Source organism: Parablautia sp. Marseille-Q6255 (assembly GCF_951230155.1).
Taxonomy (GTDB): Bacteria; Bacillota; Clostridia; order Lachnospirales; family Lachnospiraceae; genus Choladousia.
Map to the genome: position 1 here is coordinate 403,700 of NZ_CATNVD010000001.1, position 43,791 is coordinate 447,490.

40 protein-coding genes and 1 riboswitch (1 of these 41 running past the window's edge) are annotated in these 43,791 nt (G+C 45.0%); of the genes, 7 read left to right on the top strand and 33 right to left on the bottom strand.

From position 1 onward, the window contains the following. From QOX44_RS01905 to QOX44_RS01970, 14 genes are all read right to left on the bottom strand, one after another. Positions 1-662: the 5' portion of a response regulator transcription factor gene (locus QOX44_RS01905; protein ID WP_283680960.1), read on the bottom strand. 58 nt of this gene lie to the left of the window's left edge; only the first 662 of its 720 coding nucleotides appear in the window; it begins with the start codon at positions 660-662; the stop codon falls past the left edge of the window. Positions 663-678: 16 nt separating this feature from the next. Then, positions 679-1,197: a YqeG family HAD IIIA-type phosphatase gene (locus QOX44_RS01910; RefSeq protein ID WP_283680961.1), complete on the bottom strand. Its 519-nt coding sequence runs from the start codon at positions 1,195-1,197 to the stop codon at positions 679-681. Positions 1,198-1,248: 51 nt separating this feature from the next. Continuing rightward, positions 1,249-5,739 (bottom strand): PolC-type DNA polymerase III, encoded by a 4,491-nt coding sequence (locus QOX44_RS01915; RefSeq protein ID WP_283680962.1) that lies wholly within the window; start codon positions 5,737-5,739, stop codon positions 1,249-1,251. Positions 5,740-5,757: 18 nt separating this feature from the next. Continuing rightward, positions 5,758-6,822 (bottom strand): flavodoxin-dependent (E)-4-hydroxy-3-methylbut-2-enyl-diphosphate synthase, encoded by a 1,065-nt coding sequence (gene ispG / locus QOX44_RS01920; protein ID WP_283680963.1) that lies wholly within the window; start codon positions 6,820-6,822, stop codon positions 5,758-5,760. Positions 6,823-6,843: 21 nt separating this feature from the next. Continuing rightward, positions 6,844-8,970 carry an RNA degradosome polyphosphate kinase gene (locus tag QOX44_RS01925; RefSeq protein WP_283680964.1) on the bottom strand — a complete coding sequence of 709 codons (2,127 nt, stop codon included), beginning with the start codon at positions 8,968-8,970 and terminating at the stop codon, positions 6,844-6,846. 11 nt (positions 8,971-8,981) lie between these two features. Further along, a complete protein-coding gene (locus QOX44_RS01930; protein ID WP_283680965.1) occupies positions 8,982-10,526 on the bottom strand; it encodes a Ppx/GppA phosphatase family protein in 1,545 nt (514 codons plus the stop codon). A gap of 9 nt (positions 10,527-10,535) precedes the next feature. After that, positions 10,536-11,831: an ATP-binding protein gene (locus tag QOX44_RS01935; protein WP_283680966.1), complete on the bottom strand. Its 1,296-nt coding sequence runs from the start codon at positions 11,829-11,831 to the stop codon at positions 10,536-10,538. Positions 11,832-11,843: 12 nt separating this feature from the next. After that, positions 11,844-12,974 (bottom strand): prephenate dehydratase, encoded by a 1,131-nt coding sequence (pheA, locus tag QOX44_RS01940; protein WP_283680967.1) that lies wholly within the window; start codon positions 12,972-12,974, stop codon positions 11,844-11,846. Further along, a complete protein-coding gene (locus tag QOX44_RS01945; RefSeq protein ID WP_283680968.1) occupies positions 12,971-14,284 on the bottom strand; it encodes a bifunctional folylpolyglutamate synthase/dihydrofolate synthase in 1,314 nt (437 codons plus the stop codon). Before QOX44_RS01945 ends, pheA begins: the two co-directional genes overlap by 4 nt. A gap of 143 nt (positions 14,285-14,427) precedes the next feature. After that, positions 14,428-14,988, bottom strand: coding sequence for a folate family ECF transporter S component (locus tag QOX44_RS01950; protein WP_283680969.1), 561 nt, complete (start codon positions 14,986-14,988; stop codon positions 14,428-14,430). 82 nt (positions 14,989-15,070) lie between these two features. Further along, a riboswitch (THF riboswitch) is annotated at positions 15,071-15,179 on the bottom strand. 80 nt (positions 15,180-15,259) lie between these two features. After that, the gene (locus QOX44_RS01955; protein WP_283680970.1) at positions 15,260-16,045 is read right to left on the bottom strand and encodes an alpha/beta fold hydrolase; all 786 of its coding nucleotides are present in this window, start codon (positions 16,043-16,045) and stop codon (positions 15,260-15,262) included. A 24-nt stretch (positions 16,046-16,069) separates the two neighbouring features. Continuing rightward, on the bottom strand, positions 16,070-17,116 hold the full coding sequence (locus QOX44_RS01960; protein WP_283680971.1) for a hypothetical protein: 1,047 nt from the start codon (positions 17,114-17,116) through the stop codon (positions 16,070-16,072). Between the two features lie 11 nt (positions 17,117-17,127). Beyond that, positions 17,128-18,717 carry an MBOAT family O-acyltransferase gene (locus QOX44_RS01965; RefSeq protein WP_283680972.1) on the bottom strand — a complete coding sequence of 530 codons (1,590 nt, stop codon included), beginning with the start codon at positions 18,715-18,717 and terminating at the stop codon, positions 17,128-17,130. 13 nt (positions 18,718-18,730) lie between these two features. Next, entirely contained in the window at positions 18,731-18,958 is a 228-nt protein-coding gene (locus tag QOX44_RS01970; RefSeq protein ID WP_283680973.1) for a phosphopantetheine-binding protein, read from the bottom strand. 316 nt (positions 18,959-19,274) lie between these two features. On the opposite strand from QOX44_RS01970, the gene QOX44_RS01975 reads away from it, so the two are divergent. Further along, the gene (locus QOX44_RS01975; RefSeq protein WP_283680954.1) at positions 19,275-20,522 is read left to right on the top strand and encodes an IS110 family transposase; all 1,248 of its coding nucleotides are present in this window, start codon (positions 19,275-19,277) and stop codon (positions 20,520-20,522) included. A gap of 181 nt (positions 20,523-20,703) precedes the next feature. Here the strand turns inward: QOX44_RS01975 and QOX44_RS01980 are convergent, their stop codons facing one another. Together QOX44_RS01980 and QOX44_RS01985 are read right to left on the bottom strand one after the other, a co-directional pair. Further along, on the bottom strand, positions 20,704-22,122 hold the full coding sequence (locus QOX44_RS01980; protein ID WP_283680974.1) for an AMP-binding protein: 1,419 nt from the start codon (positions 22,120-22,122) through the stop codon (positions 20,704-20,706). 20 nt (positions 22,123-22,142) lie between these two features. Further along, the gene (locus QOX44_RS01985) at positions 22,143-23,141 is read right to left on the bottom strand and encodes an acyltransferase family protein (protein ID WP_283680975.1); all 999 of its coding nucleotides are present in this window, start codon (positions 23,139-23,141) and stop codon (positions 22,143-22,145) included. 217 nt (positions 23,142-23,358) lie between these two features. On the opposite strand from QOX44_RS01985, the gene QOX44_RS01990 reads away from it, so the two are divergent. Further along, complete coding sequence (locus QOX44_RS01990) at positions 23,359-23,745, top strand: putative ABC transporter permease (RefSeq protein WP_283680976.1); 387 nt, start codon at positions 23,359-23,361, stop codon at positions 23,743-23,745. Positions 23,746-23,785: 40 nt separating this feature from the next. Here the strand turns inward: QOX44_RS01990 and QOX44_RS01995 are convergent, their stop codons facing one another. Both QOX44_RS01995 and QOX44_RS02000 read right to left on the bottom strand, forming a co-directional pair. Then, a complete protein-coding gene (locus tag QOX44_RS01995; RefSeq protein WP_283680977.1) occupies positions 23,786-24,043 on the bottom strand; it encodes an HPr family phosphocarrier protein in 258 nt (85 codons plus the stop codon). Positions 24,044-24,137: 94 nt separating this feature from the next. Then, entirely contained in the window at positions 24,138-24,818 is a 681-nt protein-coding gene (locus QOX44_RS02000; protein WP_283680978.1) for an HAD family hydrolase, read from the bottom strand. Between the two features lie 290 nt (positions 24,819-25,108). Here QOX44_RS02000 and QOX44_RS02005 point away from each other — a divergent pair, with 290 nt between their 5' ends. After that, positions 25,109-25,954 (top strand): patatin-like phospholipase family protein, encoded by an 846-nt coding sequence (locus QOX44_RS02005; RefSeq protein WP_283680979.1) that lies wholly within the window; start codon positions 25,109-25,111, stop codon positions 25,952-25,954. A gap of 59 nt (positions 25,955-26,013) precedes the next feature. Here the strand turns inward: QOX44_RS02005 and QOX44_RS02010 are convergent, their stop codons facing one another. The 10 genes from QOX44_RS02010 to QOX44_RS02055 form a co-directional block, all read right to left on the bottom strand. Then, positions 26,014-26,859 (bottom strand): MerR family transcriptional regulator, encoded by an 846-nt coding sequence (locus QOX44_RS02010; RefSeq protein ID WP_283680980.1) that lies wholly within the window; start codon positions 26,857-26,859, stop codon positions 26,014-26,016. A 132-nt stretch (positions 26,860-26,991) separates the two neighbouring features. Next, on the bottom strand, positions 26,992-27,915 hold the full coding sequence (locus tag QOX44_RS02015; RefSeq protein WP_283680981.1) for an HAD family hydrolase: 924 nt from the start codon (positions 27,913-27,915) through the stop codon (positions 26,992-26,994). A 38-nt stretch (positions 27,916-27,953) separates the two neighbouring features. Then, positions 27,954-30,074 carry a BglG family transcription antiterminator gene (locus tag QOX44_RS02020; protein WP_283680982.1) on the bottom strand — a complete coding sequence of 707 codons (2,121 nt, stop codon included), beginning with the start codon at positions 30,072-30,074 and terminating at the stop codon, positions 27,954-27,956. Between the two features lie 87 nt (positions 30,075-30,161). Beyond that, complete coding sequence (locus QOX44_RS02025) at positions 30,162-30,614, bottom strand: PTS sugar transporter subunit IIA (protein ID WP_283680983.1); 453 nt, start codon at positions 30,612-30,614, stop codon at positions 30,162-30,164. A 99-nt stretch (positions 30,615-30,713) separates the two neighbouring features. Further along, a complete protein-coding gene (gene rpe / locus QOX44_RS02030) occupies positions 30,714-31,364 on the bottom strand; it encodes a ribulose-phosphate 3-epimerase (RefSeq protein ID WP_283680984.1) in 651 nt (216 codons plus the stop codon). A gap of 6 nt (positions 31,365-31,370) precedes the next feature. Then, positions 31,371-32,294, bottom strand: a complete 924-nt coding sequence (locus QOX44_RS02035) for a phosphoglycerate dehydrogenase (RefSeq protein WP_283680985.1) — start codon at positions 32,292-32,294, stop codon at positions 31,371-31,373. A 14-nt stretch (positions 32,295-32,308) separates the two neighbouring features. Continuing rightward, the gene (locus tag QOX44_RS02040) at positions 32,309-33,211 is read right to left on the bottom strand and encodes a dihydrodipicolinate synthase family protein (RefSeq protein ID WP_283680986.1); all 903 of its coding nucleotides are present in this window, start codon (positions 33,209-33,211) and stop codon (positions 32,309-32,311) included. 103 nt (positions 33,212-33,314) lie between these two features. Further along, positions 33,315-34,601: a PTS transporter subunit IIC gene (locus tag QOX44_RS02045; protein WP_283680987.1), complete on the bottom strand. Its 1,287-nt coding sequence runs from the start codon at positions 34,599-34,601 to the stop codon at positions 33,315-33,317. Positions 34,602-34,619: 18 nt separating this feature from the next. Further along, positions 34,620-34,919, bottom strand: a complete 300-nt coding sequence (locus QOX44_RS02050) for a PTS sugar transporter subunit IIB (RefSeq protein ID WP_283680988.1) — start codon at positions 34,917-34,919, stop codon at positions 34,620-34,622. An 878-nt stretch (positions 34,920-35,797) separates the two neighbouring features. After that, positions 35,798-35,998: a helix-turn-helix domain-containing protein gene (locus QOX44_RS02055; RefSeq protein WP_283680989.1), complete on the bottom strand. Its 201-nt coding sequence runs from the start codon at positions 35,996-35,998 to the stop codon at positions 35,798-35,800. 232 nt (positions 35,999-36,230) lie between these two features. Between QOX44_RS02055 and QOX44_RS02060 the strand changes: the two genes are divergently transcribed. Beyond that, positions 36,231-37,157, top strand: a complete 927-nt coding sequence (locus QOX44_RS02060; protein WP_283680990.1) for an amidoligase family protein — start codon at positions 36,231-36,233, stop codon at positions 37,155-37,157. 47 nt (positions 37,158-37,204) lie between these two features. Then, the gene (locus tag QOX44_RS02065; protein WP_283680992.1) at positions 37,205-37,648 is read left to right on the top strand and encodes a gamma-glutamylcyclotransferase family protein; all 444 of its coding nucleotides are present in this window, start codon (positions 37,205-37,207) and stop codon (positions 37,646-37,648) included. Between the two features lie 44 nt (positions 37,649-37,692). Here the strand turns inward: QOX44_RS02065 and QOX44_RS02070 are convergent, their stop codons facing one another. The 4 genes from QOX44_RS02070 to QOX44_RS02085 all read right to left on the bottom strand — a co-directional run bounded on the left by QOX44_RS02070 (position 37,693) and on the right by QOX44_RS02085 (position 41,252). Next, entirely contained in the window at positions 37,693-37,953 is a 261-nt protein-coding gene (locus tag QOX44_RS02070; RefSeq protein ID WP_283680993.1) for a helix-turn-helix domain-containing protein, read from the bottom strand. A 134-nt stretch (positions 37,954-38,087) separates the two neighbouring features. Beyond that, positions 38,088-40,313: a glucosaminidase domain-containing protein gene (locus tag QOX44_RS02075; RefSeq protein WP_283680994.1), complete on the bottom strand. Its 2,226-nt coding sequence runs from the start codon at positions 40,311-40,313 to the stop codon at positions 38,088-38,090. Positions 40,314-40,349: 36 nt separating this feature from the next. Beyond that, positions 40,350-40,706, bottom strand: a complete 357-nt coding sequence (locus QOX44_RS02080; protein WP_283680995.1) for a hypothetical protein — start codon at positions 40,704-40,706, stop codon at positions 40,350-40,352. Between the two features lie 15 nt (positions 40,707-40,721). Continuing rightward, entirely contained in the window at positions 40,722-41,252 is a 531-nt protein-coding gene (locus tag QOX44_RS02085) for a hypothetical protein (protein ID WP_283680996.1), read from the bottom strand. 104 nt (positions 41,253-41,356) lie between these two features. Here QOX44_RS02085 and QOX44_RS02090 point away from each other — a divergent pair, with 104 nt between their 5' ends. Further along, on the top strand, positions 41,357-41,587 hold the full coding sequence (locus QOX44_RS02090; protein WP_283680997.1) for a hypothetical protein: 231 nt from the start codon (positions 41,357-41,359) through the stop codon (positions 41,585-41,587). 445 nt (positions 41,588-42,032) lie between these two features. Then, positions 42,033-43,031, top strand: coding sequence for a tyrosine-type recombinase/integrase (locus QOX44_RS02095; protein ID WP_283680998.1), 999 nt, complete (start codon positions 42,033-42,035; stop codon positions 43,029-43,031). A 178-nt stretch (positions 43,032-43,209) separates the two neighbouring features. Here QOX44_RS02095 and QOX44_RS02100 read toward each other — a convergent pair whose 3' ends face one another. Continuing rightward, complete coding sequence (locus tag QOX44_RS02100) at positions 43,210-43,602, bottom strand: hypothetical protein (RefSeq protein WP_283680999.1); 393 nt, start codon at positions 43,600-43,602, stop codon at positions 43,210-43,212. Positions 43,603-43,791 lie beyond the last annotated feature (189 nt).

Genomic DNA, 43,791 nt, shown 5'->3' on the forward strand with positions numbered 1-43,791 from the left:
CCGTCGTCGTTCAGCTTCCGGCGAAGCCTGCGGATAGCAACCTGTAATGTATTCTCATCGACAAAGCTGCCGCTATTGTCCCACACGTGTGCAAGGATCTGCTCCTTTAGCATAACCTGTCCGCAGTTTTCCATCAGATACTGCAACAGACGGTACTCTGTCACACTACAGTCGACTTCCTTCCCGTCACAGTATACCTTCATTTTTCCGGTGAGAAGCCGTATCCCTCCTCCGACAAGCTCCGGCTGGTTCTCTCTGTCCGCAGTCTCCTGCGCCTCTTCTTCCGGATCCATGCAGTTTCCGGCGCGGCTCCGGCGCATCACCGTATCCAGCCGTGCCTTTAAAACAGCCAGGGAAAACGGTTTCGTCAGGTAATCATCCGCTCCGCACAAAAGCCCCTGCACCTCATCCGTCTCCATATCGCGCGCCGTCAGCATGATCACCGGCACCTGTGACGTTTTCCTTACATTCCGGCAAAAGTCAAGCCCGTCGCCATCCGGCAGATTTAAGTCCAGCAGGACAACATCCGGACATTCCTCCTCAAGCTTCTTCGCCGCATCCCTCAGTGTCCCTGCATGGATCACCTCATAGCCTTCCCGTTCCATGTAAAATCCGATCCCGGTTGCCAGCCCCGCGTCATCCTCTACCACTAATAATCTCATAAAGCAATCCTTCACCTTACTTATCTGCACATTTTTTCCGGTCTCTTTTGTAAAAATACAAAACAACCTTTTCCAGATATCGTTTCAGCACAATCTGGATCTCTTCCTTGGGGTGGATCGGTTTTACGAGAATCGAATACAGCCCTGTCCGTCTCGCGCCGTATACATCGGTAAAAAGCTGATCGCCTACAAAAAGCGTATTTTTTTTGTCCGTGTGCATCAGCTCCATCGCGCGCAGATAATTCTTCGTCGAAGGCTTGTGCGCATTCTCAATAAAGTGTACGCCTATCTCCTCATTAAACATCTCCACTCTCGGACGCTGGTTGTTGGAGAGCAGACAACAGGAAAAGCCCAGCTCTTTCAAATGCGCAAACAGCTTCTTCGCACGCTCGTCAGCAGGAGCGCCGTGCGGCACGAGCGTATTATCAATATCAAAGATCACACCTCTGTAACCTGTCTTATACAATTCGTCAAAATCAATTACATATGTCGAATCCAGATATGCATCCGGATAGAACTTTTCAAATAAACTCATATATGATAAATCCTTTCTTCGGTAAACCAGATCTGGCGTCTGCGCGCCGCATTATCCGGCCAGTGTATCAAACAGGGAGAGCTGGTTGGATTCCGGCAGACCGTCCAGGATCTTCAGATCGGAAAGCAGATCTGTCACTGTCTTGCTCGCCTTTGTCCGCGTCTGGAAATCATCCTTGGAAAGGAACGGCCCATCCTTTGCCGCATCCACGATCGCAGCAGCAGCCTTGTCACCCAGGCCGGAGATCGAGCTGAACGATGGCATAATTTTATTATCCACGATCTGAAAACGTACTGCCTGTGCCCGGTAGACATCAATCGGAGCAAACTCAAATCCCCGGGCGTACATCTCAAGCACGCTCTTCATATCCTTGTACGTATCCTGCTCTTTTTTGCTGAGTGTATCCATCCTTTTCTCATAATCATGCATGTGATACAGAAGCTTCTCCTTCCCGAGACACATCAGTTCGTAATCAAACCCTGATGCACGGATGCTGAAATACGCTGCGTAATACGCCAGAGGATAATTAATCTTGCAGTAAGCGATACGCCATGCCATCATCACGTACGCCGCCGCATGCGCCTTCGGGAACATATATTTGATCTTTTTACAGGACCAGATATACCAGTCCGGCACCTCATGTTCGATCATCGCCTGCTCCCACTCCGGCTTTAATCCCTTACCTTTTCTCACGCTCTCCATGATCGTAAAGGAAAGCTCGCTGTCCATCCCTTTTCCGATCAGATAGATCATAATATCATCTCGCGTACAGATCGCCGTGGAAATGGTTGCCTTTCCCTCCTGGATCAGTGTCTGCGCATTGCCAAGCCACACATCCGTACCGTGTGCCAGTCCGGCGATCCGCACCAGATCAGAAAAATACTGCGGCTTCGTGTCAATAAGCATCTGCATCGCAAACTCTGTACCGAACTCCGGGATGCCCAGAGAGCCAAGCGGTACTCCTCCCATATCCTCCGGTGTGATGCCGAGTGCTTTTGTGCTCGAAAACAGCGACATGACATCCGGGTCATCAAGCGGGATCTTCTTTGCATCAATGCCAGTGAGATCCTCCAGCATACGGATCATGGTCGGATCATCGTGTCCGAGTATGTCGAGCTTTAACAGGTTGTGGTCGATCGAATGATAGTCAAAATGTGTCGTGACAATATCCGTTGTCATATCATTTGCCGGATGCTGTACCGGAGTGAACGAATAGATCTCCTCACCGAGCGGAAGCACGATAATACCTCCCGGATGCTGTCCCGTCGTACGGCGCACGCCGACGCATCCCTGCACGATACGGTCGATCTCACAGTTTCTCTTTCTCTGGTCACGCTCCTCATAATACTTTTTCACATAGCCAAACGCCGTCTTGTCCGCAAGTGTACCGATCGTTCCCGCACGGTACGTCTGCCCTGCCCCGAAGATCACCTCTGTGTATTTATGTGCCTTACTCTGATACTCTCCGGAAAAGTTCAGGTCAATATCCGGCTCTTTGTTCCCCTTAAATCCAAGAAACGTCTCAAACGGGATATCAAATCCTTCCTTTTTCAGAGGAGTCCCGCACTTCGGGCAGTCCTTATCCGGCATATCACAGCCCGCCATTCCCGCATACTTTCTGACTTCCTCTGATTCAAAATCACTGTAATGACAGTTCGGACAATAATAATGCGGGCTTAACGGATTCACCTCTGTGATACCGGACATGGTGGCAACAAAAGAGGACCCGACGGATCCTCTCGATCCGACCAGATAGCCGTCTGCATTTGATTTCCACACCAGCTTCTGCGCAATAATATACATCACGGCAAACCCGTTTGAAATAATCGAGTTGAGCTCACGCTCCAGACGCTCGGAGACGATTTCCGGGAGATCCTCCCCGTAGATTTCATGCGCTTTCTCATAGCAGAGATTACGCAGGATCTGATCTGAATTCTCGATCACCGGCGGACACTTGTCGGGGCGCACCGGTGAAATGCGCTCACACATATTTGCGATCATAACCGTATTGTCGATCACGACCTCCTGCGCCTTTTCCTCTCCAAGATAAGCAAACTCCGCAAGCATCTCTTCTGTCGTACGCAGATACAGCGGCGCCTGATCATCCGCATCCTTAAAGCCCTTGCTCGCCATGATGATCCGCCGGTAGACCTCATCCTGCGGATCAAGGAAATGGACATCGCACGTCGCCACAACAGGCTTTCCGTACTGTGCTCCAAGCTCTACGATACGGCGGTTGAGGTCCTTCAGGTCTTCGACCGTCTTGCGGTCCTCCCGGTCCTCGCGCGTCATGAACATATTGTTGCCAAGCGGCTGGATCTCCAGATAGTCATAAAAATCTACGAGGCGCGCCACCTCCTGCTCCGGCGAGCCGCGCAGCAGCGCCTGATACAGCTCTCCTGCCTCACAGGCGGAGCCGATGATCAGACCCTCCCTGTATTTTTGCAGTATGCTTTTTGGTACGCGCGGGCGGCGCGCGTAATACTGCAGATGCGACCAGGAAACAAGGCGGTACAGGTTCACCCGCCCCACATCATTTTTTGCGAGCAATATGATGTGATACGTCGGCAGCTTTTTAATCTGGCTCTCAGATGACTTTCCGAGCGCATTAAGCTGCTCGAGCGTCCTTATCTCCTGCTTGCCGAGCATCTCCAGAAATTTTACAAAAATATTTGCGGTACATGCCGCGTCATCTACTGCCCTGTGGTGATTTTCCAGAGAGACGCCAAGCGCCTTCGCCACCGTATCCAGCTTAAACCGGTTCAGATTTGGCAGCAGCACACGCGCCATTGCCACCGTGTCCACCACTGTCTTATCACAGGGCAGTCCCTGCCGCTCACAGTTCTTATCTATAAAGCTCATATCAAAGGAAGCGTTGTGCGCCACCATAATGCAGCCCTCACAAAACTCCAGGAACTTTGGCAGTACTGTTTCGATCACAGGTGCATCGAGCACCATATGATCATTGATCCCGGTCAGCTCCTCAATACGAAATGGGATCGGCACCTCCGGGTTGACAAAGGTACTGAAGCGGTCTGTGATCTTCCCGTTCGCCACCTTCACTGCTCCGATCTCAATGATCCTGTTTTGTTCCGGCGAAAATCCGGTGGTCTCCAGGTCGAAAACAACAAATGTTTCATCCAGACTCTGTCCCTTTGTATTTGTCGCGATCTCCTTGAGGTCGTCCACAAGATATGCTTCCATCCCGTAGATGACCTTAAAGCTTCCATCATTCGGCACCGCATGGTTCGCATCCGGGAAAGCCTGTACCGCTCCGTGGTCCGTGATCGCGATCGCCTGATGCCCCCAGCTGATGGCACGCTTGATGATATCTTTTACATCGGAGACGCCATCCATATCGCTCATTTTTGTATGGCAGTGCAGCTCTACACGCTTCTGTGCGTATGTATCCTCCCGCTTCTGCCTGAAATCTGCGATTTTTTTGATCCCTCTGACATTTCCGATCGTCAGCTGACTGTCAAAACGGTCGATCGTCGTCACTCCCGTAAGCATCAGAAATGCGCCTGCCTTGATCGAAGACGCAAGCTCTTCCCCCTGCTCCTTCGTCATAAACAGCTTGATGCCGATGGAATCTGTAAAATCTGTCATACTGAAAATAAACAGCATTTTTTCATTTCGCAGCTCACGAAGCTCCACACTAAGTACCTGACCGCGGATCGTGACTGCCCCGATTTCTCCGGTGATCGCCTCGATCGGTATCGCCTCTCCATCGAAGTCCCGGCCATAGATCACATCTGGGTTATCACAGCGCCTGCCGCCATAGCGATCGCCCGACTGATAAAAGCTCTTCTTTTTGGGTGCCTCCTTCTGGATGCCTGCGCCTGATGCAGCAGCTTCGGACGATCGTTTCTCTCCGGCAGGTTTTCCTGCTGCCCTTCCCTGCCTCTTTTTCCCGTCACTCTGTGCGTTTTCTGTATCCTGTGATTCATTTTCCTTTACAGCCGCATAATTTTTCGCGATCGCAGCAACCTCCTGCTCCAGCTCAAGCTCCTGCATCTGCCGTTTTTTATTCTCTTTTGGCAGAACGCGCTGTGTACTGACATGGAAATTCATCCCGCAGCGCTCACAGAAAATCTTTTCCAGAATAGATAAAAGCTCCTCCTCCTTGCCATCTGCGATAACCGTATCCGGCACCTTCAGACACAGGGTCTCCTCATCGGAGAATACCTGCTCCGACTCGCGCAAAAGGCTGTAAAGAAGCGCATTGTAATTTTTAAGCTCCAGTAAAATACTGTCTTCGTACACAGACATAAGCTTTCGCGGCGTATACTGTCTGGACAGATGAAATTTTTCAATGATCTTCACAGTTGTCTGCGCATCATAAAAAAGCTGGTTTTTAATAGCCTGCTCGATCTCAATAATATCTTTTTTGTAAATCAGCTTTTCGCTTTCCAGATACACGTGCATAAACGTGCGTTCCCGGTTCATCGTCACACGCGCGACCTGCACGAACTCAAGCAGGCCGTGCAGATCGTCACTCAGTTCAAGAACCGGGAAAACTTCAAAAAACGGTTTTAACATGAAAATCGCTCCTGTCGATCATAAACATCTGTCATTCCAGTGAAGCAGCTCTTCCCGAAGCACAAAAAGCAGCTCATCCTCCGGCACCTTGCGCACGATCTCGCCCTTTTTGATCAGCAGACCTTCGCCCTTACCTCCGGCAATACCAATATCTGCTTCCTTCGCCTCGCCTGGGCCGTTGACTACACAGCCCATGACTGCCACCTTTATATCAAGCGGAATATCCTCCACCATTGCCTCAACCTGATTGGCCAGCCCGATCAGATCGATCTTTGTCCGGCCGCAGGTCGGGCAGGAGACGACCTCAATCCCGCCCTTTCTAAGACCGAGTGTGCGCAGGATCAGCTTTGCAGACTTTACTTCCTCCCGCGGATCTCCTGTCAGGGATACGCGGATCGTATCCCCGATCCCCTCGGAGAGTATCAGGCCAAGTCCGATCGCAGACTTGATATTTCCAGAAAGCAGTGTCCCCGCCTCTGTGATGCCGACATGCAGCGGATGGTCCGTCCTGTCGACAAGCAGCTTATGCGCTGCCGTACACAGCATCACATCAGACGCTTTAATACTGATCACCAGATTATCGTACCCCATATCCTCGATCACGGCGGTCTGCCGGAGCGCGCTTTCTACGATCCCCTCTGCCGTTACGCCGTGGTCGCGCTCAACGATCTCCTTTTCCAGAGAACCGCTGTTTACCCCTACGCGGATCGGAATATGGCGCTCCCGCGCCGCATCGACAACTGCCCGCACACGGTCGGCGCTTCCGATATTGCCGGGATTAATACGGATCTTGTCCGCCCCCGCCTCGATCGCTGCGATCGCCAGCTTATAATCAAAATGAATATCTGCAACAAGCGGAATACTTATCTGCTTTTTGATCTCCCGAAGTGCTGCTGCCGCCTCCATCGTCGGAACTGCACAGCGGATAATATCACAGCCCGCCTTCTCCAGGGAATGGATCTGCGCAACCGTCGCAGCCACATCCTCTGTCCTCGTATTTGTCATAGACTGGATCAGGATCGGATTTCCGCCTCCGATTGCGCGATCGCCAATCCTTACCACTTTTGTATTATCACGATACATCTCTGCCTCTCCTTTCCTGCTTCACTGAGCCGCCTCTGCCGGCACAAACACGTGGCTCCTGATGGCCCCGGGCTCCTCCGCCGCCAGCTGCTTTGCCTCTTCACAGAAATAATCCTGCGCGCACAGCAGTACCTTGCCGCGCTTATCTACTTTTTCATAGCTTCCATCTGGCTGCAGGATATGCGCTTTTACATTATCCTCAAGCTGAATCTGCAAAATATGACGTACGCGCTCCTTAATTCCCGGATCCTCGATCGGAAACAGGATCTCAACACGTTTATCGAGATTTCTGGGCATCCAGTCCGCGCTTGCCATGTAGAACTCCTCATTTCCGCCATTCTGAAAGTAAAAGATACGGGCATGCTCCAGAAAATTTCCAACGATCGAACGGACATGGATGTGCTCGCTCACCTTTGGTATCCCCGTCTTCAGACAGCAGATCCCTCTTACGATCAGATCGATCTCCACACCTGCGGCTGACGCCTCATACAGCGCCTCTATGATCTCTTTGTCGCACAGGGAGTTCATCTTTGCAATGATCCTCGCCGGCTTGCCGTCCCTTGCATGCTGGGTTTCGCGCTGGATCAGCCGCATAAAACGCTTGCGCATCCAGATCGGAGCCAGCACCAGGCGGTTCCAGTGCTTCGGCTCTGAATAGCCGGAAAGCATATTAAACACAGCGGTCGCATCCTCACCGATCGGTTCCGAGCATGTCAGGATTCCGCAGTCCGTGTAGAGCTTTGCCGTAGAATCATTATAGTTTCCGGTCCCGAGATGGACGTATCTGCGGATCCCGTCCTCCTCACGGCGCACCACCAGCGTGATCTTACTGTGCGTCTTAAGCCCCAGCAGGCCATAGATCACATGGCATCCCGCTTTTTCCAGCATTTTTGCCCAGATAATATTATTTTCCTCATCAAATCTTGCCTTGAGTTCTACCAGCACAGACACCTGCTTGCCGTTCTCCGCTGCCTGCGCAAGAGCGGCAACAATCGGTGAATTCCCGCTCACACGATAAAGCGTCTGCTTGATCGCAAGTACATCCGGATCAACAGATGCCTGACGGATAAACTGCACCACAGGATCAAACGTCATATACGGATGGTGCAGCAGGATATCCCCCTTTCGGATCTGGGTAAAAATATCCTCCTCATCATTCATTCCCGGGACCGGCTGCGGGCGGTACGGTCTGTACCGGTGTCCGTCAAACCCCTCCAGGCCGTACAGCTTCATCAGAAAGGTCAGGTCAAGCGGACCATTGATCCTGTAAATATCCTCTTCCTTTACCTGAAACTCTGATTTTAGTATCTTAAGGAGCTTCGGATGCATTTTTTCTTCAATCTCCAGCCGGATCACCTCGCCCCACTGACGCTTTTTCAGCTGCTTTTGAATCTCCTTTAACAGATCCGCCGCCTCATCTCCATCATAGGACAGATCGGCATTGCGCATGATCCGGTACGGATGCGCGCATACGACATCGTAGTTTAAAAACAGTTTGTCAATATTGCGCTCGATCAGCTGCTCCAGAAGGATCACACACTTCTGCCCGCTCTCAGACGGCGGCAGCTCCACGATCCTTGGCAGCACAGAAGGCACCTGTACAGTCGCAAACTCCGCTTTTCCCTTTTCGCCCTTTTTTGAGATCAGAGCGCCGATGTTAAGCGTCTTATTGCGCACAAGCGGAAAGGGTCTGGAAGGATCCATCGCCATCGGCGTCAATACCGGGTATACATTTTCTTCAAAGTATTTATCTGCATACTGCTTCTGCTGCTCTGTCATCCGCTCATGCTCCGTCACTGCCTCAAGCCCGGCGAGCTTCATCTGAGGAAGCAGGGAACGGTTATAGGTAGAATACTGCACCGCTACAAGCTCGTGCGCCTGATCCGCGATCTTTGCAAGCTGCTCCGACGGAGTCAGCCCCGCAATATCTCTTTTTGTATATTTTGCATGCACCATATCCTTGAGAGAAGCGACCCGCACCATAAAAAATTCATCCAGATTCGACGCAGTGATGCTCAGAAATTTCAGACGCTCCAGAAGCGGCAGGCTCTTATCCCTGGCTTCGCTTAAAACACGGCTGTTAAATCCCAGCCAGCTGCACTCTCTGTTTGTAAAATATTCCGGCTTTCCAAAATCAAATTCCGCCATGACGCTTCCTCCTACATCTGTTTTCTCTGCTTCAATACAGGATGCACATTAAAAATTTCCTCAAAAAACTCTGCCTTGCTCTCAAAGGTACCCGCCTCAAGCGAAAGATCTGCGGCGCTTGCGATCGTGATCCGCAGCTCATGCTCTTTTAATGTCACGGTCACATTCCTGCATTTCTGCCGGTGTGTGCGATCCAGCGCATTCACTATACGCAAAATCGCTGTCAGCTTCGCAACGACCATATATTCTGACCGGGTCAGCGCCGTGCGCACGGCAAGATCCTCATAATTTTCAAACGGGCTTGTATTAAACTTGACGGTGTACGCGATCATCTCCCGCTCTGTGTGAGAAAGCCCGATGATCTCCGTCGCCATGATAATATAGTATGCGCACTCCGATACATTTTCCAGGCTGATAAACTTCCCGCAGTTGTGCAGGATAATGGAAATCTGAAGCAGCAGCCGCTCTCTTTTTCCCATGCCATGCACCTTTTTCATGCGGTCAAATACCAGAAGCGCGATCTCCTCCAGATTGCGGATATGCGCCTGATTGCACTTGTAGCGCTTGGCGATGCTGCGCGCTGCAGCGATAATGTCCTCTTCAAAATCGTGGCTGTTTTTCAGATACCGATTCTTTACGCCATAGTCATATGCCAGCCCGTCACACAGACTGTAATCCGGAAACCAAAGCGTCTGCGCCCCCAGATTTTCCATCAGGCAGCGGCAGAACACGGCGGACGGCGCGATCGGCCCTGCCTGATCATACGATATATTGTACTGCTCCGCTATTTCATCCTGATCCAGACGCACCGCATCCTCATAAACCTTCTCAAACTGCGCCTTTGTCACCGATGTGATCTTGCGGCTCTCCTCCCGGTATGATGTCATCAGCCCCAGCAGATTTCCTCCGATCACGATCAGATTTTTTAACTGTCTGTCCTTCTGATACAGCTTCGCAAAGCCTGCAAGCTCATGATCCAGAAGCTCTGTCACAAGCTGCTCAAAATGTCCGCTGCTTTTTGCAAAGGGTGCAAGCTGCTCCTTCGTCGTGACGCTTCCGATACGGATATTCTGTGTCGTGATCAGCTTATCCTTGTCAAACAGCGATATCTGCATGCTGCTGCTCCCGATATCAACGATCGCCGCCGGACTTTGAATGATCTTCTCAAACTCTGCGGTGACAGATGCTATGGACTTATAGTCCACAAAGCGCTGCTCCGAATTGCTTAATACTGTGATCTTAAGCCCCGTCTGCTTCTCAATATAATCCTGCATGATCTCCGTATTGCGCGACTCGCGAAAAGCGCTCGTTGCGCACGCCCGGTACGCATCCACATGGTAGACCTGCATCAGCCGCACAAAGTCCCTGAGCACCGTGCACAGCTTTTCGATATTTTCCCTGCTGATCCGTCCGTTCTTATATACATCCAGTCCAAGCGTCATGCGCTCGGACAGCCACTCCACCTCACGCATCGGCTTCTTTGCGCCCCATTCAAAGATCTTCATTTCTGTCTCTGCCGATCCAATACTGATGGCTGCAAAATACTTTACTGCCATACGCGCCTCCTATCTTATCTGTCCAAGCAGATAGTCAATAAACTGCTGTGCCGTACGCCCGGAGAGTCCTCCATGACTCAGCTCCCACTTATTTGCCTCTCCAAGCAGCTCCTCCGGCGGCAGGGAGATCCCATAGCGATCCGCCAGCGTCTTCACAATCGCCTGAAATTCTTTCCGGTCCGGCGCTCCGAAAAAGATCGTCACGCCAAAGCGGGAAGCAAGCGAAAGCTTTTCCTGCACCGTATCATTCGTATGAATATCCCCGTCCCGCGTCTCCTTATTGTCGCTGAATTTTTCCCGGATCAGATGACGGCGGTTCGAGGTCGCATAGATCAGGATATTATCCGGCTTTTTTTCAAGCCCGCCTTCTATGACTGCTTTTAAATATTTGTACTCGATCTCAAATTCCTCAAAAGAGAGGTCGTCCATATATATGATAAAACGATAATTTCTGTTTTTGATCTGTGCGATCACATCATTCAGGTCCTGGAACTGGTGCTTATAGATCTCGATCATCCGAAGCCCCTGATCATAATACTGATTGAGGATCGCCTTGATGCTCGATGATTTCCCGGTCCCGGCATCTCCAAAAAGCAGGCAGTTATTTGCCTTTCTGCCCTGCACAAACGCCTCCGTATTATCCACGAGCTTCTTCTTTGCGCTCTCGTAGCCGACCAGATCATCCAGATTCACATGGCGGATATTTGTGATCGGCAGGATCTGCACCCCATTTTCTCCATGCGCTACGCGAAACGCTTTGTGCAGCCCCAGCTTTCCGACGCCAAATTCCTGATAAAAATGGATCATATACTGTGTAAATGCATCCAGATCAGCAGCATTGCCAAGCTGCTCTCCCAGTTCACAGATCCTTGTGCTGATCCGTCTGTTAAATACCCTGCCCCCTGTGCCTGCGCTGCGATAATCCAGGATCTCCTCAAAAACACCCGCGCCAGTCATCTGCTCAAGCGGCGCAAAGTCATAGGCAAAGAGCTGCCTGAAAATCGCAAAATCGTGCTTTGCCAGACGCAAAAGGCTTCCCTGCGCGATCCCCCGTATCTCGCAGGAAGTACTGAAAACATTTTCATTATTGACAAGAAGATAGGTCAGATACGCATGCCACAGATTTTTCTCAAACCCATAATCTCCTGCCAGCTCAACAAGCGCGTGCATGCACCCGAAAAATTTTATCCGGACCTGCTCACGCAGCTCCTGCACGCAGTAATGATCCATGATCCATGTCATATCACGCAGGATCGTCCCATTTTCAAAATCACGGTATAGGATCAGCTCCTCTATCCCTGTCATCGTATATTCTCCTTAATAATTTCCAAGTATTTTCATGTTGATCGCTTCTTCACGTATGCCCCGCAGCGCATTTTTTACAGAACTGTCGTTTAAGTTTCCGTCAAAATCAATAAAAAAACGATACTCCCAGTTTCGCCCCGGTATCGGCCGCGATTCGATCCGATTCATGTTCAGATTATTGTAAATAAAATGTGACAGGATATTGTACAGCGCTCCGCTTGCATGCGGCAGCTCAAAACAGATACTGATCTTTCCTGCATCCCGCCGGAACACCCGCTGATTTGTCACAATAATAAATCTGGTTGAATTTGCCTCATTATAATAGATATGCTCCTCCAGCACGTCCAGACCAAACACCTGCGCTGCAAAAACACTGCCGATCGCCGCCTGTGACGGGTCTTTCTCCTGCGCGACCTTCTTTGCTGCCCGCGCCGTATTATCATACGGGATAAGCTGCCACTGTCTGTGACGGTCCAGATATTCCTCGCACTGGGAAAGCGCCTGCTGATGGGAATAAACCGTCCGGATATCGGAAAGCTTTGTTCCCGGCAGGCCCAGAAGCGCGTGCTCACATTTAATGATCTGCTCGCCCACGATATAATTTTCAAAATTTACAAGCAGATCATAATTGTCTGCCACAATGCCTGCCGAAGAATTTTCAATGGGAAGGACTGCATAATCCGCCGCGCCTTCCGCGATCGCTTCCATAGCATCACGCCACTTTTTGACATGAAAGCAGTTCACATCCTCACCAAAATACGCCCGCATCGCCGCATGGCTGTACGCGCCCTCAACCCCCTGATAAACAACCCGGATATTCTCCCGCTCAATATCATCAACTGCAATAAAAGGAAGGCGGCCTGCGGCCCCATGAGCCGCAAGAAGCTGATACTGCAGCTTGCGGCTCATAGACATGATCTGTGAAAACAGTTCCTCCACCCCATGCCGGTTAAAATCATTCGACGCCAGCATCCGCAGCGTCTCAAGCTTCGCGTGTTCCCGCTCCTTGTCAAACACCTTTTTCCCATTTGCAATCTTATATTCTGCAACCTCTGCGCTGATCTTCATCCGATCCTCAAACAGCCGGACAACCTGCCGGTCAATCTCATCTATCTCATCTCTTAATTCCAGTAAATCTCTCATCCCTGTTCTCCGTTTGTGTATACTCTCTCATACTGCTCAACAGCCTGCTCTGCCTCAGCCAGAAAAGATAAGGATCCAAACACGAGGATCACATCCTCGTCCCCTGACAGCGCAAAGCTTTTTTCTACAGCTGTTTTTATATCGCCGCAGGCTTCCACTGACGGATTCACGCGCGCCACTGCCTCGGCCAGCTTCTGTGCCGGAAGCGCACGTGGATTTCCCGGTGTCTGCACCGTATAGATCCTCTCTGCCAGTCCTGCCGTGATGTCTATAATTTTATCATATTCTTTGTCAGAAAACACGCCAAAGATATAATATTTTTTTCTTCCCTTAAAATACATTTCTACAGAATCCCGAAGACGGCTGGCCGCGTCTGGATTATGCGCTCCGTCAAGGATGACAAGCGGTTTTTGATGAATGGCTGTAAAACGCCCTTTCCAGACCGTCTGCTCCATGCCTGCCACAACTGCCCCGTCTGATATCTCATAGCCCTGCCGGCGAAGCGCTGCCACTCCCTCAAGGGCCAGGGCCGCATTCTCAATCTGATGCCTGCCCGCCAGATGGATCACGATCCGTCCGAAATCTCCATAAACAAATGACTGCTCTTCCATCCCATAGCAGATGTCTGTGATCTTCTGCGGCTGTACAAAGGTATATCCGCTCCCCTGTTTGTCCGCCTCCTCCACGATCACCTGCTTCGCCCCGGCGCTCTGGTGCGCACAGACTACCGGAACGTGCGGCTTGATAATACCGGCCTTATTCCACGCGATCTGCTCGATCGTATCGCCAAGGAATTCCATATGATCCATACTGATCGACGCGATCATGGTAAGCACCGGGGTTTTTATCACATTTGTCGCGTCAAGACGGCCGCCAAGCCCCGTCTCAAGCATGACAAGATCACAGCCTTTTTTCCTGAAATACAAAAATGAGATCGCCGTCTCTACCTCAAACACGGTAGGAAGCGCCATACCGCGCCGTTCCATTTCCCGGTACGCATCACACACCTGCGATGCAAGCGCAGCAAAATCTTCCCTGCTGATATTCTCCCTGTTGATCTGTATCCTTTCCCGGTAAGAAAACAGTGTCGGCGATATGTAGCGTCCAACAAGGTATCCCGCCTGCTCCAGTATCGTGGATAAATAGGCGAGTACCGATCCCTTCCCATTTGTTCCTGCAATGTGGATAAACTTCAGATCATCCTGCGGATTTCCCAGCAGGGCAAGGAGATTCGTCACGGTCTCCATTCCCAGCATACTTCCCCGCACAGATATTTCCTGAATAAATGTTCTCGCTTCTTTGTAATTCATAGCTGCCTCCGATTTTTTATATGATTACGGGGGCGCTGCAAAATGCAGCGCCCCCGGTGTACGGCTCCAAGGGGAATCTGTCTGGAGCTGTCTTTCTTATGTAATTTATAATTGCGGATATACCCGGTCAAAAGCGCACCCGGTCATGCATTTGCCGCGCGTCCGGATCTGCCAACCGTTGCGCTCAGTACTACATTCGTGAGCGGACTGTAATACAGCGCGCAGGTCAGTACGCAGTAGATCGGCGTCATCAGGGCCCACTGGATGACTCTGCCCGGTATGATCGCATAAAAATTATTTCCGATCAATACGAGTCCTGCCGTCGTAAACACCAGCGTAGACAAAATACTTGTGACCGCTATGGCAACGCACATAACAGCTGTCTTTCTGACCTTTCCTCCACTGATCCACGGCCGCATCAGCGCCGGGATCACACCCCACAGGACTGCCGCCAGTGTGATCAGCGGATTGACTGCATAGCCCTTCAGCACGCAGCCGAGCAGATCCGCGATCAGTCCGCTCATGCCTCCTGCCACAGGACCAAACCAGAGTCCTGCCAGGATCGTACAGACACTGCCGACTGTGATACGGTAAGCCCCCAGGTCGATCACTACCAGACGCACCAGCACGATATGCAGCGCGACCAGCAGACCCAGAAAGACAAGTGTACGGGTATCCCATGCTGTTTTCTTATTTTTCTGCATCAAAAAACACCTCCACTAATGTGAAATTAATAATTACTGATAAATAATATTCGCTCCACATTATGAGATGTTCTCATATTGTAGCAACGGGTGCGGAAAAAGCATCGCAAACACATTCCCACGGAATGGCTTTTCGGTTCAGGGCGACTCCCCAGCCGCTGACAACTTAACGCGCTGATTCCTACTTCGCTATTATTTATGCAGACACATTATAGCACACTTCCCGCATAATGCAACAAAATTTGTCAGAAAGTTTTCAAATCGAAAGTTTTCAAAGCTCCCCCTGCAGCTTTTGCAAAAGCTGTAAAAGAACGTTCGAAAACGCCCCGGGCATATCCTTTGCCACATTATGACAGCCGGGAAATGTTGCGACCGGCCAGCCGATCCAGCTGGCTGCTGTTTCGGAAGAGGTCGCGAATATACTGTCTCTGCCCTCCTGCGTCACCCCGATCACAACAGGTACCCGGATCGCCCGCAAGTGCTCCTCTTCCGGAAGATAGCTCTGCACCTCATTGAGTTCACCATAAAGAAAATTATCAAGATTCCGGTATGTCCGCTTTAGCTCCCCAAAAGATGTTTTCCTGTCCGCTTCTGACACCGTTCCCATCACACGGGCAAATGCAGGCAGCGCCCGCTTCGTTTTCCCCATCCGGACATAGCCATTTAGCTCTTCGTTCCACGCTGCCAGCTTTTCTCTTTCTCCCGGATCATACCCAAGAGACGGCTCCAGCAGCACAAGTCCCTTTACAAGCTCAGGCGCCTGCATCGCAAGTGCAAGCGCGATCAGACCACCCGCGCTGTTACCAAATATCCACGCCGGTTCTGATGCATATTCTCTCAGAATGCCTGCCGCATCCTCCGCCTGTGTCTGCACACGAAAATCACAGTATCTGCACTGTGTACTGTTTCCATACCCCCGTCTGTCATAGGAAAGCACATGATACTGCTCCTGAAGGTACGGCATACAGCCGTCAAAAAAACTGCTGTCACTGATAATACCATGGATCAGCAGAAGCGGTGTTCCCGCTCCGCTCTCCCGCACATACAGCTGTCCCATAATCTCTGTTTCACACCCTTTAGCTTACGCAACCGCTCCTGAAGCGATCTCTGCCTTGCGCTCCTGATATAAAATAAGATCCTGATCCCAGTCCGCATTCTTTCCTCGCTGGTCTTCCATTTCGAAGTTGTTCTGCATATATTTCATCATATAGCCGGACACCTTCTCTGCGCCATACTGGTTCAGATGGTTTTTCCTGTCCCGGAAATCCGTTGCGGGATCAAGCCCTATCTCATCCACGCAGTAAAAAAGTTCCAGAAACGGAACGCCAAATTCCTCTGCCAGCTCCGCCGATCCGTCCGACTGCAGCTTGTACCACGTCGGAGCCGGGATCTTATACAGGACAAGCTGTATCCCCTCGTCTTTGCACAGCTGATCGATCTTGCGCAGACACTCAAGGGCGCGTCCTTCAATATGGCATTCTCCGTCTTTCCTGCCCTCTTCATAAAAATAGTACTCTGTTGCTGCCACACGATAATTTACATAATGCCCTCTCCATACCGGCGCTTCTATGCTTCCCGCTGCATACTGGAAATCCTGCTGCTCCAGCATTTCCCATCTGCTGTGATACCGGAACAGCGGAAAGAGCGCATCCAGCGTACTCAGCTCGTCATTATCGGTATGAAAGGCAAATTTCAGCTTTTCTTTCGACAGCGGAAGCTGATCCAGCACTTTATGAATCCGTCCTTCCGTCTGCTGTCTGTCAAAATGCACCGATGACATATCCAGAAAAACAACCTTCGGCTTCTGGGTCTTAAGCGCATCCTTTAGTACCATATACGTCAGGTCAAAACGCATTCCCGGTCCTGACAGCGCGAAGCTCGTAATCCCTGAATTTTCATATATATACATCGGGTCTATTCCGGAGTATGTATGACTTGTGCCAAGGAATAGCGCATCCACTGTATCCGGCTCCAGCTCCCGGAATTCCATCCATGCACCCGTCTGCCCCGCTCTGTCAAGCCATTTTGCCGAAAGCAACCTCTGTGCCACCCAAAACAGCAGACAAAATCCCAGTACAAAGCATACCCCTTTTATGATCCACTTTCTGTATTTCTGTAATAATCTCATTGCCCTGACTCCTAATACTGTTCATATAAAAATGCAGACGCATCATATCCGAGTCCATATACGCCGAAAATAAGAATGGCAAAGATCGCAAGATAAATAACCGCCCATCGGAACACGATATTTTGTTCTGCCAGTTTTTCTCTGATGCTAAACCGCTCCTGCATCATACTCACGGCCCACAGGATAAGCAGGCAGACCGCAATCAGCAAGAAGGAACGGCTGCCAAGTCCAAAGGTATACAAAGAGCCATCCGTAAGCTGCCATGGCTGCGGATCAGTAAAGATACTTTTTATTACCTGAAGCGTACGGCGAAGACCATTCGGAACGGTCAGAAGACGCCCTCCCATAAAGCACAAAAAGGTGCGGGTCATCTGAAACAGGCGCCAGGAAAAGCAGTCTGTGCGGATATGCAGACGCTGTGTGAGCATCTGGAACTCCGGTGCAAACGCGACAGATATAGTGATCAGTGTTCCATAATACAATCCCCAGCAAAGATACGTCTTACCGGTCCCATGCCACAGTCCTGTGAGTATCCATGTCGTAAAGACCGGGATCACAACAACTAAAAAACGCGCCATGCGGTCTGAGTATGCTTTCTTTACCTTTTTGCTAAGCCGCTTGACCGGACCGGAGATCGTACATGGATAGTAGACGTAATCCTTAAACCATCCTCCAAGCGTCATATGCCATCTGCGCCAGAATTCCGGCACAGTTTTTGAGAAGAATGGATGATTAAAGTTCTGCTCCAGCTCTACGCCAAATACCTGAGAGACTCCCCTTACGATATCTGTATAGCCGGAAAAATCGGTATAAATCTGAAACACATCCAGAAACATGGCAACGACAAATATCGTCCCGGAGTGCGGCTGACCGTCAAAGACCGCTGATACGAATATATTCAGTCTGTCTGCGATCACAAGTTTTTTAAAATAGCCCCACAGCATCAGTTCCAGTCCGAATATTACCCGTTTTGCATCAAAGCGCAGCTCTTTTTTCAGCTCCTGCCCTAAAAGATTGTAGCGGGAAATCGGTCCCTGTACGATGTGTGGAAAATAGATCGCATATAAAAAGAAACGGAAAAAATTCTTTTCATATGCGTACCGTTTCCAGTATACATCCAGCAGATACCCCACTGTAGAAAAAGTATAGTAAGAAATCCCCAGCGGTACGAGAAGCCATTTCGCATGAAACGGTTCGCTTCCGTTTAATGACAGAGCGATCAGATTCAGATACCGCACCGCATACCGTGTAAACTTTGTCACACAGAGAAATCCGATGCACAGTACCAGCGCAAGAAGCAAAAAACGCTTTGCTCTTTTTTTGTAGCCTTCTTTTATTTCCTTTTTTGCCTTCCGGTCCATCCCCGGTGCGCGAAGCGCTTCGTCCTGTTCCTCATACAGCAGACCGATCTGTCTTGCGCACAGCCATACGACAGCTGAGGTGAACACAAGAAACGGCAGGAACTTAAGCGCTCCTGCGACAACATAAAAATAAATGCTGCCAGCCAGAAGCACAAGCCACCGCCGTTTCACCGGACAGACAAAAAATACGACAATACTTACGAAAAAAAATGCAAGAAATCTTGCTGATGTGATTGTCATAGCTCCCTCCGTATCAGCCTTCCTGAATCTCCTGTACCATCTCCCAGATCGCCTCGACAGAATCAAAATTTTCGTTTTCCATATATTCCATACTGATCTCAATGTCAAATTCGTCTTCCAGCATGGAGATCATCGTTGCAATATCGATCGAATCAATGATCTTGTCTGTCACGATCCCCTGCGCCGTGCGAAAATCCACACCTGATTTTAAGCTGCTAAGTATTTCAATAATCTTTTCCATGTTTATATCCATTCCTTTCGCTTCGCTCAGGCACAAAACGTTATGAAAATGTTTTCCTGAGCTTATTTTTTCTTTATAATTCTTCTTATAGGGAACTCGGTATACTACAAATCACGGGGAGGTGAGTGGGCTGTCCGGCTTGCCGGATGACCGTATGTTTATATGTGTAGTCCGCCTTTTCAAGCACAAATAAGTGTGATTTCAAGCACGTAATCTTATCTTTGTATAAACATTCTCGTTTATGGCTTAGGCGTTCAGTCAATGCCGTCTCTCCCTATAATCTTTAGTGAACCTTCTGGTTCTGAAAGGAGTCCCTATGGCTTTAAAAATCGTGTACAAAATCTGCTGTGGCATTGATGTCCACAAGACTTTTGTAGTTGCCTGTATCGCTTCTACTAACGATAAAGGTGTCACTTCTTACGAGAGCCGCCGGTTTTCGACCTACACGAGCGGTCTGAAAACTTTGTTACAGTGGTTACTCGATCGCAATTGCAAGGATGTCTGTATGGAATCTACCGGTAAATACTGGATCCCTGTTTATAACATCTTGGAATCGGATTGTTCGATTGTCCTTGCTCATCCTAAATATGTTAAGGCTATCCGTGGAAAGAAAACTGACAAAAAAGATGCCAAATGGATTGCTGACCTGTTTAAGCATGACCTTGTTGCCGGAAGCTTTATGCCACCTGCTGACATTCGCCAGCTTCGCGACCTAATGCGTTACCGTTTCAAACTAACCTGCTTCAAATCAAGCGAAAAGAATCGTTTGCAGAACTGTCTCACGGTTTCCAATATCCAGTTGGGAAACGTTGTTTCGGACACCTTCGGCAAATCTGCTCAGGCGATACTGGATAAACTTTTGGAAAATCCCGCAAATACTTCCTTTGACCTTGAACCTCTTGTTTTCAGAAGCCTGAAGAAAAAACTTCCCGAGCTTCGCAATGCCATTGATGGCTATATCACTCCGGAACAGGCTGGCAAACTCAAAGTAATCAAAGCTCATTATGAAAACCTTGAATCCCGGAAAGCAGAGCTTGAAGAACTCATTCTTGCGCTCGCCGCTCCCTATCAGCAGGAACTTTCCATTCTTCAAACCGCTCCTGGTATCAGCAGTACTTTCACTGCCATCGGAATCATTTCCGAAATCGGTACCAATATGGAGGCTTTTCCTTCGGCGAAACACTTGTGCTCATGGGCTGGGCTTACACCAACCAACAATGAAAGTGCAGGGAAGAAAAAATCTGTCCGGGTGTCCAAGGCCGGATGCTACATCAAACCGCTTTTAGTACAGTGCGCAAACGCTGTCGTAAAAAGCACTAAGCATCCTGAAATGCGTAACCGTTATCTCCGTATCAGAAAGCGTCGCGGTCACAAGAAAGCAATCCTTGCAATAGCAAGAATGCTTCTTACCGCATTATACCACATGTTGAAGAACGGGGAAAACTATAATGCAGAACTTTACCAAAAATCCGACCTACCGCCTGCGGACCGTGAGATTACAGTAGAGCAGGCAATCATCATAGCAAGGAATCAAGGTTATAAAATCAAGTCAGCAACTGCATAACCTTAACATTTCTAATATTCAATTTTTAAAGCAGCCACCGAAAGATGGCTTATTTGTCGTGTACTTAAGGGAATGGATACCCTCTACTTCTCATTTTCAATCTTTTTCCTCCATATATTTGCATTTGTGTCTTTTATTTTTCTCCCGGATCCGTCATGGGCGATGTTCACACCTGCCCCACTCATACCGGCAGCTCTTTATAGAGCGTCTTTCCTGCTTCATTTTTTGGTATTGCTTCAATGTAACGCACAGTAAAAGCAGACTCGCTTAAATGCGTTGTGTTTGACAGATACCGGCGCACCTCATCAATATACTGCTCCTGTGTGATAAAGGTCTGCATCCGGTCATCCACACCTGTGGAAGCACAATCCATGCCCTCATAACGCGTCTTGATCATACGGTCGATCTCGTCCAGATTCACACGATTACCGAATATTTTCAGGAAACGTTTTTTTCTGCCCACAATGTAATAAAATCCGTCTGCATCGCGCTTTGCCATATCCCCTGTGATCAGCCGTCCGCCCCGCTCATCGCCCTTTTGCAGATCTTCTCTGCACTGCGCATAGCCCAGCGTTACATTATCGCCATCATAAACAAGCTCACCAACCTGTTCCGGCGCATTGATCACCTCACCATCCGCATCGATCAGGGAAAAACTGCCGCCCGGGATCGCGATCCCCATACTCCCGTATTTTTCCAGGCTTTTGTCCGCCGGAAGATACGCCATACGTGCCGTCGCTTCCGTCTGGCCATACATGACAATAAACTTTTTGCCGTGCTCCACCGCCCACTGAGCAAACTCCCTGTGAAGCTCCGGCGACAGCTTTCCACCGGCCTGTGTCATATACTGCAGCGCAGGAAGATCCATCTTAAAGAACCGGATCTTCTTTAACAGCTCATAGGTAAATGGAACGCCTGCGATCGAGGTCGCCTGATGCTCCTTCATAAAATCCCAGAACTTTTTCATCATCATCGTCTTGTCTGTAAGCAGAATCGTTGCACCGACCTGCAAATGGCTGTTGATCACAGACAGACCATAGGTATAGTTCATCGGCAGCGTTGACACCGGGCGCTGTGCCTCATCCAGCTCCAGGTACTCGGCGATCGCTTCCGCATTCGACTGGATGTTTTTGTAGCTCTGGCGCACCAGCTTGGGGCTTCCGGTTGACCCGGAGGTCGTAAGCAGCAGCGCAAGCTCTTCATACAAAACGGTATGCGGCGCATCCGGCACTTCCGCCAGTACGTACCCATACTCCTCATGCAGCACACGTACAGAGTCCCCAAAGCGCTCTTGTGTATCTGCCGGATAATACAAATACTCCGGCCGATATACCTCCATCAGATGGTCAAGCAGGTCGCGGTCGATCTTCCGGTCCAGAAGCAGCGGCACGATCTCTGCACGCAGGAACGTCAGATATCCAAGCGCAGATCCGACGCTGTTTTCACAGAGCACGAATGCCAGAGAGCGCGGACGCAGCCCGCAGTCCTCCTTCCTTCGCATCGTCCATTGTTCCAGCTCACGGTATGTCAGAGATATTCCTCTGTCATCCAGAAATGCGGTCTGTTCTCCAAACCTTCCATAATCATTATAAAAGCTCATCGTTCTTCTCCATTTCTTTTTTAAGCGGTCACGCGCGCTTTTTTTCGTCCGCCATGCATCAGCCAGTCGAAAAATGGCTGCCATATCCGCAGTGAAAGTACGATCGTAAGGATCAAAGCCAGCACGGGAACCACGCAGCCATACCGCGGGATCCATGCTGCAAGGTGCTCTTCCAGGTGAAAATTCTGCATCAAAACACGGATGATCGGCATATGCAGAGCAAATACCTGGACGGTTCTCTGTCCCCATGTGGTAAAGCAGGTCCGCACAGACGGCACTACCGCGATCACCGCGATAATCAGAGCAAAGACAAAGAGATAATAAAAGCCCCTGCAGATGCCCCCGTACACTGCCATATCCACCTTTGCATACGTTGTCTTCCCCTTGAAAAAGTTCATGTATCTCCTGAGCTGCGGCTCATAGAGGTAGCTTGCGGCAAGCACTGCCAGCAGGAACACTGCTGAGGACACCTTTACCCAGCGCTTCTGCGTCCACTGCGTCAGACGGTCCAGCGGTATGCAGTAGCCCAGCAAAAAGAATGGGTAAAATGTAAAAAACCGCATCCCGGACAGAAATGACCCAAGGTTTGTCGCGTATCCTGCCAGCATCCCCATGCCAATGGAAACGATCAAAAGATAGCTGTGCGACAGCCTGCTCACCTGTGCTGTTACGATATAAAACAGGAACAGCACCAGCGCAAACCACGGCAGTCCCGCCTCTGAAAAAAGCCGGATGCTTTTTACGCTTCCGCCTGCAACAGAATATACGAGGAAGCGAAAGGCAACCATAAAGAAATACAGCACCAGATACGGGAACATCTTATCGTATCTGCGCTCATCCACGGTCTTCTTTGAAAAAAGTCCGGAAACAAACAAAAACGCAGGCATATGAAACATGTAAACAAACACCTGCATGCCTGAAAGAAGCGTGGAATCCGTCTGTAATAAATTTGTAAAGTGGCCAAGGACCACCGTATACATCAAAATAAATTTTAAATTATCCCATTTTGCCAGTCTCATCTTTTGTACCGCCTGTCACATATCATTGTCTTATCCGACATATTCCTGCCTGAATCAGCAAAAATCTGCCTGTTGAATTTATATTATCGCTTTTATCACTGCTTTGTCAACAATTACCTGCTCCGGCTGTCTGTATATATTTTCCAAAAGCGTCTGCATATTTCCTGCATTTTCGGAAAAAATAGAACTAACACACAGCAATACACGGAGGTATCCCATGCATTTAAAATTTATCCGCTGCGGCATGTACGGCTGGTGCATCGAAGTACTCTGGACAGGACTCAATTCCCTGCTCCGGCACGATCCGAAACTGATGGGCTTTTCTTCCCTGCGCATGTTTCCGATCTATGGTATGGCGTCACTGATCTCCCCGCTTTCTGCACTGTTAAAGAGCTGCCGGACTGTGACCCGCGGGCTGATCTATATGCTGGGTATCTTCACCGTAGAATACACCTCCGGCATGTATCTGAAAAAACGCGGCTGCTGTCCCTGGGATTACAGCGATTCCCGTTACCACGTAAATGGCGTAATACGCCTTGACTATGCGCCTTTGTGGTTCCTGACCGGTCTCTTTTATGAAAAAAGGCTGCGCAGCAATCCGTAACCGCACAGCCTTCTCCACCGCCTGTATCATCCAGACTGTATTATTTTACCTTTGCAAGTGCTGACAAAATACCTGCAAGAGCCTGATCCTCATCCGGTCCTTCACATCTGAATTCGACCTGATCGCCTTTGACGATCGCTGCAGAAACAATATTTAACAGGCTTCTTGCATTTACAATGTTATACTTGTACAGGATCTCTGTCCTTGACTCGTAGGTCTCCGCTGCCGCCGCTATAACCTCAGCAGTTTCAATATCAAACCCCTGATCCTTATTCACGACTATTTTCTTGCTGACCATCTGAACCTCACCCCACTCTTTTTGTCATTTTCGTTGATATTATAGTGGGTTATATCTTTTTTTTCAACACTTTTCACAATAATTAATGATATGTTTACATTTTGTTCATTTTTGTTGCGTGTCCAGGCAAACGCCCCTCCTCTATTGCGCGCATTGCTTCCAAAAGTCCCGGAAAGATCCCTGCGCACAGAGCGCGCAGCTCCTCATCAGGCGCCGTCAGGTCCGGGATCATCACTGTCACGCAGCCGGCCGCCGCGCCTGCCCGAATGCCGTTCGCTCCGTCCTCAAAGACATAGCACGCTCCCGGATCACAGCCTATACGCCGCGCAGATTCCAGAAAAATATCCGGCGCCGGCTTTCCCCGCGGAACACAAAAACCGCTGACGACTGCGCCGAAGGCTTCTGTCAGACCTGCCCGTTTTATATTCAACTCAATAATCTCCTGAGGACTTCCGCTCGCCACTGCCAGCTGGAACCCCCGCGCTTTCAAAAATCCTATTATCTCATGCAGCCCGGGCTTCTCATCCGGCTGCACCGCCAGTACCGTATCATGTACCCGCGCATATCCCGCATCCATAAATGCGTCCGCGTCAATCCCCGGAATATGCTCCCGGACAATGCGCTTTAAATCCTCCCCGCTCGTTCCGCAGACTGCCTCTCCCAGCCCCGGACATGCCGGAAAGCCAAACTCTTCCGGCAGATGATCCCATACATTCCTGTATATTTTTTCTGTGTCAAACATCAGCCCATCCATATCAAAAATCGCACCCTGCATCTTCTATCCTCCAGCTTCTCCCTTTCCTGTGTGATCATTTTCCTGTCTGTTCCGTATCATGATTTCTTTTTCTGACCTTCGGCAGACTTCTTACGCCACGTCTGTTTCCCGCGTGAGCCTTCACGCCGTTTTTCATCTCCATTATACCCTACGCCAGGATATTGTAAAGAAAAATCAGCGCCATCTCTGACCACAAAAACATTGATTTCTACTGCAGAACGCGCTAAAATTAAAATCCGGCACAGCACAAATCTATATTTTGCGAACGAATAAAAAGGAAGTGAAACTACATGACAACCGGATTGCTCCTCGAAGGCGGCGCTATGCGTGGAATGTATACTGCGGGCGTACTCGATGTACTGATGCAAAATAAAATTCCCATCGACGGGATCATCGGCGTATCAGCAGGTGCTCTATTTGGGATGAATTATAAATCAAAGCAGATCGGACGCGTCCTGCGATACAACAGAAAATACGCCGCAAATAAAGATTACATAGGATTCCATTCGCTCCTCACCACTGGAAACATTATGAACGAAGAGTTCTGCTTTCATAAGCTTGTAACCGATCTCGACCCTGTCGATTTCGAAGCGTACCGAAACGCGAAAGAAGATTTCTATGCAGTGGTCACAAATATGAACACCGGAAAAGCTGAATATATAAGGCTGGATGATCTGGAAAAAGAAGACCAGCTTGAATACCTGCGTGCATCCGGCTCCATGCCTTTCCTGTCCAGACCAGTCTCCATAAACGGTCAGCTATACTTGGACGGAGGGATTGCGGACAGTATCCCGATCGACCGGCTACTGCGCATGAATTACGAGAAAATAATCGTAGTCCTCACCAGGCCAAGGGATTACCGCAAGAAAAAGAGCCCCGCCATGCTTCCAAAATTATATTACAGAAAGTACCCCCGTCTCGTATCCGCGATCAACAGCCGGTATAAAACATATAACAAACAGCTGGAACAGGTACTTGAACTGGAAGCTGCAGGACGTATCTTCGTATTCAGACCCTCAAGATATGTCCCGATCAGGCGCATCGAAAGAAATGTGGCAAAAATCCAGGAAATGTATGACCTTGGAAAAACCGATGCACTCGAACGTAAGAATGCACTCCTTCATTATTTATCATAGGACAGCCGCATTCCTGTCATAAAAAATCACAAGATCAGAAAAGCCGGGCAGGCAGCGGATCATATAGACGCTTTTTTGTTTAAATCCATTTTAGTTAAACCAACTGCCAACAATCCAATAAAAACTACCGTGTTCACAAACAATACTACTACAATACTTTTTACCACTCCGAAAGTAAAAAGTATTGAAAAAACTTCTATTGACAGCACAATAAAACACATATAGTTGATCAAATACTCTGTTATAAATTCTCCATAATAATTGTTCATCTGTAATTTCGCATAGATAAGAGGTTTTAGCAGATAACGGATCAGGATGCATATAACCGGACAAATAAAAATCCAGTTTTTATTTACCAACGATGTCGCCACGCCATTATTCCATTGTACCGGAATCTCTGTGGGCAGCTTAGAATAAGACACGATCCCAATAATCAGGCACAATACAGTAATCGCTGTCCAAGTAAGCATACTTCCCCATATATACAAAAAGCTGACTGAATCCAGCTTAAAAATAGTCTGATTATCCTTCCAGTACCCCTGCAGCTCTGCTACATATCGTTCTACCTGTAATTTTTCGTAGCTAATGCTTTCTTCAGCCAGCATCTTTTCACACAGGAGTTTCGCCTTATTCAAATCAATAATCTGACTTTTTAATACTTCATTCTGCCGCTCAATCACTTCCTGCAGTGTCACTTTCTCAGATATAATGCTTCGTATATCCTCAACAGAAATTCCCAATGTGCGCAGATATGCAATCTTCTTTATATTTTTCACATCATTTTCGGAATAATCTCTATAACCGTTACTTTCGTTTCTTAAAGGCTCAATAAGTTTTTCCTTTTCATAAAAACGAATATTAGAACGAGATAAACCGGTTCGCGCTTCCACTTCTTTTACAGTCATGTTATATACCCCTTTCAAGTTTCTCTATTTTAACTTGAAAATAGGCTATAAACAAGGTTTACAGTCAAGTCTTTTAAAACAAAATCCCTTCAATCGTGCGATATTCCCTTCTCATGGAGTTGTATACTATCATCAACTGTACAAAAGGGGATTATATACATTTTTTAAAAAGTATGACACTCCACTTTCATCATTTGACTTTGTAATAAAAGTTGATCTCTTTTTCACTATCTCTTCTGCATTTTCGGTAGCCACTGAATATTTAGCAACCCCAAACATGCCCAAGTCGTTATAATTGTCCCCAAAAACCAGTACCTCATCTAAATTAATTCGTAACATTTTACATAATCTTTTTAACGCGTTTCCTTTATCCGATTCCATATGCTTCGCACAATAAAAATCCCCTTCAGATTTTGAACATGCTGTATTTATACAGTTTTTATTAAGTTCTGAAACAAAGTAATGTAAAATGGAAGCCTGCTTATGATAAAGCATGATTTTCTGCACCTCTTCTTGTGCTATTATACCTGGATCAACATCACTTAATACAGGAAGAATTCCATCAAATCTTTCTGCAAACACTCTCATATAATTAACTGCCCCCATGGTATATACACATTTATCACAATTTATCAAACACTCAATTTCTAACCTTTCAGCCAAATTTAGTATATACATTAACTCTTTTCTTACGATACTTTTTTGATAAATTATTTTATTTCCAAGCACGATTTCCGCTCCATTATTTGCTATATATGGTATCCCAATATTCAATTCTCTAACATAGCTTTTTATTAAATCTTTATTTCGACCGGACGCAATTGTAAATAAACACCTGTTATTTTCTATTTCGGAAGAAATATTCGGATCAAGTCTTCCATCTGATTGCAACAGTGTACCATCCAGATCAGATACTATTAACCTTATTTTAGATTTTTTCAACATATTTTGCATATGTTTTGCATTTGCTCCAAGGTGACCCACCAAAGTGCTCCGAACTTCACTTCTGCCGCAACTATCCTGTACCCTTTCCCCAAAAAGCTTATCTGAATACATCTATTTCAGTCCCTCCTCCCTCTTCAAATAGTTAAATTCTACTCTTTACTTCTCAGCTCAAATATTTTCAGTATCTGTAAGAATTCTTCTTTTGTCTGAGCTTGCGAAAGATATCTAAATATATCTTTATTGCACATGCATTTATAAATTTGAAACAACAAAAAAACGTGATTCATTTCATTCGGAATGCTCATACAAATAACAAACTTTACTTTAACATCCTCTACTCCAAAATCTATCGGTTTAACTAAGCGGATAACACTCACTCCTAATTTTTCAGCTCCATCTTCAGGTCCTGCATGAGCAATCACAAAGCCTGGTGAAAACACTATATATGGCCCATTTTCCTTTACCAAATCTATCATTGTATTAATATAATTTTGTGTTAAGTAATGATCCTTCAATAAAAGATTACCAACACATCGAATAGACTCTTCCCAATCAGAAACATATTCATTCAGTAAAATGTGTTCCTGTGTAAGAGCCTTATAGAAATACAGCAAATTTGTACTATCTTCAGGAGTATATTTCGCGTTTAATTCGTTTAATGCTTTGCCAAACTGTATTATATTTTTATTAGACAGCATTTGATATTGATCCAAATAATATTGAATATCATTTAATATTAATTTTTGCTCTCTTGATAAAATCATTTTATCTATTTGTTTTTCCATATTTCTTATATCATTCTCAGATAGCATTTGATTCACGTGTATCACCGGCAAATTACTGACATTTAGCGGTACCGTTGATATAATAAAATCAACATCCAAATCTTCATTGACTTTGTAAGAAGGAATTATATCCTTTATAATTACATCAAAGTATTTCAATATTCTTGCCTTCAGCAGTAACGAAGTGCATCTGCCTGTAGGACAAACGATTATGGCTGTTAAGGAAGACTTATTTGGTTTTCTTCCTTCTATCACAGATGCTATATGCATCGCCATATAAGAAACATCATTTTCATTTATTTTTCTGTCGACCAGATCCTGAATGATATAAATATTCTGTTCCAGACTTTTAAATATCTCTGGATATTTATTTTTAAGTTCCTCGCAAAAAGGATTTAATGAAACCGACTTTTTTGCAGTTAAATACTGTATAGTCAGTTCGATATGATTATACAAATTACGATAATTATCATAACCAAATAATCCTATAATATCAAAATCCTGACATACCTTCCATATATAGGAAGATATCTTCATTTGCTCATCAGCATTTTTCAACTCTAAATCTGTTGTTCCTTCTTTATTACTTGACAGCAAATCGTTCAACTTTATAATAAACTCGTCTTCCAAAGCATCGTCAACAGCTAATAAATCATTATACTTTTTAGCACAAGTTCCTAATAAAGAATTTGTAGTATTTTCAGCTCTACTTTTACTGGGTTTAATTCTTTTAACGTATACAATAAGCAAAGCTAACGAGCAATAAAACAATTCATCCGTCATTGTTATATGCAGCGTATCCAGATATTTCAACAAGCTGTTACTGAAATAGTCTAAATCAATATCCTGATACAAAATATTTTCAATTTCTTTCTTTAAAAACTGATTCGAACGATGGTTCATATTAAATATCGTTTCTAAAATTCTTTGTTTTATATCTGACTCATTCCCCTTCATGGTATAGCCATGATTCGTTAATGATACTATTTTCATCCCTGTTCCATATAGCTGTTTTCTTAAACTCTTTAAGTCTGCCAATATGGTTCCCCGGCTAACCATTAATAAATGACACAGTTCATCTACGGTTAAAAACTTTATGGTAAAGCAAAGATACAAAAATTCCAAAATTATACGTTCAGACTTATTCAACTTATAATTCGTAATATCACTGTTATCAATAATAATATTACTGATACGTCTAAACTCTTCTAATTCTCCGACTTCTAATCTATCGCTTTTCATTTGAATCACTGAAGGTTTTAGTAAAAAATTTAATTCTTTAATTTCCATTTTAAGCGTTCTTTCTGAAATATTCATGATATCCATCAGCTCAGATGTCTTCAGGCTCCCAGTCGCTTGTAGTCTATACAAAATATAACTTTTTCTATAATCCAATCTCATCCCTCTTTTCAAAAGCAGAGCTATCTCAGAAGCTCTACAACTCCCATATTTCTGCCCTTCTTTATCATTCTTTTCCGTATTCACCTTGTGCTTTTACATCTTCTCCTGCCACCGGACAATCAATCGAACGCTTAATGATCATCCGGTATTAGTATACAAATAATACAGCCCCTATTCGTCATTCATCATAGTCAAAAATTCCTGATTAAACTCTTCTGCATCTGCATAAAACATTTCTTCTAATTTTTTACTATCTTGTACTAACCTTATAATTTTTGACAAAAAAATGACTTGATTCTTTTTTTCTTTGATTGCCAAATTAAACACATAATGAGCTGCAACAACCCTTTCAGGATTCTCCATATTTTGAAACACAACAGGCTTTTTTAAACGCAGCACAGAAACAGCAGTTTCATTAACAAATTCAGATTCTGTATGAGGTATCGCTACCGAAAAATCAGTTGCTAATCCCGTCGGATATACCAGCTCCCTTTTTATACAATTCTCTCCAAATTCTTTTTTTACATAACCATTTTCATACAATTTTGACGAAGCTAATGTAATAGCATCTTGCCAGGTATTTAAATTAGCATCTTTCTCAACATCACTAATAACAATTTTCATCTTTGTTCTCCTCCAAATTTAAAACGCTATATGAAATATAGAGATTTGAAACATCTTAACGCAAGATATCGGTACGAAATGTTCCAAATCCCTATTAAGTTAAAGTTTATATAATGTATCTACTGCTTCTGGGATATTGTTTTTAAATACATAACTGCCAGCCACTAATACATCCGCTCCTGCTTTTGCACATTGCCCTCCTGTTTCTGCATTTATTCCGCCATCAACCTGAATCAAATAATGATAATTATGTTTTTTGCGTAAATCATTCAACCACTTAATTCTCTCAATAGCATCTTCACGAAATGGCTGTCCACCAAACCCCGGCTTTATAGACATAACCAGCGCTAAATCCACCTCGTCTAAATATGGCAAATATTCGTGCATATCGGCTTCAGGGTATACCGTAATTCCAACTTTTTTTCCGCGGGCCTTAATTTTATTTATTAATGCCAAACTCTTTTCAATGCTATTAACAGCGTCCAGGTGAAAGGTTATTCCATCTGCACCGGCATTCATAAAAATGTCTGAATAATATTCCGGATCTGAAATAACAAGGTGTACATCTACATACATCTTTACAGAACTTTTTACAGCTTTCAGAACATCCGTGCCAAAAGATATATTAGGGACAAAATGTCCGTCAAACACATCGAAATGGATCCACTGTGCATGACTTTTTTCCACTTCTTTAAGCTGATCTCCTAATCTGCTAAAATCAGCACTTAAGATTGAGGGGGCTACTATCATCTGTTTTTACTCCTTTCCGAAGAAATCTAATATATGGTCAACTGCCATCATTGAGGTTCTATCTGTGGCTTCTTTTGTGATTGCAGCATTATGTGGTGTCAGAATAACGTTATCATATTTTTTTAATCTATTATCATATTCCGGTTCATTTTCATGTACATCCAGGCCAGCAGCAAAGACAGTTTTATTATCTAAACTTTTTATCAATTGATCATAATCTATTAAGGAAGCCCGCGCGGTATTAATTAGTACCATACCTTTTTTCATTTTTTCAAATTCAGCTTTGCCAATTAAAGGTTTATTATCTATAGCAGGAGCATGCAAAGTAATTACATCTGCATTTTTTACAATTTCATCTATACTTGCTTTTTTGATATTATATTTTTGAACAAATTCATCGTCATAATAAACATCATAAGCCAATATATTTAAATCAAATCCCTGCAAACGTTTTACTACGGTTTTCCCGATCGCACCCAGACCAATCACCCCGAGTGTTTTTCGTTCTAAATCTAAACCACTAAACTTTTTCCATATTCCATTTTTTGCATAATAAGAAGAAGAGCCAATACCTTTAGATGCTGCTAATATAAGTGTAACTGCAAACTCCGCAACTGCGTTGCTATTTCCACCTTTTGTTACTGTTACAGGAATCCCTTTTTCCTTACAATATTTCAGGTCTATATTGTCTAACCCAACTCCATATCGTGAAATTATTTTTAATTCGGGAGATGAATCAATTACTTTCTTATTCACAGTTTCCGTACTTAAGATCAGTGCGTCTACTCCTTTAAGTTCGTTAATAAATTCTTCTTCATTCATCATTCTTTTATATTTATTACGAATGACCTCAAATCCAGAATCCTCTAATTTTTTTATTGGTTCTTGAGAATATTCACAAAAACTATTTGATGTAACTAATATTTTCAAGATATACATGCACCTCATTTCAATATTTCATAATGTTTTAACATTGCTTTGATTTCCTCATCCAGCTCTGGACTACTTTCTTTAGCCGGTTTTCTTGCAGGACCGACTTGGGCAATCTGTCCCAATTCCAGAGAACGTTTCAGGACGACGGGCATAGTCGCTTTTTTGTTTACTGCTCGGATATAATTTACTTCTTCCTGATACTTAGACGCCGCTTCATCATTTCCTTCGTACAAAGCCTTAAATAAATTAGCCATTACTTTAGGAATTACATTGCTCATACCTGCAATAGCACCCGAAGCTCCCATCTTATAGCCTTCCATAATAATTCCATCAGATCCAACCAGTACTTTTAAATCATGGGCTTTCGCAACTTCAATATAATTTTTTAAATTGTCCAGATCTCGACTGCTGTCCTTAATCCCGGCAATATTCTTCACTGTCGCGAGTTTTCTAAATACTTCTTTAGAAATCGGATTACCCGTCATTCTCGGGATGTTATATAAAATCACTGGAACATTTACACTTTCTGCAACAGTTTTAAAATGTTCATACAGCTCACTGTCAGTTAGTTTAACAAAATATGGTGAAATTACTGACAAAGCTGATACACCTAGTTTTTCCATTTCTCTTGCCGTTTGAACTGTTTCGTAAGTTGAACAACATCCTGGTCCGGCATATACAGGAACACGTTCATCAACAAATTCTATGACTTTTTTTGTAAATTCTATTTTTTCTTTTTTATTAACGACAGTAAATTCGCCATTACTGCCTAATACAAATATTCCGTCCACTCCGTTTTCAATTACATAATCCACCAGATGTTTGGTCTCTTCATAATTTATTGACTGATTCTCATCCCGGTTAAAGGGAGTCATAATTGGAGTAATCAATCCTTCCAACAATCTTTTCTTCATAAAGTAGTATTCCTTCTTATTTGAAAAGATATATCGCTGCAATATGTGCCTATTCTTACTTATCGAATATACAATTAATATGAGATATATCTTTCATTTTTATTTAGTGAATAAAATTGTTTATAATAGCTAATAATACGTCAAAGAAGTTATTAATTCCTCCTGCATTCACCATCGTTCCAGAAGCACCAATCACACCTGCATTTGCAACAAATTGCGTACATAATGATGCTGTAATATTAAATGCAAAGAAACAGAATATCATATAGAACATTCCACAAATTATCGCTCTAAACACATTACCTTTCGTTACCATACAAATTGTCGCCATAGCATACAGTAAGGACGAACCGAAAAATGCAACCGGAAAAAATTTATTGCCTGGATAGATAAATGCGATCAAAATAGCAATTGGAATCATAATGGCGGAAGATGTAATAACCGTTTGATCACCTACACCTAACGCAATATCTACACCAATATTGAAATCTGCATCTTCACCTAATTTATCAATCATATAATCGCGCGCTGCAGTGCTGATCGGACTGATGCCCTCCATAAATAGCTTAACCATACGTGGTGTTAATGTAATAGCCGCCGACAATCCAACAGCTGTTTGAATAATTGTGGCAACGTTTTGACCCGTTATAATTGCTAAGAAAGCTCCTAAAATCGCGCCAATAATAGTCGGATTTGCAAGATCTCCTACTTTTTTACCAATATGATCATAGGAAACATCAATCTTATTAATTCCAGGAATTTTATCAATAATTTTATTTACAATTAAAGCAATTGGAAGTGTACCCGCTAATTGCAATGATGTTGTACAAGTCGTACCCTCTAATCCAAAATACTTTTGCCACCATGGAGCAATCCAGTCTCCTAACTTTTCGATAAATACGGTTAGGAAAATACCAAAAATGAAACTAATAATATAGTTTGCGGTACCTTCAATTCCTGCAAACATTAAAACTAAGGAAAGAATGGCAGCTGACCGCAATAAATGCCAATAGTTCCAGACATCAACATTTAAAGTTTTCACAATTTTTTTACGAATCAGCAGGAAATTTAAAATCAATCCAACAGGAACAAAAATTGCGGCAAACTGAACGGTCCAGGCTGCGGCTGATAATGTTTCCCAACCAACATCCATAATAGTAAATCCAGAACCACTTTCTGCATAATGCTGAATGACTGGGTTTAATGTTTCAACCAAAAAATTAACAACCAATTTAACGCCCTGGAATCCGATTCCTACTGTCAATCCAGATCGTAAAGCCTGCAAAGGCTTCATTCTGAAGAAGCAACCCAGAATAAAAATCATAATTGGTAAAATTGCAACTGCACCAACCCCTAAGATAGATTGAACTACATTTTGTATTGTTTGCATTATATTCCCTCCCTAAAATTAATCATTTGCAATTTCAGTTAGAAACTTTCCTAATTCTTCTTTTTTCTTATTGACTCGAATGCCTGTAATAAAAGGCGTAACACTCATTACCGGGCAATTTAACTCCCCCTCATATTTGTTCGTGGTCAATACAGCATCACACCCTCTTGCTTCATCTGCAACACTTCGCATACTGCATGTATCAATAGAAGCCTCAATACCATACTCTTTGCACACATCCTCGACTGTTTTAGAAGCCAGTGTTGACGTTGCCACACCACTTCCACAGGCAACCATAATCTTTAATTTTTTTGACATTTTTACCTCTCCTTTACATCTTCAAACATATCATTTTACAGCTTCAATACGAGCCATCTTAAATTGTTTTGCAAAACTTATCTTCCTACGTTAGCTAACCACATCCATATTATATTAATCTATTAATTGAATTAAAAGCACAAAACGGTGTAAACTCAAACACTCTTTTGAATAAATGACTGTATTTCCTTTTATTTATTTTACTTTCCCCGTATATAATACAATTTTAAGTTTTTTTCGCATACTTTTGAACTATTTATTCACCATTCTAAAATTTATCTCGTAATATGTGAGGTAAAAAAATAGAGCTATTTTAGATCCAAAGATCATAAAACTGCTCTAAAAATACCCGCAAAGTTTATGTCCAATTACCTTTTCCGTATGCTCACTGGTCAGCATCAAATGCTTTTCAGCAATCGTATACTCGCATTCTATATATTCTTCTGTAATCGGAAACATATCTTATATCAGATGCCGAAATATAGAAAAAAGTCCCTCGCCTCTCGGCGAAGGACTACAGACTGTAGACAAAGTTGGTGCTGGAGATAATCTCTCCAGCACCACTTTTCTTGTTGTTTTCACGCATATTACCTGATAACCACAGGATACCTGGTAAATAATACCAAAATATCTAATGTTATCATTTTGTTATCAAATAGAACCTTGATTCCCGTCAAACGCCCTGTTTATGCGGGTTCTCAGATTTTTTCTCACTCGAATTCAATTGTTATTGGTGTCTTTTTAATGAAAACACATGAAATAAAATATTGAAAAGCTCGATATTTTACTAGATATAGCGCATAGTATTATATGTTGCAAAGTGCCAAAACATCATTTTAACATCACGTGAATAATTTGTATTTATTATTGCGGTGATGTTAATCATGCACATATTCAATCACATCACATACTCCACAGTCAAGCGCTTTGCAGATTCTGTCTATCTGTTTCAAATTTACAGGTTCGTTCTTTCCCATACTGGCCATCGTACCATAACTAATACCCGTTTTTTCCATTAAATCTCCTTTGTTCATTCCCCTGTCAATAAGGGTATGCCAGAGTGGATTGTAAGATATCATAATTCACCAGCTTTCTATTGACTTATTTTATTCTTCCTGCTATCTCCTTGCTACAATTATAGTTTATCACTATCCCTTCAAAATGTCAACATTTTTCTTTAATTTTTTAGAGATTTTCTTCAATTTTATATTGACATCTACGCTACCTATGTTAATATATAACCATACCAAACAGAACAAATATTCGTATAGACGGTGCGAAGTTTGATTTATAATTTAGGAGGAAAATAATATGTCAGAACTTTTAAAAAAACAAAAATTCGGTGTTGAGGTTGAATTCACAGGTATTACAAGAAAAATGGCAGCTGAAGCCGTTGCGGAAATTATCGGAACTACAGCATCCAAACCAGATTGCACCTGTTACCAAACAAGGACAATTCGAGATGCACAGGGAAGAAAATGGAAAGTGATGCGAGACAGCTCAATTCATCCGATTCGTAAAATCGGAACCGCGAACATTGACGAATACAAAGTTGAGTTCGTGACTCCAGTTCTTAAATATGAAGACTTTGAAACATTACAGGCAATTATCCGAAAGTTCAGAGAAATTGGCGGAGTTCCTCACAGCTCATGTGGAATCCACATTCACGTAGACGGAGCAAATCACACTGCAACATCTCTCCGCTGCCTGGTAAATTTCATGTACAGCAGACAAGAAATTATTTATGATGCACTTGCAGTAGGCGACAGAAAATATCGTTGGTGTCAGCCGGTATGCAAGGATCTGCTCGATACAATGAAAAAAGACAGAGATATTACAACAGATTCAGTCGAAAAGATTTGGTACAGTCCAGCAAACGATGGTTACTGTGGCGGAATCAATCATCAGCATTATAATTCTACAAGATACCACGCATTGAATCTTCATAGTTTCTTCCAGAAAGGAACTGTTGAATTCAGACTTTTTAACAGCACTCTTCATGCAGGAAAGATCAAAGCATATGTACAGTTTTGTTTGGCGCTCTCTGCATGGTCAATCGAATCTGATGATAAAGTCGTATTCAGAACCATGAACGGATACACAGCAAAGAAGAAAGTCACTTTAATGTATAACATCCTCACAAACCGGCTCGGCCTTTATGGTGATGAGTTTAAAACCTGCAGACTTCACATGATGAAGCAACTTCGTGAAAACGCAAGTACAGAACATGTGGCTTAATCATAATTCAGCTGTCCTAACGGCTCAACGGGGAGAAAGGAAATAACATGAGTTTATATGTAGCATATGGAAGCAATCTGAATGTACAGCAAATGTCATACCGTTGTCCAGGCGCCACAGTTGCATTTACTGGATATCTGATAAATTGGAAACTTTTATATAGAGGAAGTCGTACAGGATCTTATGCGACAGTCAAGAGGCGAAAAGGTAGCAAAGTTCCGGTTGCCGTTTGGAATATCGATAGCAAAAACGAAAAAGCTCTTGACCTGTATGAAGGCTATCCAAGATTTTACAAAAAAAGGAATGTATTTGTTCAATTAAAAGACAGGACAAGAAAAAAGGCAATGATATACCTATTGCCAGATTCGGCTACTGTAGGAAAACCATCTGATTACTATGTCAGAACTGTATTGCAAGGATATGTAGATATGGGATTTGATACAGAATATCTATATGATTCATTAGAATATAATTCAAGCGAAGTGAGTTAAAGAGGGGATATCCCCTCTTTAAAAAGAGGTAACCGTTGCAGCGGCTACCTCTTTTTGCTGGGTTTTTGAGTGCCCTGCCGTGTGTGGGTGATGGCTGATTCTTTGTTTGGTACCCTCACAATCAACTCATCCAATCCGCAATCGAGTGCTTCACAAATCAAATCTATATGCTCAAGATTCACCCTATCTGCGAGTTCGTGGTACAACTCATTGATTGTGTTAGGTCTTATCCCAGTTGCCCGCGCCAAATCTGCCTGAGTTAACCTCATTTCCCCAAGCTTTTTTGACAGTAAAATTTTAATCATACGCCATTGCTCCTTCTACTATAAAATATCATTTCCTCACATTTTTGTAAGGCATTTGCTATTTTATATCGATTACTGTTGAATAATATCACAATGCGTTAGGAGCAATTTATAAGCATTTCAGATTAAGATAATTACTTAATAATCGCAGAAAATCCTGCTGCTTTCAGTTTAGCAACCAGTGCTTCTGCGTTTGCCTTTACGCTAAATGCACCGCACTGGACTATCCACTGACCGTTACATTTCTTGACGAGAGCATCAAACCCTTTCTTCTTCAGCTTCCTGAACAGTTTCTCGGCGTTGGACTTAACTGCGAACACTCCAGTCTGCACGATATACTCGTTGCTGCTGACGCGGCGGCGGATGATGTACCCGACACGCTGATTGTCGTACTGACCAACGCCGTGCCAGCTCTTGTAGATTGCACCCTCTCCAGATCCAGAGCAGTATGCATGACCTGCGTCGTACCACTTGCCATTTCCAGCATAGATATTTGTATGTTGGAGATCAACGTAAGTCACAATGTCACCCGGCTGCAAGTCGCCCGATGCAATCAGCTGCTTGACCGTCTTGTTGCCGATTTTGATCAAATCACAGGTCTTTGTGACTGCTGCCTTTGTACCGGCTCCCCATGAGATCGAACCGCCGAGCTTGCCGTAGAAAATCCCTGTATCCTGTGGAATCAATCCAGCTTCTTTCAATGCCCATCGCGCAAGTAATGCGCAGTTGCAGGCTCTTTTGCCTTTTTTCAGTGCCTTGTTCCACTGCTCCTCCAAGTACTTTGATGGATTGTGATATTCCCATTTTCTTCCTACGGAAATGTCATGTTCCAGCTGTTTCTGGAATTTCTTGCACTGCTCCAGAATCGGATGCAGTTTCGTCTCCTGCTCCTCAGGATAAATCTGCGTACCGGATTCATCAAATACGGCGTATCCGGAATGATCATCAGCGCACTTCTTTGCCTTTTCAAGATTGTGATAAGCTCCGATCTGGCTCTTTGCGTCTGCCCAACTCTTGCGCACACGGTACCACTGCTGATCTGGAGTGTCCGGCAGAATCTCACCAGATGTCTGATCGTATTTATCAAGATCAAACCGATCAATGATATTGCAAATCTTATTGACGTATTTTACGTCGGTCGCATAGCCGCCGCGCTTAATCAGCTCAATCTGATCGCGGTAGTTTTTGCAGCTCTGGATACCATCGTAGCGCAGCTTACTTCCATTCTGAGCGCCAAGCAGGTATGCACAGCGATCGGCAATGCTATCCTCGATGCAGGAATATGCTCGGAAGTCCGCATAGATGTAGTACGTGTTTCCAGCCGCGTCCTGCTCTGGCGTGCGGATCTTAACCGTACTCTTGCCGTCCCATGTGCTTCCTGCCCATGCATTGCCGGATAATTCTTTCTTCATACCGCAAACGTTGTTTGCCTTACGTGCAAGCTCCGTCGTACAGTATCCGCTTTCCAAGATTGTCTGTGCTGCACATACGGACGGGAAAAGATCATTCTTCTCTGCAATCGGGCGGCAGATTTCCAAGAGCCGCGCTGCTGCTGCCGTCTCCGACAATCCAGCAAACTCCGATGTCTGCGTGCCGGATGCAGTTGCAGTGTTTACATACACTGCTTTGCCGTTCCAGTCGTAAACTGTGTATCCAGCCGGACAATTCGCTTTTGCATTCTCCAGAATCAGATAAGCACCCAGCTGTGTGCCGGCGTCTTCCCATGTTTTGCGAATACGATACCACTTTTCTGTCTCCGCATCCACGATTTCAAAATCGCCCGCTATTGCTTCCTTGACGTCAGCACGGAAGCCGTCCATCGTCAGTCCAAACCTGCCCCATACATGTGTCGGATCTACATGATCGCTTGACAGTCCGGCGCGGCGTCCCTCGTCGTGCGAGCTGATCAAATACAGACCGGATGGCAATTTATCGGTCGGATTCCATCCATACCGACGGCAGATATCTGCACACAGTAGCACAGCCGTGTTATAGCCACGCATAATGTCTTCTTTAAACTTGTCAGCATTTAATACGTCGTAGTCCGCTCCGCCCGTGTAACGGATATAATCCGATTCGCAGATTTCAAACGTGATCAGATTATTGTTACCGTATCCGGCATCCGCCCAAGACCGCACATCCTCTGGCAGACACTGCAGCACCTTACCATCGGTATCACAGTCCACAATGTACGTCACACACGCAGATACCGCAGGCTGATTCCAGTAGTCGGCAACGGATTGAGCGGTACCCTGCCCCGTGCCGATCGTGTGCAACTGGATGCCGATTGGCTTGCGTTTTACATTGCGTTGATAACAACGGTTGTTTTTCAAATAGTTTTTAATGATATTCAGTTTCATGATAACAGCTCCTTTCTGTGTATATAAAAGGGTAGCTTATTCGCCGCCCTGTGAATTATTTACTTTCCCATCGTCCAATAGATCTTTTACACCCAGAAACCATTTATCAATAATTTTCATTAAAGCATCCTCAGTGACAAAAACTTGAAGCCATGAGGGCAACAATCCGCGAGCTTGCTGCACTACCCATTTCAGCTTCTGTTTTCCCTGCCCGGATTCATTGAACATATGTTCAGCTTTCAAGATCAGCTGATACACATCCATCCGAACGCCATCCAGTCCTTTTGCTTTCATGTACTGCACAGTGATTACGATAGTTACAATAAATAAAATAGCCAGCGCTACGATCAGCACCGGCATCGGAATCTGTTTCAAAAATTCTAATAATTCCATGTTTTCTCCTTTCGATTATAAAAATGTTCCTTCTGTTGTGCAGCGCTGATATACATTCTTGATATTCTGCACCGCAAAGACCGCTTTGTTGTTTGGAAAATCAGGGTGTTCGGCACAATAGCGCTCATACTTTGTAATGTCCTCCATGATCTGATCGAAGTGTTCCCTTGTATGTCGGTCATTGTGTCGGATTTCATCGTCGAAGCGTAATATCCTATACCGCCATGTCAGTGCCATCCCTTCGTCTCCGGATTGCCGCAGGCAATTTACTGAATCGTTGAGATCGTCCAGTTTCCCCTCCAATCCCTCGATTGCCTTATATATGCCGCCTCTAATCTCTATGCTTTGGTTATACCATTTTGGATACTGTTTTACCTGCTCGAAAACTTCTTGGATCTTGCGTTCTTTCTCGCCCTGCAGCTCCCATTTTTTATGCAGGTAATCAGTGATCGCCTTTAAGAGCTTAGCAAAAAAGACGATGGCCGATATAACAACAGCCACCGTCGCAACACTTAATCCCCCGAAGGCGCTCAAAAAATCGTCCAATTTACTCACCTCCTTTCCGGCCGGTACCGTACCGGCCAATAAAATAATTAACGAGTTACTTACAAAACACGAAGATTACAGCAGGTGTATTTTCGGGAGGCTCGATGTTTGGTGAAAATCCAGGACTACGCATATATGCCGTTGATCCAACGCATAAGCCCGCAGAAGGGTTAAATGGTCTAGGTGACTATGGCGTTTTACTTGTATTTGAAACAGGATATTCACGAAAAGATTTCCGTACTGCAATCTATAAACCAATTTCCTCAAATAATCTAATTATATGGAACTCTTACAATGCAAATTCAGGTGGAGGTAAGTGGGAAGTTATTAAGTAATTTATTTTGCGATGTAAGTAACAGCCCCTCTGTATTGCTTTCCAGCAACAAGATTGCCTCGATACCATGTATAAATTTTACCTTCGTTGATGGCTATGTTTACTGGATCGCCTCCGTTTGTAATTAAGGTTCCAAATTGGCATATATTACGAAAAGGCTCGGGAAATCCAGTTGCTATTAACTGTCCATCACTTGATATATTTTTCTCAACATTAAACGCGAGTGAGGCTTGCACAACATTTCCACATCGGTTCCAATAAAACTCTGCGTTCTTAGTATCGATTCCGGCAGTAGGGGAGCCTTTTCCGTAAGTATTCGTGTTTTGTATGCAACGTTTTGTTGCTTTTGTGTGACACGTTTTGTTGCTTATTTTGCATTTGCAATTATACAATGTGCTGTTAAATTATCCGTCCAAGACTAAAATAGTCGAAAAGGAGGGATTTTTATGGATTTACGAAGCATAATAATCAACGCTGTATCTTCTGCTGTCTGTACCTTGCTGACCTCAGAACAGCTTCAAGCAGTACAGGATGCACTTGCACTGCAGCTCAACGCCTATGAGGTGCAAGTACGAACCACCGAAGTCGCTGTCATCGACAATGCACAAGATGATCTGCTGCGGAAATTTATCGCTACCAAGCGAATCGAGGGAAAATCCGAAGCAACCCTACGGCGATATCATGATTCTTGTTATATGATGGTCCACTCACTCAATCGGCCGCTGCCGGAAATCAGCACCTATGATCTCCGTTATTATCTTGCAGAGTATAAGCATCGCAGAAAGGTCAGCAACCGGACTCTGGACGGCCTGCGCCGGTGTTTTTCCAGCTTTTTCGGGTGGCTTGCTGCAGAGGGCTTGATCGGCCGTAATCCCTGCGCAGCACTCGCGCAGATCAAATACACCAAAACGATCAAAAAACCATATAGCGCACCGGAAATGGAACGGCTCAAACAGGTCTGCACTAATATACGGGATCTGGCTCTTTTGGAATTTCTTTATGCCAGCGGATGCCGCGTATCCGAGGTCGTCCGTCTAAATCGGTCAGACATCAACTTTCTGACTCGCGATGCAATAGTGCTTGGCAAAGGCAATAAGGAGCGTACGATCTACCTGACTCCTGTAGCACTGATGCACTTATCCGATTACCTAAACAGCCGGACAGACAACAATCCTGCTCTTTTTGCAAGTATAAAGGCTCCGTACAACCGTTTATCCAAAGCCGGTATTGAAACAGCATTAAAGACTATCGGAAAGCGCGCTGGTGTCGCTAATGTCCATCCGCATCGATATCGCCGAACGCTTGCAACTAATTTACTTGATCGTGGTGCAAACATACAAGACGTTGCTGCGATCTTGGGACATGCCGACCTTAAAACCACGCAGGTCTATTGCTACATCAGCCAACAAAATGTGCAGGCGGCATACCGAAAATACGCTGCCTGACATTTTGAAAATATGATATTTTTACTCCGGTCGTTCGCCCGGAGCTTTTATGATGCAAGAATCTGCGCTGCTTCTTCTGCTGTAATCCACCCTTTCGCCTGTGCCCTCGTTACTGCATCTGCGTTTCCGGTGTTTTTGTAGATTCTTTTGATTGTTTCAAACATAAGCATCTTTCCTCCTACATTCCAAGACTTTCCATGACAAGCGTGTCTACTGTTTCCTCAAGTGACGCAAGGCGCATCTCTGTCACATCCCGCTTACGCAACACAGCAGTTACGATCTTTCCAGTGATTGCGGCCTGAGATCCACCCTGCTCGTATCCGATCACAGTATCCAGTTCCTGCCCTATCGACTGCAGCTGTGTATATCCGTTATAAATAGCCAGTTCATCGCCTGATTCTGATAACAGCGTCATTTTTTCTGTTTCCGCTGTATTCATCAACAACGTGTTAAGATTGTCAAGACTGTCCTCTCTTGGTAAAAATTTGATTGTTACAACCTGCTGATCAGCAATGATACCACAGACGATCAGATCCAGCTCTTTACCGGATCCCAATTTGATTTTTTCCATATCTTTTTTCCTTTCCGGCCGGTACGGTACCGGCCAACAAAATAGTTTACGAGTTACATACAAAACACGAATACTATCCGGTTATGGGATGGCACATTGTATCCGAGTAGCACGATAGGCAATTTTAATTATGCAACCATCCCTGGTGATGCAAGCAAATGCACTGTATTTATAGTGCATTTGACAATT

What these genes read in the sequence shown, in the direction of transcription:
- QOX44_RS02000 (WP_283680978.1), bottom strand. Translation starts at nt 24,818, where the DNA reads ATGCAGGGTGCGATTTTTGATATGGATGGGCTGATGTTTGACACAGAA.
- QOX44_RS02050 (WP_283680988.1), bottom strand. Translation starts at nt 34,919, where the DNA reads ATGTCAAAAAAATTAAAGATTATGGTTGCCTGTGGAAGTGGTGTGGCA.
- QOX44_RS01955 (WP_283680970.1), bottom strand. Translation starts at nt 16,045, where the DNA reads ATGGGACAGCTGTATGTGCGGGAGAGCGGAGCGGGAACACCGCTTCTG.
- QOX44_RS01960 (WP_283680971.1), bottom strand. Translation starts at nt 17,116, where the DNA reads ATGAGATTATTACAGAAATACAGAAAGTGGATCATAAAAGGGGTATGC.
- QOX44_RS02095 (WP_283680998.1), top strand. Translation starts at nt 42,033, where the DNA reads ATGGATTTACGAAGCATAATAATCAACGCTGTATCTTCTGCTGTCTGT.
- pheA (WP_283680967.1), bottom strand. Translation starts at nt 12,974, where the DNA reads ATGAGAGATTTACTGGAATTAAGAGATGAGATAGATGAGATTGACCGG.
- QOX44_RS02090 (WP_283680997.1), top strand. Translation starts at nt 41,357, where the DNA reads ATGTTTGGTGAAAATCCAGGACTACGCATATATGCCGTTGATCCAACG.
- QOX44_RS01985 (WP_283680975.1), bottom strand. Translation starts at nt 23,141, where the DNA reads ATGAGACTGGCAAAATGGGATAATTTAAAATTTATTTTGATGTATACG.
- QOX44_RS02010 (WP_283680980.1), bottom strand. Translation starts at nt 26,859, where the DNA reads ATGACTGTAAAAGAAGTGGAAGCGCGAACCGGTTTATCTCGTTCTAAT.
- QOX44_RS02015 (WP_283680981.1), bottom strand. Translation starts at nt 27,915, where the DNA reads ATGTATTCAGATAAGCTTTTTGGGGAAAGGGTACAGGATAGTTGCGGC.
- QOX44_RS02070 (WP_283680993.1), bottom strand. Translation starts at nt 37,953, where the DNA reads ATGATTAAAATTTTACTGTCAAAAAAGCTTGGGGAAATGAGGTTAACT.
- QOX44_RS01925 (WP_283680964.1), bottom strand. Translation starts at nt 8,970, where the DNA reads ATGGCGGAATTTGATTTTGGAAAGCCGGAATATTTTACAAACAGAGAG.
- QOX44_RS02045 (WP_283680987.1), bottom strand. Translation starts at nt 34,601, where the DNA reads ATGCAAACAATACAAAATGTAGTTCAATCTATCTTAGGGGTTGGTGCA.
- QOX44_RS01935 (WP_283680966.1), bottom strand. Translation starts at nt 11,831, where the DNA reads ATGACAGGGATAGAGGAGCTGATCCTATACCGTGATTTTGAAAATGGG.
- QOX44_RS02005 (WP_283680979.1), top strand. Translation starts at nt 25,109, where the DNA reads ATGACAACCGGATTGCTCCTCGAAGGCGGCGCTATGCGTGGAATGTAT.
- QOX44_RS01975 (WP_283680954.1), top strand. Translation starts at nt 19,275, where the DNA reads ATGGCTTTAAAAATCGTGTACAAAATCTGCTGTGGCATTGATGTCCAC.
- rpe (WP_283680984.1), bottom strand. Translation starts at nt 31,364, where the DNA reads ATGATAGTAGCCCCCTCAATCTTAAGTGCTGATTTTAGCAGATTAGGA.
- QOX44_RS02040 (WP_283680986.1), bottom strand. Translation starts at nt 33,211, where the DNA reads ATGAAGAAAAGATTGTTGGAAGGATTGATTACTCCAATTATGACTCCC.
- QOX44_RS01945 (WP_283680968.1), bottom strand. Translation starts at nt 14,284, where the DNA reads ATGAATTACAAAGAAGCGAGAACATTTATTCAGGAAATATCTGTGCGG.
- QOX44_RS01990 (WP_283680976.1), top strand. Translation starts at nt 23,359, where the DNA reads ATGCATTTAAAATTTATCCGCTGCGGCATGTACGGCTGGTGCATCGAA.
- QOX44_RS01980 (WP_283680974.1), bottom strand. Translation starts at nt 22,122, where the DNA reads ATGAGCTTTTATAATGATTATGGAAGGTTTGGAGAACAGACCGCATTT.
- QOX44_RS02065 (WP_283680992.1), top strand. Translation starts at nt 37,205, where the DNA reads ATGAGTTTATATGTAGCATATGGAAGCAATCTGAATGTACAGCAAATG.
- QOX44_RS01950 (WP_283680969.1), bottom strand. Translation starts at nt 14,988, where the DNA reads ATGCAGAAAAATAAGAAAACAGCATGGGATACCCGTACACTTGTCTTT.
- QOX44_RS01970 (WP_283680973.1), bottom strand. Translation starts at nt 18,958, where the DNA reads ATGGAAAAGATTATTGAAATACTTAGCAGCTTAAAATCAGGTGTGGAT.
- QOX44_RS01965 (WP_283680972.1), bottom strand. Translation starts at nt 18,717, where the DNA reads ATGACAATCACATCAGCAAGATTTCTTGCATTTTTTTTCGTAAGTATT.
- QOX44_RS02025 (WP_283680983.1), bottom strand. Translation starts at nt 30,614, where the DNA reads ATGAAAATTGTTATTAGTGATGTTGAGAAAGATGCTAATTTAAATACC.
- QOX44_RS02075 (WP_283680994.1), bottom strand. Translation starts at nt 40,313, where the DNA reads ATGAAACTGAATATCATTAAAAACTATTTGAAAAACAACCGTTGTTAT.
- QOX44_RS01915 (WP_283680962.1), bottom strand. Translation starts at nt 5,739, where the DNA reads ATGTTAAAACCGTTTTTTGAAGTTTTCCCGGTTCTTGAACTGAGTGAC.
- QOX44_RS02055 (WP_283680989.1), bottom strand. Translation starts at nt 35,998, where the DNA reads ATGATATCTTACAATCCACTCTGGCATACCCTTATTGACAGGGGAATG.
- QOX44_RS01930 (WP_283680965.1), bottom strand. Translation starts at nt 10,526, where the DNA reads ATGGCAGTAAAGTATTTTGCAGCCATCAGTATTGGATCGGCAGAGACA.
- QOX44_RS02080 (WP_283680995.1), bottom strand. Translation starts at nt 40,706, where the DNA reads ATGGAATTATTAGAATTTTTGAAACAGATTCCGATGCCGGTGCTGATC.
- QOX44_RS02060 (WP_283680990.1), top strand. Translation starts at nt 36,231, where the DNA reads ATGTCAGAACTTTTAAAAAAACAAAAATTCGGTGTTGAGGTTGAATTC.
- QOX44_RS01910 (WP_283680961.1), bottom strand. Translation starts at nt 1,197, where the DNA reads ATGAGTTTATTTGAAAAGTTCTATCCGGATGCATATCTGGATTCGACA.
- ispG (WP_283680963.1), bottom strand. Translation starts at nt 6,822, where the DNA reads ATGTATCGTGATAATACAAAAGTGGTAAGGATTGGCGATCGCGCAATC.
- QOX44_RS02100 (WP_283680999.1), bottom strand. Translation starts at nt 43,602, where the DNA reads ATGGAAAAAATCAAATTGGGATCCGGTAAAGAGCTGGATCTGATCGTC.
- QOX44_RS01995 (WP_283680977.1), bottom strand. Translation starts at nt 24,043, where the DNA reads ATGGTCAGCAAGAAAATAGTCGTGAATAAGGATCAGGGGTTTGATATT.